This is a genomic window from Arboricoccus pini, from assembly GCF_900187945.1.
Taxonomy (GTDB): Bacteria; Pseudomonadota; Alphaproteobacteria; order Geminicoccales; family Geminicoccaceae; genus Arboricoccus; species Arboricoccus pini.
The window spans coordinates 168112-223951 of the sequence record NZ_FYEH01000003.1 but is presented as its reverse complement, the minus strand read 5'-3'; the positions used below and the strand labels follow the sequence as shown (position 1 = coordinate 223951).

Here is a 55840-nt window from a genome sequence, read left to right as displayed (position 1 = left end):
AGCTTAGAGGACCAGCGATTGCATCCAGGCGATCACAGATGGCGCTTACCAGTGCGATATTGGTGCATTCGTCTTTGGCGCTGATATTATAGCTGGCGCCAGGTTCACCTTGTCGCATTATGGCGAGGAGGGCCGCCACATGGTCGTCTACATGGATCCAGTCCCTGACTTGGAGTCCATCGCCAAAGATCGGAAGTTCTTGGCCTTTCAATGCCTTGATAATCATCAAGGGCATGAGCTTTTCGGGAAATTGCCACGGGCCGTAATTGTTGCTGCAGTTGCAGACGATCGTCGGTAGGCCGTACGTGCGTGACCATGCGCGGACGAGATGATCGGCAGCGGCCTTTGTCGCCGCATAGGGCGAACTCGGATCGTACCGCCTTGTCTCTTCGGCATACTCACCTTCAGGTATTGAGCCGAAGACCTCATCCGTGGAGATATGAATTAATCGGAATTTTGGCTGCTGTAACTCATTCAGCGTGGAGAGATGCGTCCGGACCGTCTCCAGAAGAGTATACGTGCCCAGAACATTTGTTTCCACAAACGGCCTGGGTCCCTCGATCGAGCGGTCCACGTGGCTCTCAGCTGCGAGATGGAAGATTGCCTCGGGGCGCAACTCTTCAAGAATCCTGCCGAGGGCATGGCGATCGCTGATATCAGTTTGCCAGAATCGATACCGGGGATGATCGTCAAGATCGAGGAGCGCTGCAGGACTGGCGGCGTAGGTCAGCTTGTCGACATTGCCGACCAAGTGTCCGTCGGCAACGAGAAGGCGGACGAGTGCATTGCCGATAAAACCGCATCCGCCCGTCACCAGTATGTTCATTGCCGAATCTGCTCTGCCAAGCTGGGCCGCAGGTCGAAGACGCTTTAGGCGTTCGCAAAGCCGTTCGTACCGTAGATGAACAGCACGATCAGCATGACGATGCCCACTGCGATTCGATACCAGCCAAATATGGAGAAGGTGTGGTTCTGCAAGTAACGAACAAAGGCCCGCACAACGATCAAGGCGACAATGAAGGCGACGATAAAACCGATGCCGATTATCATGAGATCGTCGGCTTGGAAGAGTGCTCTATTCTTGTACATCTCGAGTACAGTAGCGCCCAGCATCGTTGGGATAGCCAGGAAGAATGAGAATTCCGCCGCTGCCCGCCGTTCCACGCCGAGCAGCACGGATCCGAGGATGGTCGCACCTGATCTCGACACACCAGGAATCATTGCGATCGTTTGGCAAAAGCCGATCGCCAGCGCCGTCCCCAGAGGGATGTGATCGACGGAAGGATAGCGATGCGGCGAGGTCCGGCGCTCAATGAGCAGGATCAGGATGCCGCCGACGATGAGAGCCACGGCGACCACCCAAGGCGAGAACAGCACCGAAGTGATGAAATGCTCGAGCGCGAAGCCGAGCACGGCTGCTGGAATGAAAGCCACGATGATCGAGAGCACGAACATCTGAGCCTCCCGCCGGGTCGGCAGGTCAATCAGCATTCGCCATAGTTTACCGAAATAGAGGACGCATATCGCGAGAATGGAGCCCAATTGGATGACGATCTTAAAGACGGTTGCAACCTGCCCCTGAAAATCGAGAAAGTATGATGCAAGGATTAAATGGCCCGTAGAAGACACGGGAAGGAATTCAGTCGCACCTTCAATGATGCCCAAGACGACTGCCTTGAGTACGAGAGTAACATCCATGAGCTTAATTTTCCGTAATGTGGCAGAGGATCGCAAACAATAAGAAGCGGGCTAACATCAAAGTCCGTCCAAGCCAAGCTGTGACTTTAGAAGGTCTAAACCTCGTCATCGCGAGGCGAGCCTGGAATGATCCCGGGATCGGTCTACTCGGGGCTTTGAAAGCCCGGCGATATCGAGCCACTTAGGGGTGCGTTGTTCGCGCGGTAGCGAGCGTGGCCATAGGACAGACGATGAAGCGACAGGACCAGCTAGCGTCTGGGGCGACTTGCTTCCGTGCGCTCAACGGAACGCTTGGAGGGTGAGGCTTTCTCAAAGCGATGATGTATCGATTGATGCAAGGGAAGCGTCGTTCGGCATGCCAACGGCACCGCTGATGCGCTGACCGAGAATGACCGCGGCACTTCAAATGGCGTGGCGGGATGTCGACAATCTATCGAGCAAGCACTCTTACCGAAGCCATCTTCGCCCACCGCTTATTATCACGGTCAACGTCCGGCCAAAGCTAGGCTTGCGCACATAATGAACGGGTCTATCGCGGAGATCAGGCGGAAAGGGCCTGCATCGGTCCCTGAAGACCGATCATGCGCCAGATGTCATCCGGTGTGCGATGGCTGTCGCGGAGATGCCTGAGTGTCACCGCCCGGTTGCGCTTGGCCAAGCGTTGGCCGGTGCTATCTGCCACTAGATTGTGATGGTAGTAAGCGGGTGGCGTAAGGCCGAGCAGTGCTTGCAGCAGTCGGTGGACGTGGGTCGCGTGGAAGAGGTCCTCGCCTCGTGTCACCAGGTTGACGCCCTGCATAGCGTCGTCAACGACGACCGCGAGATGGTAGCTGGTCGGGATGTCCTTGCGGCTGAGCACTACGTCTCCCAGAAGTTCCGGTGTCGCTTCGATCCACTGAGCCCGCATATCGAGCCAGTGCAAGGGCCCGGTTCTTCGTACCGCCTTGGCGACATCTAGTCGCCAACAATAGGGCTCTCCACGGGCGATCCGGTAGAGCGCCTCCTCGCGATCAAGATTGCGACATGTACCAGGGTAGACGGGCTCCCCGCTGGGACCGTGCGGTGCGCGAGCTGCGTCTTCGATCTCGACACGAATCTGCCGCCTTGAGCAAAAACATGGGTAGAGAACGTCCTCCTGCTTGAGTGCCTCCAGAGCGGCGCAGTAAACGTTCAGACGCTTCGACTGCCTAACGACTTCGCCATCCCACTTCAGACCTAGCCAGAGGATATCTTCCAGCGTTGCTCGATCGAACTCCTCGCGGCAACGCTGCTGATCGATATCTTCGATACGAACGTGAAAGCGGCCATGCGACAGCCGCGCCGTCTCGAAGGCGAAGAGAGCGGCGTAGGCATGGCCGATATGCAAGAGCCCTGTCGGGCTCGGCGCAAAGCGGGTTACAAAGGGCTGCTGGCCGCCTTCGATCAGCGGGATGAAGTCCTGGCCTTTGAGCACGCTTTCCTCGAGAACCATTCGGAGGCCGTGCGACGCAGTCGAGTGGGTGATCGCACAAGCAGGATCATGATCGCTGCCCTTCATAGGTGCAAGTCCGTTGCAGGCACACAGAGCTGAGATTCTTCAACCGCAGCAGGAGGCCAAGCCTTGTTGACGAGCGAAAGACTTCCGCCCCTCAGCGGCTGCCCCCCGCGACAACTCGTCATTCTGCTCCACGGGCTGGGAGCCGATGGCCGCGATATGATCGAATTAGGCTATAAGTGGCGACAAGGGCTGCCTCACTCGATGTTTCTGGCGCCCGATGCGCCGGATCCCTGCGATATGTCTCCGTTTGGCCGGCAATGGTTCAGCCTGATGGATCGTCGCACGGCAGTCATGGCGGCCGCTGCAGATGTGGCGGCGGTGCAACTCGCCGAATTCATCCGGGCGGGGATGGATGGCGCGGGGCTGACATCCGACGATGTTGCGATCGTCGGGTTCTCGCAAGGCATGATGATGGCGATGCAGGTCGGCCTTGCATGGGACCGACCACTCGCTGCTATCGTCGGCTATTCCGGGGCGTTGCTGGCCGGTCCCGTGCGGCGACCCATGCCGAACACACCTATTTTACTCGTCCAAGGAGAGGACGATGAAATCATTCCGTTTTCGGCGCACGAGCATGCCATAGAAAGCCTGCGCATGCTGGGCGTAGAACCGAAGACCCTTTCCCTTCCAGGACTGGGGCACATGATCAATGACCCGGCGAGCGAGGCTGGCCTTTCCTTCTTGAAAGAGGCATTCGCCCGCTAACCGACATTCCCATGCCGGGCTTGTCCTGGTCTGAATTACTTCGTCTCGGTATGCCGAAGCATCGAGATAATCCCGGCACCCAGAGCGAGGAGAAATGCGGAGGCGATGCCGGTTGTCAGGGCCGAGAAGAATTTGCCTTTTGCAGCTTCCCATGCCCGGGCGAAACGGATTGCCAAGCGAAGTCCCTCGGCGTCTTCAACGCCCAGGCGCGTCACAAGTTGTTCTATACCCCGCGTAACGGCCGCGTCCGCCGCCCTCGCGGCGGCGCGCTCGATTTCCGCCCCAAGGTGCATCCGCTGGTTCGAAATCGACTGGGCCAACGCCTGCTGTTCTTCGAAGATTGTCTCCAGTGAGATGCGCGGCGAACCTGTTGAGTTCCGTTTCGCATGCACCCCATTGCCGGACCAAAGGCGGGCTTCAACCAATGGCAGCGAACCGTTCACGCCGATAATGAGCGGCGTGGCGTCCAAGAGTTGGCGAAATCGCACCACAAGGAGGGAATCGCCCAGATCCCGGACGGCAGTGTCCGCGACCACGAGATCGGGATGCCAATGTTCGTTCTCGATAAGTGACAACGCAGCCTGGATCGTCGCAGCGGTGCGAATATCAGCTCGATATGAAAACGCCTGTTCGAGAGCCAGAGCTTCGCCCGCACCCTCGTGAATGAGAAGAAGATTCACAATCGACCTCGAGGCGAACCCAGAGCCTCCCACGAAGCTCATCGCCCCTTATAGGCCTATAATTCTGCCATTTCAAGGAATAAATACCTTGATCATTGGTCCCGTCAATTTAGCGAACGTAACTCGAATCCGGTTAGGGCGAGGCTTGGATAACTTCTTCTGCGTGCCGCGCATTGCGGTTCTCGACGGTCTCATCTCGACTTCCGCCACCTTGGAGCTGCGCTGCACGAAAGCGCGTTGATGGCACATCTCGACGATGTTAGCGCGAGTTCGGGGACGGCGTCACAGATCCGCGCCACGGTGCCGGGCGCGACGATGCGCAGCCGCGTCAGCCTTTTGCTGCGTCCCACGCCTCGCAGAATCAAGATGGAGAGAAGTCTGCTGTCGATATTGCCGCCGGACACGACGAGTCCAGGCCGGCGACCTTTAAAACATCCCGGGTCGGCGGTGACCGCCGTGAGGCCAGCTGCGCTTCGACGACTGTCTTCTCGATCTCGAGAATTGCAGGACCGCCGCCTCGATGTCCGCCTCCAGCACCGTGATGATGTCATTGACCAGATCGCGAATGATCTTTTCATTGTCAACGTGCCCAGGGTTTTGACCGCGGTCCCCTTGGCGATCGTAGGGCGCGCCGGCGCAAGGAGGGGTGGCGTCAAGCAGGTGCCGGACCGAGGGATAAAGATCAGCCTCGATTCCAATGTTTGAATATCAGGTCGGCGGGCCTTGAGAGCCACGGGCATGCCGGCCAACAAGCCGCCGCCTACTGGAACGAGAATGGCGTCGAGGGCATCGTTGTCCGCATTTCGAGCGCGCCCGCACCTAGGCCCGCGACGATATCGGCGTCGGCGCTGAACCAGGAGAACTGTCGTACCGAGGCGATTGGTATTCCCGATTTTCGTTAATGGCGTTGGCCTTGGCATGATGACGGTCGCCGACACCTGTAGCGGTCGGCAATGGCGCCCTACTCTTTGCGCACGATTGGCGGTCGATATCGCCACGACGCCGCTTGCCCGCATCGAGCAATGCCAGCCGATTTTGGAGTACGCCGTTCCTTAAAGGAGGCGGTGTATTGCAGGTTTTACGGTCTGCGCCGAGTCTGGTCCCCTGTACTGGTGGAGAGAGGGTGACCGAGCGATTGACGGGTAGTCTGGACGATGTGACCCTTAAGCCTTGCCCTTGCCGCCTCTATGGCGGCTGCCCGTTTGATCGGCGCAAGGGCTCACGGGAATAGCGGCTGCTGCGTCAGGCCCAGATGTTCCGCAAAACCGTTTTGGATATTCATGTTTTGAATGGCCTGGCCCGCCGCACCCTTCACCAGATTGTCAATCGCCGAGACGATGATCGTCTGGCCCGCCACCCGGCTCGGGTGAACGCCGATGAGGCAAAGATTGCTGCCTCGGACATGACGGGTCGCCGGCAGCGACTTGAATGGCATGACGTTGACGAAAGCTTCGTCGGCATACGCCTCGGCCAGACGAGCATGTATGGCTTCCGCATCAAAATTCGGCGCGTTGCGGACATAGATCGTTGCGAGAATACCACGGCTCATCGGCACAAGGTGCGGTGTGAAAATGACCTCGATCGATCGTCCAGCAAAATCGGTTAGGCACTGCTCGATCTCGGGACCGTGCCTGTGGGTTGCAACGCCATAGGGATGGATGCCTTCGCTGACTTCTGTGAAGAGACTTCCAACCTTTGCATCGCGACCGGCGCCGCTGACCCCGGATTTCGCATCGATGATGATCGCATCGGGGTTGATTGCGTTGGATTTGAGCAGGGGGATCAACGGCAGTTCGGATGCCGTCGTGTAGCAGCCTGGATTGGCCACCAGCCAAGTCTGCTCGATCGCTTGACGATAATGTTCGCTTAGGCCGTAGACTGCGTCTGCCTGGGCTTCGAGCGCATGATGCGCATGGCCATAATAGCGCTCGTATAGTGCCGGATCACGCAATCTAAAGTCGGCGGAAAGATCGACGACTTTCGGACCTCTCGGCAGGTCCTTGATGATCTCCTGAGTCGTCGCGTGGGGCAGGCAGCAAAAGACGACATCAATAGCGGATAGATCAACGTCCGCGATCTTGACCAGATCCGGCAAGGCATAGGTTGCCAAGTGTGGAAAGACCTCGCCGATCGACTTGCCCGCTTGGCGCTCCGCTGTGAGGGCTCGGATCTCGGCACGTGGGTGATCGGCCAGCAGACGGAGTAGTTCCGCGCCGGTGTAGCCGCTGGCTCCGAAAATCGCGATGCGCGCCCTCTCAAGCAACATATGGCAGAATCTTTCGCAAAGCTTTGCCCTCGGTCTTCTAAATGACGAGGTTAGGGGGTTGCCGCAAGCGGTGGACTTGCGCGGCAGACATCGATCGGTGCATTGCCGCCTTCTGAAGAAGACCTAGACGTGATCGATTGGCGTCGATCGAGGAGATTGTCATGAAGATTTTGGTGGTTGGTTCGGGCGGGCGCGAACATGCACTTTGCGCGTGCTTGGCCCAGTCGCCCCTGGTTTCCGAGGTTATCTGCGCCCCGGGCAATGCCGGCATCGCCAAGATCGCCCGGCGAGCCCGCGTATCAGCCGATGATATTAGTGGCCAAGTGGCTCTGGCCGAGGCTGAGAATGTCGATTTCGTGGTGGTTGGACCAGAGGCGCCTCTCGTGGCGGGCCTTGTCGACGCCCTCGAGCTTGTCGGGATCAGGGCGTTCGGCCCAACCGCAGCGGCGGCACGCCTCGAGGGTTCCAAAGCTTTCACCAAGGCCTTTTGCATCCGCCACGCTATCCCTACAGCCGCGTTCCGCACTTTCAGTTTCGGAGAGGCTGATGAAGCCCGTGCCTATCTGGCTGACCATGCATTGCCCGTGGTGATCAAGGCCGACGGCTTGGCGGCTGGAAAAGGTGTCGTGATCGCGGCTACTCGAGACGAGGCGCTGGCGGCGGTGGATAGCGCCTTTGCGGGCGCCTTTGGCGCGGCAGGAAAGGAAATCGTCATCGAAGCTTTCATGCATGGCGAGGAAGCCAGCCTCTTTGCCCTTTGTGATGGCGGTACCGCGTTGCTTTTTGGCACCGCCCAGGATCATAAGAGGGCCTTCGATCGCGACGAGGGACCGAATACAGGCGGCATGGGCGCTTTTTCGCCGGCTGCCAACATGGACGATGCGCTGAGCGAGCAAGTGATGCGCAAGATCGTGGAGCCGACCTTGAAAGGGATGGCGGCTGAAGGAGCTCCATTTCGTGGCTTCCTCTACGCCGGCCTTATGCTCACAAGCGATGGTCCCCAATTGATCGAGTACAATGTGCGCTTTGGCGATCCTGAATGCCAGGTCGTATTGCCGCGCTTGGAGAGCGATTTGGCCGCCATACTCCTTGCGGCATGTGATGGTCGCCTGCACGAGGTGACTCCACGATGGAGCGACGATCACGCAATGACGGTCGTGCTTGCAGCACGAGGCTATCCCGGAAGCTTCAGCCGCGGGACAGTCATTGACGGCCTCGATATGGCTTCCTCCGCCGAAGGTGTGTTCATCTACCACGCGGCGACCGAAATACAGGATGGTATGTGGCGCGCGAATGGTGGTCGCGTTCTCGATGTTACGGCTCGTGGGCGAGATCTTCAGGAGGCGCATGATCGCGCCTATCGAGCCGTGGCGCTTGTCGATTGGCCGGACGGGTTTTACCGTCGTGATATTGGCGCCAAGGCGCTTCGTCAGCGCAGGTAATCCATGCCATGCCGGAGCTTGAGCGACCGACCTTGCGTGCTCGCACGATGCCGCACCCCTGAGCTAGCCAAGGCCCGTTGCCCGTGACCATCATTCAACTCCCCTCGGCAACCGCGATTGACGAGGCGGCCGGCATTTTGCAGGAGGGCGGTTTAGTCGCCTTTCCGACCGAGACTGTCTACGGACTGGGGTGTCTTGCGACGAGCGACAGAGCCGTAGCCGCCGCCTATGCCGCCAAGGGACGGCCCGCCCATAATCCTCTCATCATTCATCTGGCAAAAGTCGAGGACGCAGAGCAATGGGCCGTCTTCGATGGTCGCGCTAGGCGGTTGGCATCCGCTTTTTGGCCCGGACCGCTCACCCTCGTGTTGTCGCTACGGGCAGGCAGTCGACTGTCTCCTCTGGCAACCGCAGGACTGGAAACTGTGGCAATCAGGGTGCCCGCTCACCCCGTTGCTCGAGATCTTCTTGCGGCCGTCGGAGGGCCGATCGCCGGGCCGAGCGCTAATCCGTCGGGGCGGGTCAGTCCGACCATAGCCGCCCATGTCGCGGCGGATCTAGCGGGAAAGGTGGATCTCGTTCTTGATGGCGGACCATGTCCGGTCGGCATTGAGAGTACAGTACTCGACCTTACCCAGAGCAACGTAATTAGGGTGCTGCGCGAGGGCGGTTTGGCGCGCGAAAGGATTGTGACAGTCGCGGGCGAGCTTGCGATGGGTTCAGACGACCCGAGGCCACGCTCGCCCGGGCAACTGGCCAGTCATTATGCCCCGAGAGCTGCCTTGCGCCTGAATGCCACGTCGGTAGAGCCGGAAGAGGCTCTGCTTGCGTTCGGTCCTATGGTGCCCGTCGGCGGCCAGGTCACGCTCAATCTCAGCCCGAGCGGTGACACGGTAGAAGCGGCTAGCAACCTTTATGCGATGCTCAGGCGTTTGGACGAAAGCGGCGTGCGCCGCATCGCGGTCATGCCGCTCCCATCCGAAGGCCTAGGCGCGGCGCTCAAGGATCGTCTTGCGAGAGCGGCCGCGCCGCGGGCATGAACTTTACGACTGCCAGGGATATTTGAGGGCCTCGCGATAAGCGGCACTCGGACTAAGGCCGATGTCGCGCAGCTCATGCTCGGTCATGCGACGGAGTGCGCGACGTCCGCGACGTCTTTCGAGCATTTCCTCAACTGCGCAAAGCATCCGGCCCAGCCGATTTTGCGCAGGCCTCGGCGGCAACCTGCATCGAACGTTGAAGTCATATGCTGGCGGATCGGTGATAGCCAATTGGCGCTCCCTTCTTCGGGATCCCAAATTCAGGCCAAGCAGGTCTAGCTAACAAGCGAGAAGTTCTTGCCCGCTGGCTCAGTTTTGCTTAGCCTGCCACTGTGACGCTGAACAGACTGCCCCCGCTAAACAGTTTGCGCGCCTTTCTCGCGGCGGCGCGATACACGAGCTTTGTCAAGGCGGGCGACGAACTTGGCGTAACGCCAGCGGCGATCAGTCAGCAGGTCAAGCAACTGGAGGCGGCTCTTAGCGTCGAGCTTTTCGAACGAATGCCGCGTGGACTTGTTCTGACCGAGAGCGCGCGCGCTGCGATGCCAGAGCTTGAGAAGGCGTTTGCACATCTGGCGAGAGCAGTGACGGATCTGCAGGGGGCGAGCATAGCCGGCCCATTGATCGTGTCGGTCATCCCATCGTTTGCGGCACGGTGGCTTGTTCCGCGAATCGCACACTTCATCGCGGGCTATCCGGATATTGAGCTCACGCTCAAGGCGGAGATCCGCAACGTCGAGTTCAGTCGCGAGGACGTCGATATCGGGATTCGATATGGGCGCGGCATCTACCCAGGCCTTGAAACGCGCCTTCTTCTTACCGAGGAGGTGTTTCCTGTCTGCGCGCCGGCGCTCATGAATGCGCAAAAGCCACTAAGGCGTCTCGATGACCTTCGACATCATGTCCTGCTACATGATCGGACACTTAGTGGAGATGAGCCCAGCCTCACGTGGCGAGCATGGCTGCAGGGCAACGATATTCAGGACTTCGACGCAACACGTGGACCTGGCTTCACGGACGCCACGATGATGATCGATGCCGCTGCGCGAGGCGCCGGCATTGCCTTGGGGCGAAGCGCACTCGTGGCCGACGATCTGGCCTCGGGTCGCCTGGTGCGGCCATTTCCAATCCAGCGGCCCGCGGAATACGCCTATTATGCTGTGACACCCGAAGGCGCTTCCAGGCAGCCACGGGTCCGTCTCTTCATTTCCTGGCTCGAGGAGCAGGCGACAATATCCAGGAACATCACGGCGATCTGAGCAGGCAGTTGCATTTCTCGGCTCTGTCTCTAGCGTCGACCGACAGTGCCCCAGCCACTCAGGGAAATGCCTATGCTCAAGTCGATTGGCGCTGCCATCGTCGCGATGACTTTGCTCAGCACCGCAACCGTGGTTCGCGCGGCCGATTTTCAGCCGGCGCTGATCTTTGACATGGGCGGCAAGTTCGACGCGAGCTTCAACGAGGCGGCCTACCATGGTGCTGAGAAGTTCAAGCAGGATACAGGTATTAGCTATCTCGAGTTCGAGATCACCAATGAGAGCCAACGCGAGCAGGCCTTGTCGAGAATGGCTAGGCGCGGCGCGAATATCGTGGTCATGGCCGGGTTTTCCTTCGCGACCCCACTTGAGACGCTGGCAGACCAGTATCCAGACACCAAGTTCGTGATCATTGATGCCGTCGTCGACAAGCCGAACGTCGAATCGATTGTCTTTAAGGAGCAGGAGGGCTCATTCCTGGTCGGCATGGCTGCCGCGTTAGCCAGCAAGACGGGGACCACCGGCTTCGTCGGTGGTATGGACATCCCACTGATTCGCAACTTTCAGGTGGGCTATGAAGAAGGCGTTCACTATGTGAAGCCGGATGACAAGGTTCTGGTGAATTATGCCGGGGATACGGCAGCCGCCTGGAGTGATCCCGCCAAAGGCAACGAGCTTGCTATCAGCCAGTTCGATCGCGGCGCCGATGTCGTTTATCATGCGGCGGGTGCTACGGGCAGAGGTGTCCTGCAAGCCGCCGCCGATCGTGGCAAACTTGGCATCGGCGTCGACAGCAATCAGAATGGCCTCTATCCGGGGCATGTCCTGACCTCGATGGTCAAGCGTGTCGACGTCGCCGTTTATGAAGCGTTCAAGGAAGCCCAAGGCGATGGTTGGAAGCCGGGAACCCGTGTGCTCGGCCTCAGAGAGGATGGGGTAGGTTATGCGGTCGACGATCATAATGCCTCCATCCTGACGACGGACATGCGACAGAAGCTCGAAGCCGCGAAGGCGGAAATCATTGCCGGAAAAATCGTCGTAAAGGGATATCAGCCGAATTAGGCGCAGGCTGATGCAAGCCGCCGCCATTGAACTACGCGCGATCTCGAAACGCTTTGGCGGCAATGTCGCCAATGACCGCGTCGACATTCGCATCGAGTCCGGCACGATTCACGGCATTGTCGGCGAAAATGGCGCCGGCAAGTCGACGCTGATGAACATTCTCTATGGCTACCTGAAGGCTGATTCCGGCGCTATGCTGGTGGACGGCAGCGAGGTTGAGATCAGCCAGCCGCGTCATGCGATCGCGGCCGGCATAGGTATGGTCCATCAGCATTTCATGTTGGTCGAACCGTTGACGGTTCTTGAGAACATGCTGCTGGGTTCAGAAGGTGGCGTCACCCTCAAGAGGGGGATGACTGCGGCTCGCCGTGAGATTGCCAGGATTGAGCGTGACTACGGCCTTGAGGTGGATCTCGATGCTGTCGTCGGCGAACTGGCTGTAGGTCTGCAGCAACGTGTCGAGATCCTAAAGGCCCTTTATAGGGGGGCGCGCACCCTCATCCTCGATGAGCCGACGGGTGTCCTAACGCCACAAGAGGCAGATCACCTCTTCAGCATTCTGCGAAACTTGAAAATGCAAGGTCGAAGCGTGATTCTGATCACGCACAAGTTGGGCGAGATCATGCGGGTTACAGACCGTGTCAGCGTCATGCGGCGCGGCCAAATGGTGGCTCACCTGGAGACCAGGGCAACCTCGCGGGAGCAACTGGCTGAGCTCATGGTCGGTCGCGCCGTTCTGTTCCAAGTGGCGAAAGGACCTGCGCGCCCGGGCCCTGAGGTCCTTCGGGTGGAGGCCTTAGATCTAAAGGACGAGCGCGGTGTGGCGCGGCTCAAGGATTTGTCATTTTCCGTCCATGCCGGTGAGATCGTTGGCGTAGCTGGCGTGTCGGGCAACGGCCAGAGTGAACTCCTTGAGGTCTTGGGAGGCATGCGATCACCAACCAGAGGATCGATCGCCATACGCGGTAAAATGACCTGTTGGCGTTCTATCCGCGAGCAGGGTGTGGCCCACGTTCCCGAGGATAGGCTTCGCAACGGTCTCGTGCGCGGCATGAAGGCCTACGAGAATGCTATTTTGGGTTATCACCGGCGACGAGATTATGGCGGTTTCTTTCTGTCCATCCGGACCATTTTGTCGCGGACGAGGGACTGGTTCAGTCGCTATGACATCCGTCCACACGACGTCTTTCTCAACGCCACCTCATTTTCAGGCGGCAATCAGCAAAAACTAGTCATGGCACGCGAGATCGAGCACGGCCCGGTGCTTCTCCTCATCGGCCAGCCGACGCGTGGCGTTGATGTCGGAGCGATTGAACTCATTCATCGACGTATTGTTGAACTGCGCGATCAGGGAATGGCTGTCCTGATCGTCTCGGTCGAGCTCGAGGAGATCATGTCGCTTGCCGACCGTATCCTCGTCATGGCCGATGGAAGGATCAGCGGCCGCATGCCGACTGCAATGGCTGACGAGCGCGCGATCGGCATGATGATGGCGGATGGCGACGCTGTAGCGGCGGACTGAAGAGGAGTGTCGAGGATGGCTGCCGCTCGGCGTGGCCTGTCGTTTTGGATCGATATCGGGCTCATCCCGCTCATTAATCTCGCGGCCGCTTTTCTTGTCTCTGGCCTGATCGTGCTGCTGATCGGTGAAAATCCGCTGCGGGCAGCTTGGCTTATGATCTATGGGGCCTTCGGCTACGGCGAAGCCTGGGGATATACCCTGTTTTATGCCACGAACTTCATCTTTGTCGGGTTAGCCGTCGCCCTGGCCTTTCACGCCGGACTTTTCAATATCGGGGGGGAGGGGCAGGCCTACTTGGGCGGCCTGGGCATAGCGATCGTCGGCACGTTTGCTGGTTTCCTTCCGCGTTTCCTTGCCATTCCGGCCGCGATTTTCTCAGCTGCCTTGGTTGGCGGGATCTGGGGCCTCGTTCCTGGCTGGCTGCAGGCTCGGCGCGGTAGTCACGTCGTCGTTACGACGATCCTTTTGAACTTCGTCGCTGCCTCGCTCATGGCATATCTCTTGGTCAATGTTCTTATCCGTCCGGGGCAGCAAAGTCCGGAGACGATCGTTTTTCCCCATGCGTTCTGGCTGCCGCAGTTATGGACATGGCTCGGGCCGTTCGGCGTAGATCTCGGCAGGTCGCCGCTCAACGCGTCGATCCTGTTAGCCCTTTTGTGCTGCATTCTTTTCTGGTTGCTGATCTGGAAGACCAAGCTCGGCTATGAGATCCGGGTCGTGGGTCATAATCGCGACGCCGCCGTCTATGCCGGCATCAATGTTGGCCGGATCGTTATCATCGCGATGATCCTCTCAGGTGCTTTGGCCGGTCTTATGGCAGTTAACGAGGTGTTGGGTGCCCAGCATCGCGTCATTCTGGGTTTCGTCGCTGGTTACGGCTATGTGGGCATCGCCGTCGCACTGATGGGGCGAAATCATCCGATCGGCATCATCCTTGCAGCTATTCTCTTCGGCGCGCTCTATCAGGGCGGATCCGAGCTCGCTTTCGACATGCCCAGGGTTAGTCGCGACATCGTCGTCGTTGTACAGGGGCTTGTCATTCTCTTCGCTGGCGGTCTCGAGCACCTGTTTGGACCGTTGCTCCAGGCACGCCTGATGCGTCCACAGCGATCTCAGCCCTGAGCATGGACTATTTCGACCAGAGCGTCTTTCTCGCCGCCAGCACGATCCGGCTGGCAACGCCCTTGGTGTTGGCGGCTCTGGCCGGACTTTTCGCCGAGCGCAGCGGGGTCGTGGATATAGGCCTCGAAGGCAAAATGTTGGCGGCCGCATTTGCCGCAGCCGCGTTGACGGCGATATCCGGGTCCCATTTGCTGGGTCTTGCCGGCGCTATTGTCACTTCCATGATGCTTGCGCTGGTGCACGGCTACGCAACGATTACTCATCGTGGCGATCAGGTCGTCTCGGGCATGGCTATCAACATCACCGTGGCAGGCCTAGGCCCCACCTTGGCTGAGGCCTGGTTCGGACAGGCAGGGCGTATTTCTCTGCCTCCGGGGCGGGGACGGTTTATGCCGATCGAACTCCCTTTCGCCGCGGGGGTGCGGGATATTCCGATCGTTGGCCTTGTCTATACCGACATCATTAGCGGCCAAAATCTGCTGACCTACATAGCTGTCCTGACGATCCCGCTGGCTGTATGGGTTCTATATTGTACCCGATTTGGGCTGAGGCTGCGTGCTGTCGGCGAAAACCCGGCCGCCGTCGATACCGCTGGGATCTCGGTAGCCTCCCTGCGCTATCGGGCCCTCCTGATGACAGGCCTTCTTTGCGGCATTGCCGGCGCCTATCTATCCATCGCGCAAAGTGAGGGCTTCACGCGCGACATGACGGCGGGGAAGGGATATCTAGCCCTCGCTGCCCTCATCTTTGGCAAATGGCGTCCTGTTCCGGCTGTCCTGGCCTGCCTACTCTTCGCCTTTACGGATGCCCTCCAGGCGAGGCTGCAGGGTGTTAGCTTGCCGGGCATAGGCAGCGTCCCCACTCAATTGGTCCAGGCTTTGCCTTATGTTCTCACCATCATCCTGCTTGCCGGGTTCGTCGGCCGAGCCGTGGCGCCCAGAGCCGTGGGAAAGCCCTATGTGAAGGAGCGCTAAGCGATGAACGACCTTTTGGAGGCCGCCTGCGCCGCCAGGCGTCAAGCCTACGCGCCTTATTCGGGCTTCCACGTCGGGGCGGCTCTGCGGGGCGAGAGTGGACGGATCTATGTGGCCGCCAATACGGAAAACGCTGCCTACCCGCTCGGCACCTGTGCCGAAGCTGGTGCCATCGCCGCCATGATTGCGGCGGGGGAGCGACGAATTCGCGAGGTCGCCGTCGCCGGCAGTGGTCAAGAACCTTGTGTACCGTGCGGCGGCTGTCGACAGCGTCTTGCAGAATTCGCCGACGCCGGCGTCCTTGTCCACATGACCGGCGCCGACGCCGCAATCCTGAGGATGACGTTAGGCGAACTTCTGCCCCGAGCCTTCGCCCTGCGCCCCGTCACAGCACCAGGCATATCGAACGCCGCGACGCTCATCCGCTCTCGGGCTGGATTTCAAGCTCCCGAAATTGCCCTTGTTCTCGGCTCCGGGATGGGCGAGGCAGTCGAGGCGTTGGAGGATGCTATCGTCTTTTCCTACGCCGAGCTTGACGGCTTCCCGGCGCCCAGTGTTGCGGGCCATGCCGGGCAACTCATGCTTGGCAGACTTTGCGACGTGCCTGTCGCCGTCATGCGTGGCCGCATGCATCTCTACGAGGGCCATTCGGCCAAGAGCTTCAACGATCCGCTAGATACGTTGGCGGCGATCGGCTGCAAGACGCTCATGCTGACCAATGCGGCGGGTTCGCTTAGGCCCGAAATCGGCCCCGGATCGCTCGTTCTCATCAGTGATCATATTAACATGATGGGCACTAATCCGATGATGGGGGTACGTGATGCAAATGGGAGTCCTTCGTTTCTCGATCTCACGGATCTTTACGACCCGGCCTGTCGACGCCGGCTTTTGACCTTGGCCAGAGATAGGGGCGTGCAACTCACCGAGGGTATTTACGCTTCAATGCTCGGGCCCGTCTTCGAGACCCCAGCCGAGATTCGTGCACTGCGCCTTATGGGAGCCGATCTGGTCGGCATGTCGACCGTACCGGAGGCGATCAGCGGTCGACATGCCGGCATGAAGGTCGTCGCCCTCTCTATCGTTACGAATTTCGCTGCCGGCCTTAGTGCATCGCCGTTGTCCCATGAGCAGACCTTGAGTCAGGCATCTCGTGCCAAGGCTGCACTTGCTTCCTTCCTGAAGATAGCTCTGCCGGAGATCGTTCGTGCCACCGCTTGATTTGCAAACTCTTGTCGGCACCGCGATGACCGCACCATTACCTGAAGCGTTGCGCGATCAATGTTCGTGCTTCGTTGAACTCGATGCGCGTGGCATGGCGCAAAACGAAGTCCTCTTGGCAGCGCGCGAGGTTCGTGCCGCCAATGGGCCCGGCGTTTGCGTTGACGCGAAGATGGTCGAGGTGGTTCGCCGCGCCATGCAGGATGCGACTCCAGTCATGATCGTCAGGCTGAACGAAGCGCAAGGTGACGATATCGCGGCGATTGCCGCAGAAGCAGGAGCTTGCGCTGGCGATGGTGCCGGGGCCGTCGAGTTCCTGGTTCCTCTCAGCGCAGTGGAAGATGGCGACGTCGGGCTGGTCGGCGATCTGATCGAAGCTTGCCGGACCACGGCAGGGCCAGGCGTCGCGCTGCGCATCCTTACGCCTGGAGGCTCCGTTGATCCGAGCATGGCGACGGCGATCGCCCGTACCGCCATCATGGCTGGGGTCGACTTTCTCGGCGTCACGATGCCATCGGCATCGGGTCCACTTGATCTAGACCTGTGCGCAGTCCTGCTGTCCGTAGCCATGGAGGCCGAGGGAAAGGTCGGCTTCAAATTATCGCAAGGAAAGTCGGCGCTGGCGCCGCTAGCGAGTCTCGCTCAAGCGATTCTTGGGCCGGAATGGCTCAGGCCCGCGAATATTCGAGTGGAGGAAAGGCACTTCGTGACGCGATTCCAGCAATGAAGCTATCGCCACAGGAACTTCTCGCCGCGAAGCGGGACGGCGAGCAACTTGATGACCTGGCGGTGAGAGCGCTCGTCAATGATATCGCTAATGGCAGCTTGGTCGACGCTCAGGTGGGGGCCCTTGCCATGGCCATTCGCATCCATGGCATGACGAAGCGTGAAACCATAGCCTTGACCCTTGCGATGCGAGATACCGGCATCGTTCTCCGCTGGGATGACATGCCAGGCCCTGTTCTTGATAAGCATTCCACGGGCGGTCTTGGCGACAAGGTGAGCTTGGCGCTTGCGCCCATCGTAGCGGCATGCGGCGGTTTCGTGCCGATGATTTCTGGGCGCGGTCTCGGGCATACCGGTGGCACACTTGATAAGCTCGAGAGCATACCAGGCTTCGATACGCGTCTGGATGCAGCAGATTTGCAGATGGTCGTCCGCGAGGTCGGTTGTGCGATCGTGGGCGCAAGCCAGGATCTAGCACCCGCCGACCGTCGGCTCTATGCAATCAGGGATGTTACCGCGACGGTCGACAGCTTGCCTTTGATCACCGCATCGATCCTGGCCAAAAAGCTGGCTGCCGGCGCAGACGCATTGCTGATGGACGTGAAGGTGGGCAATGGCGCGTTTCTGCCCTCTCTGGAGCAGGCGATCGATCTGGCCCACTCGATCGAATTCGTGGCCCAGGGTGCCGGACTTGCCTGCAAGTCGATCCTGACGGATATGAATCAGTGTCTGGGCCGCACCGCCGGCAACGCTCTGGAGATCATCGAGGTCATCCGGCTTCTGACAAACCAACCCGGCGAAGCTCGATTGCTGGCCGCTGTGCGCGGCCTGTCGGCAGAGCTTCTTGTTCTTGGGGGGCTGGCGGCGACTCTGAACGATGCGCTGGCGCTCGTGGATGAACGGCTCGCGGACGGACGGGCCCTTGAAGTTTTCGCGCGTATGACCGCAGCGCAAGGCGGCCCGTCTGACCTCGTCGAACGCTATCGCGATATCTTGCCGAAAGCACCCGTCGTCCTTCCTGTCATAGCGCAACGGCCGGGCTGGGTTGCCGAGATCGATGTGCGCCGGCTAGGCGAGATAATCGTCGCATTGGGCGGCGGTCGAAGCCGCCCTGAGGCCGGAATCGACCCTTGCGTAGGGTTAAGCGAGCTCGTGGGCGTCGGTGAACGAATTGAAGTCGGCCAGCCATTATGCCTCGTACATGCGAGGAGTCACGAACAAGCCGCTCATGTGCGCCTTCAGGTAGGGATGGCTATCGTAATCGGTGAACAGCCGCCTCATGGGTTGCCGCGTCTTTGGTGGGGATCGTCTCATGCGGCTCTAAGCGATTGACCGATGAAGCCAGGGCCGATAGAAGACGCTCCCAACGTGGCTCTAAGCAGGCTGCGAAGCTTGCTGTTGTCTCTTATTTCGGGAACGATCCAATGGCGCGCCGCTGTGCCCTCACTGGCAAAGGTGTTCTGACCGGCAACAATGTCAGTCACGCGAACAATAAGACGAGACGGCGTTTTCTGCCGAATATCCAAAGCCGTCGTCTGTTTAGCGAGGCCCTCAAGCAGAGCTTTCGTCTGAGGATCGCGACCAGCACGCTGCGGACGATCGAGAAGCAGGGCGGTATCGACGGGTTTCTGCTTGCCGCTCCCGAAGCAGACCTCTCGCCCGAGCTGGTCCGCGTGAAGCGTCGTATCGCTGAGGTTCACGCCAAGGCCTGATCGGTTTTTGACCGGTTAAAAGTGTAAAGAAGCGCGCCTCCGAGGCGCGCTTCTTTATTTCTGCCAAGAGCTTCTCTTGCAAGGCCATCGGCGGGACTCGCGCACGCAACGACATTGCGGATCAAGCCGAGGAATAGCTTGAACCGGTTTCAGGCTTTCGTCCCCTAAGCGGATCGTCCTTTCGATATCGTGTGGCGATCGCCTCATCCCGACGCAGTCAGCACCTAGCGCATCTACAAGTGGCAGATGGCGCGTAATATCTCATTCAGATGCATTGCAGTTAAGCCTAGGCACCAAGAGACCGCTCCAATCGTCTGCCGTGATGAAGTTTGTCCCCGGTCTGGATAGCCTAGAGGCGGTCTAGCTGGTGATCGTTATGGGGCTTAATTTGGAGCGCCGCTATTAGTTCCAAGCTTGGCGTGCACGCAATCAGGCGCTTCGAAGGAGGGGCTCGCTAGCGGAAATGCCGTGACGCCCGGTAGCCGGAGGAAGAACCCTGACATACCAGCGACACGAGCCAGAGACATAAGGGCGTATCGTCCCGCAGCTCTAAACAAAAGGGCCCGTCTTTCGACAGGCCCGATGCCGCCGGCAATAAGGTCGACTTAGTCTTGGCCGCGGGCAACACCTAGAAGTTGCAACATCATCATAAAGAGATTGATGAAGTTGAGGTAGAGGCTAAGAGCTCCCATGACCGCCATCTTTGCGGCAGCATCCCCAATAGCACCAACGCTCAGATACTCTTCCTTGAGGCGTTGCGTGTCCCAGGCGGTCAAGCCGGTGAAGACAATGACGCCGATGACGCTGACGGCGAACTGCAGCGCTGAGCTACCTACGAAAATGTTCACGATCGTGGCGATGACGATGCCGATCAGGCCCATCATCAAAAACGAACCCATCTTCGCGAGATCCGCCTTGGTCGTATAGCCATAGAGGCTGACCGCTCCAAAGGTGGCTGCAGTGATGAAGAAGACGCGAGCAATGCTTTCGCCGGTGAAGACGAGGAAGATGCTCGACAGCGACAGGCCCATAACGGCGCAGAACAGCCAGAACGTCATCTGCGTCGCGCTTTTGCTCATAGAGTTGACACGCGCACCTAGGAAAAAGACAAATCCCAGCGGCGCCAGCATGACGACCCATTTGAGGGGCGAGGTGAAGATTGGCACATAGATCGCAGGCGTCGACGCTACGATGAGCGCTACTATTCCTGTGATGGCCAACCCCAGGCCCATATAATTGTAAACGCCCAGCATGAAGCTGCGCAGGCCCTCGTCGATCCGATCGACGGCGACGTTGGCCGAAGCAAGCCGGGGATCGGTGCGATACGCCATCCGTTTCCATCCCTTGTTGAGGGCAGCGTATGTCCGCGGCCCTATACTCGAACCATAATATGGGCAGCGCTCCGCTCTCCGCAAGCGCGAGCATATCTCATGAGGGGTTAGAATATGGCGAGCTTTACGTTCGCATGATTTTCCACGTGGCCCAACGCCAATATGCTAATATTTATTCACCAATATTAGTGAAGTCTCTATTTTATTTCAGAGTGTTCTCAATGCATCGGCGGCGCTTTGCTGCAGCAAGCGGGCGGTCGACGCGAGCCCGACGGCCATTACGAGGATGAGGGCCAGAGCGCAGACGGTCGCGATGGCGCCGACGTCGAAGCTCCAGGTCACGCGCAGCACAATGGTAACGAGGATGAGCGAACCCATCGTACCCAAGAGAACACCGGAAATCATTGTTACCACGCCCAAAACAAAATATTCGAATGCCATGACGCTGATGATCTCTATGCGGCGTGCACCCAATATCTTTAGGAGGACTGCCTGATAGCGCTGCCTTCGATGAGTGGAGCCTATGGCTGCTGCCAGGACGACGAGGCTCGAGGCAATTGTCACGCCAGCGATGACGATCACGCCGGCGGCGAGCTTGTCGAGAACGTCCTTGGCCTGTCGAACCATCGCAGCGACCGAGATGGGTGTGACGTTCGGCAAGGCCTCGGCCACCGCTGCCATCAGCTTCGGTTCGGTATCCTTTGGTGCGTCCACCGTGGCGACGATCGTATGGGGTGCGGCCGAAATGAACCCAGGGCTCATGATAAAGAGGAACTCGAGCCGTCCGCTGGTAAAGTCGATATCCTTGCGGAGATTGACGATCTTTGCTTCGACGACCCGTCCCAGAATGTTGAGGCCGATTGTGTCGCCAAGCTTGAGCCCAAAGCCCCGCGCGTACTCAACACCCATCGAAACGAGAGGCGGTCCGTCATAGTCAGGAGGCCACCACGTCCCCTCAACGAGATCGGCATCCGGCGGCTGGGTCGAACTGTAGGTAACGCCTCGGTCGCGCTGCAATGTCCAACGGACGTTTTCGGCAATGCCGGCTTCCTCGGCGGTCCTGCCATTAAACCGGACAATTCGGGCGCGGAGTTGCGGCGCTGCCTGTATGATCGACGCGCCGGGAGTTGCCTCGATGATCGCGGTAAATCTAGCAAGTTGATCCGGCTGGATATCTATGTAGACGCTGCTGGGTGCGCGCTTTGGAACGGCATTGTCAATCGCAGCCTCGAGCGCTCGTTCCGTCAAGAGGATGGCTGTTAGAACGGCGAGCCCGGCTCCTAGAGCGATGGTTATGCCAACGGTGTGGCTGCCTTTGCGCGTAAGTGTCCGAACCGCAATCCTGAAGGAAATCGGGCCCCATCCACTCGCATTCGACAAGAGCGAAACGAGCAATCTGGCCAGGATCGTCAAAAGTAGGGTTGTGACGATGATAGCGACAATGAAAAGCGACGCCATAAGCGGGCGCGGCACGCTAAAGATAATCAAAAGCCCAAGCATCATTGCCGAGATGCAGATACCCGTTCTTGCTGCCACAGTCGGAGCCGATCCCGCCGCATCGGCGCCATCGCGAAAGAGCGAGGCTGGCGTAGCCTGCAACGCACCGGCCACAGGCGCGAATCCGAAGAGCGCCGTGGTCAACAGGCCGGCGGAGCCAGCGATCAGGAGAGGCGGAAGAGAGAGGCTATAGGAAAAGCCGATCGGCAGAGCATCTTGTAGCATGAATAAGAGCGCCGCCGGCACCACTAGCCCGACGAGCAGGCCGCCGAGCGTGCCGGCCGTTCCTAGAAAAAAGACCTGCATCGCATAAGCAAGGCCGATCTGAGCCGAACTGCCGCCGAGGCAGTGGAGGATCGCAATGTGTCTCATACGTAGGGCTAGATAGCTTTGCACCGTCAAGCCGATGCCGATGCCTCCGACCAGAAGAATGGTCAGGCCGGCCAGGGTCAGATAGGTGGCGAATTGATCGGTAAAGCGTGCCAGCCCAGGTTGCACATCGAGACTTGTCCTGAGCCGCCAAGACGCATCGGGATAGCGTTTTTTGAGGTCCGCGCTAATCTGAGTAATCGACTGACCGGGCGCTACCACCAGGCGATAATCATAGGAGATCATGGCGCCCGGCTGGACGATGCCGGTTTGCGTAAGGCCGATCGTGGTCAGAACAACCCGGGGGCCGATATTGATCAAGCCCCCGAGTCCATCCGGCTGGTGCTGAATGATAGCGCGCAGCGTGAAGGTCTTGGCTCCGATCGTGAAACGTTGGCCCGGTTCCAGTCCTAGTCGCGCTGCAAAAGCGGTCTCGGCCACCGCTCCATCGTCGGCGATCGCCTGTTGTAGAGGCATGTCGGGGGACAGGGCCACGCTGCCCAGGAGCGGGTAGGCGCCGTCCACTGCCTGGATAGCGACCGGCGCGCGACGACCCGCCGCTTCGGCAGTGGAACTCACCCGCACCACGAGGCTGACCTCGCTCGATTGCGGTCGGATCAAATTGAATGCCGACGGTTCTAAAGGCTGCGACGGGTTTTCAATCTCGATATCGCCGCCAAGGAGAACTCGAGCATCGCGGGCGATGGAACTGGTTACGGAACCATTCACGAGGCCGACGGCGGCTATGGCCGCCACGCCGAGCGTGAGGCTTGCCCAAAAGAAAAGGAGACTCGACCCGGCGCCACGCAATTCACGTCGTGCTAACGCTAGTGCCAGTCGCCAATCCGCGCTCGTCATCTATGCCTCGGTCACGGGATTGCGATCGCTTTCCGTCTGGATGTTATCCTCGTTAAGTATGCCATCCGCCATTCTCAGACGGCGATGACAATGCGCCGCAAGCCGCTCGTCGTGCGTGATCATGACCAATGTCATCCCAAGACGCGCTTGCGATGCGAACATCAGGTCGACGATCTCCCGACCGGTAGCGGCATCGAGATTGCCCGTGGGCTCGTCGGCCAGGATGAGGTCCGGTTCGTTGATCAATGCCCTGGCCAGCGCCACCCGCTGTTGCTCGCCACCGGAGAGCTGCGAGGGGTAGTGATGAAGCCGCTGTTCCAAGCCTATCTCTCCCAAAAGTCCTGCCGCGGCACGCGTCGCGTTGGCTCTACCCGCGAGTTCGCTTGGCAGGGCCACATTCTCCAGCGCCGTCATCGTTGGAATGAGATGGAAGGACTGGAAAAGAATACCCACGTGGCGACGACGGAAGAGCGCCAGTTCGTCTTCGCTCATCGTCCCCAGATCGTGGCCAGCCACCTGGACAGTGCCACTGGTCGGACGTTCGATGCCACCGATCAGGGCGAGGAGGCTGGACTTTCCCGAACCCGAAGGTCCAACAATGCTGAGCGACGTGGCGCGTCCCACATCGAGTTTGACGCCGTTGAGAATGGATACGGCGCCAGCAGTGCTGTTGAGGCTCAACCTCACATCGCGAAGGTGGATCATGCGAATCACGGCCAGCTTTGGGGACGGACACGGCTGGCGCTTGAGCTGGCGCCTACTGCTACTCGTGGGATTCTTATGGCTTACGCCCGACGGAACCAGGGGAAGCTTAAAAAAAGCCCTGGCGGGCCAGGAGTGCAAAATCGCTATTCTTGGCGATTCTCTGACCGCGGGTTATGGCGTGGCGGCCGCCGAGGCGTTGCCCTCGATGCTCGATCAGGCTTTGAAGAGGCGCGGCTTTGACTGCGCGATTGAGGACGCGGGTGTCTCGGGTGACACATCGGCAGGCGGGCTGGCGCGCGTGGATTGGGTGATGGCGGACAAGCCCAGTCACCTTATCGTGGAGTTGGGGGGTAATGACGGATTACGTGCGTTGCCCGTCGACCAGCTCGAGCGGAATCTGGCGGAGATCATCAAGCACGCCCAGTCGGTCGGCGCCAAAGTCGCGCTTCTCGGGATCGTCGCCCCGCCCAATCTCGGCATTTCTTACACCGAATCGTTCAGGGCCGTCTTCCGACGGCTAGCTGATCAATTCGAGATTCCTCTTTATCCATTTCTCCTCGATAGGGTCATCACCGATCCGGATTTGATGCAGGCGGACCGCATCCACCCCAATGCCAAAGGGGTGGCTCATATCACAGAAAATATCTTGCCGTTTATAACGTCATGGTTGAATGCAACAGGTGTTGCCGGCGAGAGTCATTGACGTCGGATTTGCCTTAATGCACCTTCGACCCCGGATCGCTTGGCCCTAGGGTCTCGGCGATGGCGGTCTTACCCCAGGCTTGGAATTCTATTCACAGCGTGTTGATCAACGCGTGGATAATTGTGTTTTTCCGCCATCAATGTGGATAAGCCTGTGTGTCAGTACGGGATCAGTGCTGGCTAGGCCCCTCTTTGCGCCGACGGTTTGAAGAAGTAGCTTGATGATAAGCAAAACGGCGGTCGAGCCGCCGACATGCAGGGCGCGCCGAAGGAGATGGTCATGGGGGAAGTCTACAAAGTGCCGACGGCCTGGAGCCGTGATAGCCTTTGTAATCTTGCCGACTATCAGCGGTTGTACAGGCAATCCCTTGAGGATTCAGACACGTTTTGGCGAGAGCAGGCCAAGACCCTGAAATGGGACAAGCTCCCAACCCGGATCAAGAATGTGTCCTTCGTCGATCCGGTCAGCATCAAGTGGTTCGAGGACGGTGAGCTTAACGTCTCCGTGAACTGCGTTGACAGGCACCTCAAGGATCGTGCCGACCAGGTTGCGATCATCTGGGAGAGTGATGATCCCGGCGTCGATCGCAAGATCACCTATCGCGAGCTTCACGAAAAGGTCTGCCGCCTTGCAAACGTCTTGAAGGACCAGGGCATCAAGGCCGGCGATTGCGTTACGATCTATCTGCCGATGATCCCAGAGGCGGCCTATGCGATGCTCGCATGCGCCCGCATCGGGGCGATGCATTCGGTTGTCTTTGGAGGCTTCTCGCCTGACAGCTTGGCTGACCGAATCGATGATTCCGGTGCCAAGCTGGTCATCACGGCAGACGCCGGGGTGCGGGGCGGCAAACATGTGCCCCTGAAGGCCAATGCCGATGCCGCGCTGAAACGTACGACCCAGCAGCCCCGCCTTCTCGTCTTCAATCACGCGGGAACGGCCGTGGAGATGGTCTCAGGCCGCGATTTCGACGCTACCGATCTGATGGCGGAGGCTTCGCCTTTCTGCGAGCCGGTGGCTTTCAACGCTGAGCAGCCACTTTTCATCCTCTACACCTCGGGGTCGACCGGTAAGCCGAAAGGCGTTCTCCACACGTCGGGAGGTTATCTCCTTTATGCGTCCATGACACATCGCTATGTCTTCGACTATCAGGACGGGGATATCTACTGGTGTACGGCGGATGTGGGGTGGGTGACCGGCCACAGCTACATCGTCTACGGGCCACTGGCGAACGGGGCGACGACCCTTATGTTCGAGGGCATCCCGAGCTACCCGACGATATCGCGCTTCTGGGAAGTGATCGACAAGCACAAAGTATCGATCTTCTACACGGCCCCGACAGCAATTCGCGCCCTAATGCAGCAGGGTGACGATCCTGTAAGGCGAACGAGCCGTCAATCCTTGCGCCTTCTTGGCAGCGTGGGCGAGCCTATCAATCCGGAGGCATGGCGTTGGTATTACCGCGTAGTCGGTGACGAGCGGTGTCCCATCGTTGACACGTGGTGGCAAACGGAGACGGGCGGGATCTTGATCACACCGTTGCCGGGAGCGACCGATCTTAAACCGGGATCCGCGACATTGCCGTTTTTTGGTGTCGATCCGGCGATCGTAGACGGAGAAGGGCGCGAGCTTGCGGGTGTGACCGAAGGCAATTTGATCATTCGCGACAGCTGGCCCGGACAGATGCGTACCGTGTTCGGTGACCATGAGAGGTTTGTCCAGACTTATTTCTCGACGTTCAAAGGCGCTTATTTCACGGGCGATGGCGCCCGACGTGACGAGGATGGCTATTACTGGATCACTGGTCGTGTCGACGACGTGATCAATGTCTCCGGTCATCGATTGGGTACCGCTGAGATCGAAAGTGCCCTCGTGGCGCATGAGGCGGTATCAGAGGCAGCGGTTGTAGGTTTTCCGCACGACCTCAAAGGGCAGGGCATCTTCTGCTACGTGACCTTGCAGAAGGGTATTGAGCCCGCCGAGGCTTTGCGCAAAGAGCTTGTCGCCTGGGTCCGCAGAGAGATCGGCCCAATCGCGACGCCTGATATCATCCAATGGGCACCGAGCCTCCCGAAAACTCGGTCAGGCAAGATCATGAGGCGTATCCTCCGCAAGATCGCCGCCAACGAGTTCGACAATCTTGGCGACGTGACCACGCTGGCCGAACCGGCCGTCGTGGAGGAGCTCATCACTGAGCGTCGAACGTTCTGAGATAAGTACGGGCTAGCCCAATGAACCTTATTGGGGCAGCCCGTCGAGTTCAGCAGCGATAATGGCCCCACGTGCAGCCATGAAGTAGAGCGCCATGTGATGGGTTGGCTCACGTGGATGGGCCGACGTGGGCGGAAGTCCCAGAAATTTTGCCGTTTCCGACGAGAGATCGTAGGTCGCACAGGCCGGCTCGAATGCAACGACATCAGTGAGAGTCGGGAAACAGTTGTGATTTCGTGCCGACAGCATCGTGAGAACGAAATCCATAACGCAGATATCTGTGCAGATCCCGACGACGATGACCGACTTCAATCGATGGACGTTCACCCAGTCGACGACCTTGTTGTGTGTCGCGCCGTGCAGCCCCTTGCCGCAAGCCATCTCCATCGCCCCCACAAACCCGTTGATGCAATCTTTGCGGATCAACGTGACGTCAGGGTCCTCTTCCAGCCAGGCGAGTTCGTCCACAAGCAATTCCTCGCCGGTCCCTCGTTCGCAATGAGGCGGGTAAGGGGGCTCTGGCTTTCCGGCCTCATGAGTGTCGAGGAAGGCTAGGACAGGTTTATCGTCCCCGCGAAATTGACGTGCTAACCGGCTGGTTCGCTCGATCATTGCAGCGATGCGTTCGTCTGCGACGCGAGGGGCCAGATTGCCGGCGCCGACGGTGCAAAATCCGTTTACCTCATCCACGATGACAAGGCCGACGTCGTTGCTGTCGATCTTGTAGGTGACCGCCTGAACCGGCAGCGCGGCTTGCATCTGATGCGTGATTTCGCTGTTCGCCATCATGTCACCTCTAGGGCGGCCCTTTGCCTTCGCCCGCCCCGCTGTTAGGGAGCGACAAGGTAAGACCTATTACATACTCCTGGTAGGGACGATTGCTATGCGGGTTGGCATCATCGGGTGCGGTGGTCGGATGGGCCGTCTGCTACTGGCCGAAGTGCTCGATGATGAGCGCCTTCAGCTCGGTGGCGGTCTGGTGCGAAAGGGAAGCAATCTTGCCGGCCAGGATGCTGGCGTGGCTATAGGCCGTGCTCCCGTTGGAGTGACGTTAAGCGTCGATCCTGAGATCATCTTTGCTCAGAACGATGTCGTCGTCGATTTCTCGACGCCAGGAGCTTCGCTGGAGCATGCGACGATCGCAGCGGCCCGAGGCAAGCCGCTTGTCATCGGGACGACAGGTATTCCGGCCCACGAGGAAGTTGCTATCCGCCAGGAAGCCGAGAGAACGGCGATCGTGCTGGCGGCAAATACAAGCGTCGGCGTGATATTGCTGGCTGAACTAGTTCAGCGCGTGGCGGCGGTGCTCGATGACGATTTCGACATCGAGATCGTCGAAATGCATCATCGCCGTAAAGTCGACGCTCCCTCGGGCACGGCGCTCTTGTTAGGTGATGCCGCAGCTAAAGGAAGAGGCGTCGATCTTCAGACATCAAGCGTGCGCGCGCGCGACGGTCATACGGGTGCCCGCATCGCTGGTGCGATCGGCTTCGCGGCATTGCGCGGTGGTGATGTCGTGGGAGATCACAGCGTCTATTTTGCCGGCGATGGCGAGCGGCTGGTTCTCAGTCATCTGGCGAGTGATCGGAGAATTTACGCCAAGGGTGCCATTCGAGCCGCGCGTTGGCTCATCGATCGCTCAGCTGGCTTCTACACGATGCGTGACGTGCTGGGATTCAGCGACGACTGACCGGTGTCGGAAGCGCGGATCGAAGTGCCGTAGCCAGCCCCTGCTTTTCGTCTGCTGTCAGGAAGCTGCCGATTTCGATCGAGCTGCCCTGAGCGAGGAGCACGAGTTTCCTGATCATCCCGTCCTGGCCCATGTCGAGGGCAACCTGAAGGTTCCTAGCGTCGGCGGTCCATGGCGGCGTGTTGGAGCCTGCCCGACTGACGGAAATCGTTGATCCCTGAATGGAGATCGTTTCTTGTCGTTTTGCCCTTCGCCGAATGATTATAAAGGCTATGCAGAGCCCCAGCGTGTCGATCCCGAAGAAAGGCGAAACTGGCCACGCACCCGCCGCGGCCATGAGGACACCGCCAACGATACCGATTGCACATGCGCAAGCCATGACGACAAGGCTTGCTTGGCGCGGCAATGGCGGGTTGGGATAAGCGCTGAAACTGACGGTGGGGCGGTGGAGATCCTGAGCCTTCATGTCCAATCCCAATCGTCCATCGCTTGAGAACGCCGAGGTGCTGGTGAACGCTCCACATTTGCGACAATCACCTTCCCGCAGGAAGGCTGGACGAAAACCACTTCGACGCGATCCTGAGAGAATCAACCTCATATTTTCGCGGTTCCAGGGCGCTTGCGCCGAGCCCAAATCGGAACTTGTTTATACCGACCCGTTCACCTTGTTGGTAGCTGTCGTTCTTTCGGCGCAAGCGACGGATGCCAGCGTCAACAAGGCAACTCCGGCTCTGTTCCAGGCCGCGCCATCGCCAGCGGCGATGGCTTCGCTCGGCGAGGAAGGCATCCGCGAACATATCAAGTCGATCGGTCTATACCGCACTAAAGCCAAGGCATTGGCGGAGCTCTCACGCCTGCTCGTTAGAGAGCATAATGGAATTGTTCCGCAAAGCCGAGAGGCGCTCGAGGCCCTGCCAGGCGTAGGCCGCAAAACGGCTAACGTTGTCCTCAATATTGCCTTCGGTCATCCTACACTTGCTGTCGATACGCATATTTTCCGGGTGAGCAATCGTACGGGCCTCTCACCGGGACGAACGGTGCGCGAGGTTGAAGAGGGTTTGCTCCGCGTGATCCCCGAGCGTTATCTTCAGCACGCCCATCATTGGCTCATCCTGCACGGTCGTTACGTCTGCAAGGCCCGACGGCCGGAATGCGGGCGTTGCCTCATTCAAGATCTTTGCGACTATGATCCAGCTATAGATTCTCCGGCGGTCGTAATGGACGCACGATAATTCCACGTGGCCAACGATTGCTCGTATTGTTAATTTATATGTAAGGGGAAGCGTTGATGAAAGAGTCCCTTGAGCCGGTGCTGGAGCGCATCGGCCAGGATTTTGATGCCAGCACTCAGCGTCTCCTCGAATTGCTGGCCATTCCAAGTGTGGGCACGGATCCCGCTCACCATGCCGATACGCGGCGCGCCGCTAGTTGGCTGAAAGATTATCTCGGTACATTGGGATTTGAAGCCGGTCTGCGCGAGACGCCCGGGCATCCTATCGTGGTTGCACATGCCGGTAGCAAGCGAGCGGACGTGCCGCATCTGCTCTATTATGGCCACTACGACGTCCAGCCGGCCGATCCGCTGGAGCTTTGGCAAACCCCACCATTCGAGCCGACCCTCGTCGAAGGGACTCACGGTCCGCGTGTAGTTGCCCGCGGTGCTGTCGACGATAAGGGGCAGGTCATGACCTTCATCCAGGCGATGGCAGCATGGCGTGCGGTCCATGGGGATTATCCGGCGCGAATCACCATTCTTCTCGAGGGCGAGGAGGAAAGCGGCAGTTCCAATCTTAGTGCTTTTTTGGCCGAACATGCTGATGAGTTGCGCGCTGATGTCTGCGTCATATCCGATACCGGCATGCTTGCCGTCGATAAGCCAGCCATCACTTATATGCTGCGTGGGCTAGCCTATTTCGAAGTGACGATCTGGGGCCCACGTCAAGATCTTCATTCGGGAATCTATGGCGGCGCTGTCCCCAACCCAATCAACGTTTTGGCCCGGCTCCTGGCCGGCCTCCACGACGCCAACGGGCGCGTTGCTATTCCGGGATTCTACGACGACGTCGTCGAGCCATCGGCCGAAGAGTTGGCGGGCTGGGCCGGCATCGCGGTCGATGAGCAAGGATTTCTGGCAGAGGCCGGTTTGACAGAGTCCAGCGGCGAAGCAGGGCGAACCCTTCTCGAGCGGGTATGGTCGAGGCCGACCTGTGACGTTAACGGAATATGGGGTGGTTATACCGCCGAAGGCGCCAAAACGGTCATTCCGTCGCATGCATCGGCAAAAATGTCATTCAGGCTCGTCCCGGGGCAAGAGCCAGAGAAGATAGTCTCGGCTGTGCGGGCGTATTTTACTGAGAAGCTGCCATCAGGCTGCCGGCTGGATCTGAAGGAAATGGGAGCTTCTCCCGCCATTCGCGTCGCCACCGAATCAGCTTTCCTTCAACTCGCACGGCAAGCCCTGAGCCGGGTGTTCGACCAGAAGCCGGTGCTGATAGGTTGTGGCGGATCGATCCCCGTGGTCGGCGCGATGAAGTCGCTGCTAGGTCTCGAAAGCCTGTTGCTCGGATTCGGGCTCGACGATGACAAGGTGCACGGGCCAAACGAGAAATTCGAATTGGTCTGCTATCGTCGTGGCATCGAGGCACACGCTGCATTCCTGGCCGCGCTAGCAGCAACAAGCGTCGATGCTATTAAACGTTAAAGCGAAAATGGCAGATGTCGCCGTCTTTCATGACGTAATCACGACCTTCAAGCCGCATCCTGCCGGCTTCCTTGGCGCCCTGTTCGCCACCCAGCCTGACGAAATCGTCATAGGCGACAATCTCGGCAGCAATGAAGCCCTTTTGAAAGTCCGTGTGGATGACGCCGGCAGCCTCTGGAGCTGTAGCGCCTTGTTCGACCGTCCAAGCTCGCGCTTCCTTCGGTCCGACCGTGATAAAGGTCAGCAGTCCCAACAGCGAGTAGCCTTCGCGAATGACACGGTTCAGTCCCGGCTCATCAAGGTCCAGCGTCTGCAGAAATTCATCACGCTCGCCCTTGCCCAATTGCGCCAACTGGGCCTCGATTTCGGCTGAGATAACGACGTGCCTTGATCCCTCGTTGGCCGCCATCGCCGCCACGCGTTCGGTCCAGATGTTGCCGGACGCTGCGGCGTCTTCATCTACATTGCAGACATAAAGGACCGGCTTGGCGGTCAAAAGATGCAGGCCCGATAGGAGTGCACACTCGTCCGACGACAGAGCGAGACGGCGCGCCGAGGTGCCATCTTCCATCTGCGGAAGAACACGGTCGAGCAGGTCAAGCCTCGCTTTCGCCTCTTTGTCCTGTGCCTTCGCCCGCTTCGCCAAGCCATCGCGTTGCCGCGCCAAGCTCTCGATGTCCGCCAGTAGCAGCTCGGTTTCGATCAACTCGGCATCGCGTAAGGGATCGACGTTTCCCTCGACGTGAGTGATATCGTCATTCTCAAAGCATCGGAGCACATGGAGAATGGCGTCCGTCTCGCGAATGGCAGCCAGAAACTGATTGCCAAGACCTTCGCCTTTCGAAGCACCGCGGACCAACCCGGCAATGTCTCGGATTTCGATCTGAGTCGGAATGGTCTTTGCGGACTTCGCCAGGCCGGCGACGATATCCAGGCGCTTATCCGGGACGGGGACACGACCCGTGTTAGGTTCGATCGTGCAAAACGGATAATTCGCGGCCGCTGCGGCCACCGTTTCCGTCAAGGCATTGAAAAGCGTCGACTTGCCAACATTGGGCAGGCCAACGATACCGCAGGTAAATCCCATTTTAGCTGCCCGAGTCTGCTGGCTTATCTGTTATAATCTTCTTTGGCGGCTGGGTCGCAAGCGCCACCTTGCTCATGAAGGCTGCGTCTTGTCCTTGTGCAAGCAAAGGGGAGGCGTTGACCAAGGCATCAAGAAATGGATCTAGCCAAGTGCGTTCGACCTTACTGAAGTCTCCGAGAACATGGCCAAGCACGCGATCTTTGTGGCCGGGATGGCCTATTCCCAGGCGTACCCGTTTGAAGGCTCGTGTGCCGATGCAGGCTTCGATGCTGCGAAGGCCATTATGGCCCGCGGTCCCGCCACCCTCCTTCACGCGCAACTTGCCCGGTGCCAGATCCAGCTCGTCGTGAAACACGATGACGTCGGCAGCATGGAGTTTGTGGAAATGATAGGCGGCGGCGACAGAACGACCAGACTCATTCATGAACGTAAGCGGCTCGAGAAGCAGCACGCGCTCGCCGCCGATGGCGATGTCCGCATACCGGCCCTGGTATTTGCTGCGCCATCTCCCGCCCAGCTTTTCGGCCAGTCTATCGAGCGCCATGAAACCGATGTTATGGCGATTCCCGGCATATTGCGCGCCGGGATTGCCAAGGCCGACAAACAGTCTCATCGCGCCTGATCAGCGAAGTCAGCCGTTGTCGTCTGACGTCTCGGAAGCGGCTTCGCTCGACTGTGCCTCGGCAACGGCGGCGACTTCTTCTTCGTCCTGTGCCGTAGGCACAGTTGGCGGTACGACCGAGGCAACGGTGAAATCGAGGTCGTGGATCGCGAGTTCTACCCCTGCCGGGAGAGCCACGGCGCTGATATGAATCGAGTCGCCGATGTCGTAGCCTTCAAGGTCAACCACCAAGTGTTCCGGGATTGCATCAGCCGGGCAGGTGAGCTGCACCTCGTGGCGCACGATATTCAGAACGCCACCGTTCCTTAGACCCTTCGACTTATCTTCGTTGACAAAGTGGACAGCGACCGGAACGTCCACCTTTGCCCCTTTTTCCGCGCGGATGAAATCGACGTGCAAGGGTACATCGGTTACCGGATGAAGCTGCGCTTCGCGAGCAAGCACACTCGCCTTTGAACCGTTGACGTCGAGCTCGAATATTGTGCTGAAGAAGCGGGCGTTGATATCAAGCTGGTGCTTAATTTCCTTGAAATCGATCGCAATCATTTCAGGGGCTGCGCCACCGCCATAGATGATGGCGGGCACCTTGCCGGCTCGGCGAAGCTGGCGAGCTGGCCCTTTGCCTGTGGCAGTGCGAGACTGGGCGTTGAGCGTAACGGATGCGGACATTCAAGCAACTCCTTGCCCCTCCGGTTTGCGGTCCGCCAGCTCACTGGCACCCTCCCGGACAGACGGTTTCACTAATTAAACTACTTCAGTCGAACAAACTGGAGACCGAACTCTCGCTGCTTATTCTGCTGATGGCCTCACCCATGAGACGAGCCATCGAAAGCACGCGAATTTTTTCCGTAACCCGGACCGCCTCTGTCGGTCGAATTGAGTCGGTGATCACCAGCCGATCCAACGCGCTGGAAGCAACTTTAGCCACGGCACCCCCTGAGAGGACACCGTGGGTCACATAGGCTTCCACAGAGATCGCGCCATTATCGAGCAGGGCACGTGCCGCGTTGCAGAGCGTACCGCCGCTATCGATGATGTCGTCGATCAAGACGCATCGTTGGCCTTTGACGTCACCGATGACGTGCATCACCTCTGATACGCCAGCGCGCTCGCGGCGCTTGTCTATGATCGCAAGGCCCACGTCAAGTTTCTTTGCAAAGCCGCGCGCCCGCGTGACGCCACCTACATCTGGTGAGACGACCGTGAGATTCTCGGTTCCCGTCTTCTCGAGAATGTCCGGAACCATCAGTGGCGTCGAGAACAGATTGTCGAGTGGGATATCGAAAAACCCCTGGATCTGGCCGGCATGCAACTCCATCGTCAAGACGCGATGGGCGCCCGCCTCCGTCAGCAGGTTCGCAACGAGCTTGGCCGATATCGGTGTGCGCGCCGCCGATTTCCGATCCTGCCGCGCATATCCAAAATAGGGCATGACGGCGGTGATCCTGCGCGCCGACGCGCGCTTCAGCGCGTCGATCATCACCAGCAATTCCATGAGATTGTCGTTAGCGGGATAGGATGTCGACTGGATGATGAAGACGTCCTCGCCGCGGACGTTTTCATGGATCTCGACAAAGACTTCCATATCCGCGAATCGGTGGACGGTGGCTTTGGTCAGCTCGCACCGCAACGACGCGGCGATAGCCTCGGCTAAGGGCCGGTTGCTGTTGCCGGCAAGCAATTTCATCGACTGACGTCCAAGCGAAAGGCACTGCAGGAAGCGACGCGCTCTTAGCAAACGCCAAGTCCCCCGTAAATGCCGCGGTGAACCTGCTACTCCGCCACGCGTGCTTTGCTCTCGCTGGTTGGCGGGGAAAGTAGAAAGGGCGCCCCATCAAGGCGCCCTTTCGATCTTTTAGGTTCCCGGTTGAGGCGTCGGCTCGACTCCACCAGGATCGCCGCCTTCGACAGGCCTGGTCGTCGGCACCGAGCCTCGCTTTCCGCTTGAGCCCGAGCCTGGCCGAGCGACATCGAAATGCTGCTTCTTTATTTCGGGCAAGGGCTCGCCGCGCATAAGTGCGCCGATATCGTCACCTGAAAGCGTCTCATGCTCAAGAAGCGCTGACGCCATTGTATGCAGAGTATCAAGACGTTCGGTCAGAACCTGTCTTGCCTTCTCCAGCCCCTCGCTGATGAGACGGCGGATTTCCATATCAATCTGCTGCGCCGTCGATTCTGAGACATTTTTCGACTGGGTCACGGAATGGCCGAGAAACACTTCCTGGGTGTTTTCGTCATAGCCAACGGGTCCGAGCGAGTCGCTCATCCCCCATTGTGTGACCATGTGACGCGCAATCTTCGTCGCCTGCTGAATGTCCGAGGCTGCACCATTGGTCACGCGTTCGCGACCGAAAATCAGCTCCTCGGCCATACGTCCAGCCATCGCCACGGCGATGCGGCTGGTTAGCCACTCTCGCGTCAGGGACAGTCGATCGCGCTCAGGTAATTGCTGCACCAGCCCCAGGGCCCGGCCACGCGGGATGATGGTGGCCTTATGGATCGGATCGGATGATGGCATGACCCAGGCAAGAATAGCGTGGCCCGACTCATGGTAGGCGGTCAGGCGCTTCTCTTCCTCGGTCATGACCATCGACCGTCGTTCCGCTCCCATCATCACCTTATCCTTGGCCGACTCGAAATCGACCATGGTGACGACACGCTTGCCTGCACGAGCCGCCATCAACGCGGCCTCGTTGACAATGTTAGCGAGATCCGCCCCCGAGAACCCCGGTGTGCCGCGGGCTATGATCTTGGTATCCACATCGGGACCGACCCGAATCTTCTTGACGTGGACGTTCAAAATCTTTTCGCGTCCGAGGACGTCGGGATTGGGCACCACAACCTGACGATCGAAACGACCCGGTCGAAGTAGTGCGGGATCAAGGACGTCCGGACGGTTAGTGGCTGCGATCAGGATGACGCCTTCGTTGGCCTCAAAGCCATCCATCTCAACCAGCAGCTGGTTGAGTGTCTGCTCGCGTTCATCATTACCGCCGCCAAGGCCTGCGCCGCGATGACGACCGACAGCATCAATCTCGTCGATGAAGACGATGCAGGGGGCGTGCTTCTTGGCCTGCTCGAACATGTCGCGGACGCGCGACGCGCCGACGCCGACGAACATTTCGACGAAATCGGAACCTGAGATCGTGAAGAACGGTACGTTGGCCTCGCCGGCGATGGCACGCGCCAGCAGGGTTTTACCGGTACCCGGAGGTCCAACCAACAGACAGCCCTTCGGGATACGACCGCCCACCTGCTGGAATTTCTGAGGGTTCTTCAAGAATTCGACGATTTCCTGAAGCTCTTCCTTTGCCTCGTCGATGCCGGCGACATCGGAGAAGGTCACGCGACCATGCTTCTCGGTCAGCAGTCTGGCGCGGGATTTGCCAAATCCCATGGCTTTCCCGCCGCCCGACTGCATCTGGCGCATGAAGAAGATCCAGACACCGATCAGAAGCAGCATCGGGAACCAGGAGACCAGCACACCTAACAACGAGGGCATGTTGTCATCTACAGGCACCGCCGTAATACGGGCGCCGCTCGCCGTCAGGCGATCCACCAAGCCGGGATCGTCCGGCGCATAGGTCGAGAACGTCCTGCCGTCCTGGAGCTTCCCGGTAATCGAGTTGCCTTGGATCTGGACATCGCTTACTCGATTGGCCTCGATGTGCGCGAGGAAATCGGAGAATGGGATATTGCTCTGCGGCCCGCGCGAGGATGGGCTTTGGAACAGATTGAACAGAGCGATCAGCAGCAGGCCGATGATCACCCATAGGGCCAAATTCTTACTAAAGTTATTCACCGTCCTGCCCGCCGTGATCGCTTCTCACCAGAGATGGCCCCACGAAACTGTCCAACCATTCGTCACATGTCAGCTTAAATAAGAACTGATCGCCGATCCTACAACAAGGGCGAGTGATGTGGCCCGCTAGTTAGCGGCACACGAGGACGCCATAAACAGGCTAGCCCGCCCATGGGACGGCCGTCTACAGCACACGCAAGAGTTGGCGTACCCCATAGACCATTCTCTCGCATCACGACCGGTAGGCTGTTGGCGATGGATGCGGCGATACCACGGCGACGCATGGCAGCTCGCAGGGCTTCCGCTCCTTTGGTTGCGAGCATAGCTCCCAGAGGCAGAATGGAGCAGGGGAGGTGACCGTCATCAAGACAGAGGAGAAAACGGCCGTCCCAGAGTTGCTGCGACGCCGGCTCTAGCCGCAGCGGAGACGTCGGTATGCGAGACCATTCACGCCAGATTATGATCTTGTCGCCCCGTACTCGGGCCAAGGTGCCGTGCAGCGAGGCACTGCCCCTTTGCGATATCGAGCTCATGAACCGGTCCAAGGCGGCATGGGGCGGAAGATAGATCTTACCGCCAATCGCGCGCAGCACCGTGCCGACGGCGTAGCGGCCGATGATCGTTTCCGCTGCCTCAAAGGCTGGCCAGTCGAGGATGGCCCAGCCTTCCGGGCGGAACTGCGTATGATGCGCCAAAAGATATGCCGAATCGGATTCCAGCCTTCGACGTTGCTGGGCGGCCTGGGAGTCCGCAGGCCATTCGCCTGTGAAAGCCTGATCGCTTAGATTCCGCAGGCGATTACGCTCGAAGCGAGGGGATCGATTACTCGGATCTTCAAGCCAACCCAAATCGCGTCGTCGAAGTGTCGCTTCGATTCGTGCTCTCGGCAATGACAACAGCGGGCGAATAACTCGAATCTCCCGAGTTTCGCGAAGATCGGCCATGCCGCTAAGGCCGACGAAATACCTGCCGCGAGCGGCGCGCATCCGTACCGTCTCGCACTGATCGTTCGCCTGATGGCCCAGGGCCAAATGCATGAAGCCATGCTGCAGGCAAGCAGCTTCGAGGAGTCGGTAGCGTGCTTCGCGAGCCCGCTCCTGCAGATTGCCACCTAGGCGCGCTTCATCCCAAGTGAGGATTTCGCAATCTATCTCAAGTCGCTTTAGCGTATCCGCTACCTGGGCGGCTTCCCCGGTCGATTCAGGCCTTAGGCGGTGATCGACGTGGAAGGCCATCAAGGAGCCGTCTTGAGATTTGACCCATTCGGCGAGGAGGACAGCAAGGCAAAGACTGTCGGCTCCCCCAGATACCGCAGCGGCGACACGCGGAGACTTCTCGAAAGGCTCAAGGCCGCCGATAAGTCGCGCGAAGGTGTCGGCGTCTATGGGCGCGGCGTCAGCTGCATTTCGCCGTGACGCGCTCACGAGCTGCTGTCTGCTTGATAGCTGCGGCTGCATTAGGGTAGCGCTTGTCGAGTTCGCCATAGATCTGGCAGGCCTTGTCCTTGTCGCCGTTAGCGGCAAGAGACATTCCCAACTTTAAAAGCGTATCCGGCGCCTTGGGGGCTTCGGGGCCATAAGCGCGATAGTTCTTGGCGAACGTCGCCGCGGCATTTTGATAGTCCTTGGACACATAGTAGGTCTCGCCGAGCCAATAGGCGGCATTCGGCGCCAGCGGATCGTTCGGGTAGCGTGTCGTTATATTTTCGAAAACGGATCTGGCCGAATCCCATTGTCCCTGCTGCATAAGCTGGAGTGCGGCATCATATTGCTGCTTGGCCGGTGCGGTCGGATTGATCGAAGCAGCGCGGGCCGCCGTCCGCTGCTGCTCATCAGAAGACGGCTCGTTGAAGCTGGATTTCGGCAGTGTTCCCAGGCTCTGCTGCCCGCGATTGCTCTCTTGCATGTCTGTTTTGCCGGTGGAAGTACCTTCCTCACCAGCGCTATTCGCCGTGCTGGCTGTGGCTGACTGATCTCCTTGCGACGTCGCCTTAGCCTCGGGTGATGACTCTTTGCCGAGCTTATCAAGCTGCTGTTGCAACTGCCGATTTTGATACTGTAGTCGCTCGATTTCACCCTGCATCTGACGCATCTGCTCTTCCACCTGGCCAAGCCGCACGACCGCGTCTTGTTGCACGGCCTGCGCCACCACCAGAGGAGGGGGCTCTCCGAAGGATTGCCCCGACATTCCGAGAATGAAGCAACCCGAAAGCATCACGCTGCCGAAGATGAGGCGGCAGCCCCTCGCAGGTCGTTGGCTGGCCAAAGAGCGGGTCTCTTTAATAGCCGGTGTTGACTACTGTCACGGCGCGACGGTTCAGGGCATAGGCGTTTTCGTCTTTGCCTGCATCAGCGGGCCGTTCTTCACCGTATGAGACGGTGTTGATACGGGAGGCAGGGACGCCTGAGGCAACGAGATAGGCTTTAGCGGCTGCAGCACGGCGTTCGCCAAGGGCCAAATTGTACTCCCGCGTGCCGCGCTCGTCAGTATGGCCTTCGACGGTAACCGCGACGTTGCCGAACTGCTTGAGCCAAGCGCTCTGGCGATCGAGTGTCTGTTGGCCAGCTTGATCGACCGACGAGCTATCGTAGCCAAAATAGACTCTGTCGCCGACATTCACCTCCAGGTCCTGCTGACTGCCGGGAACCGATGAACCGTTTGTGGCTCCTAGATTACTGCCGCCAATCCCGCCATTGCCGTAGCCGGCATTGGCGCCGAGATTGCCGGTGGCACCGCCGGTTCCACCCGCGGTCGTATCGTCGTTGCCGGTGCACGCTGCAAGCATTGCACTGGCCGCCAGCAGCGTGATGAGCTTCACTCTCATACTTGAGTACCCCGTTCTCTTTATTCAATCATTAGATCAAACCGCCGAACGAGCGATGCTCTTCGGGCAGGCGCTGGTGAGCTCCACTCACGCCTGGGTTTATGGCAAGACCGCCGACCAATCGGGATCGGAAGCATCAAGCGGCGTGGGCAGCTGGCGCTCGTTGTATCCGTTCGAGTCAATGCTGAACAGACGTGAGCGATCACCACTCTGGCGAGAAAATACGATTACCCTGCCGTTGGGGGCCCAGTTCGGACTTTGATCTCGATAGCTGCGGGTTATCAACCTCTCGTCACTTCCGTCGGGCCGCATCAAACCGACATGGAACATGCCTCCCTGGATGTTTGTGAAGGCGATGAAATCACCTCTTGGCGACCAGGCCGGATCGCCGTAACGACCGTTTCCGAAGCTGATGCGCTGCGCGCCGCCTCCGCTGGAACCCATAACGTAGAGTTGGGGGATGCCACCACGGTCCGAAACGAATACTATACGGCTGCCGTCCGGCGAATAGCTGGGAGAGGTATCGATGGCGCTGCCGCTCGTGATGGGGCGAAGCGAGCGGGATCCTATGTCCACCCGGTAGATATCGGAATTGCCCTCTCGGGCGACCGTGACCAGAAGGCTGTCGCTACTTGGTGCAAATCTGGGCGCGAACGCCGTACCGCCGAAATCTCCAAGGGAGATTTCCTGACCAGTTGCAATCGTTCGTACATAGATGGTCGGACGGCCACCTCTATAGGCCATGTAGGCAATCTGACGGGTATCCGGTGAGAACCGAGGTGTCAGGACCAGAGAGTTCCCGTCCGTGAGGAAGGCGTGGTTGGCCCCATCTTGATCCATGATGGCCAGCCGCTTGACCTTCTGCTTGGCCGGTCCCGTCTCGCTGATATAGCAAATGCGCGTGTCGAAATATCCCGCATCGCCGGTGAGCCGACGATAGATCTCGTCGGCGATTTTGTGCGCCAAACGTCGCCACTGCGCCGAGGTGGCATCATATCTCATGCCCGTAAGCTGCGTACCGGCATAGACATCCCAAAGTCGAAACTCGACCCCTATCGTGCCGCCATTATCCTGCACACGACCTGTGACGAGCGCCTGCGCATTAATCTGCCGCCAATCGGGAAAACGCGGTGCCGCATCGGCGAGTTCTTGAGGTGACTGGATGAATGCAGCTTGGTCGATAGGGCGAAAGAGTCCGGACCCAGCGAGATCGGTTGTGATCACCCCGGCGATCTGGGTCCCCATCGGGCTGCCGGCCATTGGGCTGATCGCAATCGGCATCGGCTCGACCTTGCCGCGATTGACCTCGACTTGGAGTTGCGCGTGGGCGCTGCCGAAGGGAAGTGCCGAACCGGCGGCCATTGCCGCCGCACCTCTTAAAAGTCCACGTCTCAACATCGAGGGGCTCATCCCGAGAGGGCCTGCTTCGGGTCGAAGGTCACGATCATTTGGCGCCATTGATTATAGAGCTCCGCGGGCAAATTCAGCTTGCAGCTTCTGGCAGCGCGTATGGCACTCTCGGCCACGGCACGCGACGCCGGATTGCTCATCAAGCTATTGTCGACAAGGGCGGCCGCCGTTGCCGTGCCGTCCTTGTTCAAGACGACGTTGACCTTGAAGGGATTGACTTCATTAGCACCGGGCGTCCCAGGACTAATGCTCCAGCAATCGTTCAGCTGTCGCTGTGCCGACGCCGCCAATCCCGCGATTTGATCTGCACTCGCGGTCGCCGGCGCATCGCCCGCCTTGTTCGTGGCGATCTCTTTGCTGGTCCCGGTGGCTTTGCGTTGATTTGGGTCCTGGGAGCGCTTCGGTGTCTCGGAGACGCTCTTTAAAAGTGCATCAAATGTGTCGTCTTTTGCGTTCGATTTGGCCGATGCGCTGGGCTTGGCGTCGGGTTTCTTGGCCGGATCGACCTGCTTGGCGTCCGATTTCGTGTCGCCTTTCTTGGCGGGCGTCGGCTTATCGGGAGGGGGCTCCTCGGCACTTGCCGCCTGTTTGTCTGGCGTTGGTTTGCGAGGAGCGGGCTTAACATCCGGCGCTGCCGCCTTCGTTGGCTCGGAGGGCTTGGGAACCGGCGTCTCTTTGGCGACCTCGACAGGCTTTTCCGCCGGCCGAGGCGCTGGCGTGGGCGCCGCAACTTGTGGCTCGGCCTTGGGGGGCACTGCCTTGGCCGGCGGTGTTTGCGGCTGAGGCTCGGGCTTATCTTCCGTTACGACAGGGCGTTGCGCGGGCGCGGGAACGTCCGCGGGCTTGGGCGGGGCCACACGCTCGGCACTTTCCGTGCGTGTCGAAGGGTTGGGTGCTGATGCCTCACGCTTGGGAACAGGTGCGGCTTCTGAGGGTGGCGGAGCCGCCTTGACGGGCGCTCTCGATGGCGGACCAGTTACAATTTCGACGGCAATGGGCTGATCCTCCGGCAGACGGTTCGGTCGCCAATAAAGACCGAGGCCGACTACCAGGAGCACCGCGAGGTGAAACATGAGGGAGTAGAGCAGGGGGCGGCGCATCGGATTCAACCGCTCCATCGAGTAGCCCGGCCGCAATTCACCGTTGTGATCCTGGCGCTTGCGTGGCCGCATGCCTCGCACCCGGCTCGGTTAGGAGCGCGATGTTTGAGAAACCCGACTGGCTCACGCTGCCGAAGATCTGCATCATCCTACCGTAGTCGAGCGTTCGATCTCCCCGAAGAAAGATACGAGTATCCTTCTTTTCCTTCGTGATCGCCAGGAGCTTTGAGGCAAGGTCGTCGAAACCGGTCTCGCTATCTTGGATATAGATCTTGCCGTCGGCAGCCACGGTAATGGTCAAAGGCTCGTCTTGCCCTGATAAAGGCGAACTCGTGGCGTCCGGCAGATTGACCTGTACGCCGGAGGTCAGCATCGGTGCAGCCACCATGAAGACGATCAGAAGGACGAGCATGACGTCGACGAATGGCGTCACGTTGATGTCCGACATCTGCCGTCGGCCGCGCTTGCCGCGCCTGCTGCCTGTAACTCGCTTTTGAATGCCGCCGGCCATCGCTCTTAGCCGAACCGCTTAGCGTCGAGCTCTCGGCTGACGACGACTGAAAACTCGTCCGTGAAGCTCGACAGTCGTTCCGCATAGCGATCGAGTGCGTAGGAGAGTTTGTTATAGGCGACGACAGCGGGAATCGCTGCCACCAACCCCATCGCTGTGGCGAAGAGGGCTTCGGCAATGCCTGGGGCCACGACGGCCAGAGTCGTGTTCTTGGTTGCCGCTATAGACTGGAAGCTATTCATGATGCCCCAGACCGTGCCGAAAAGGCCCACGAACGGGGCGACGGCACCGATGGTCGCTAGCGAAGGCAGATGCTTTTCCAGCGATTGCACTTCCCGATCCATGGTAAGCGACATGACGCGCCCCACGCGCTCAAGGAGGCTAGCCTGCGCCGCGGTCTCGGAGCTTGAAGGCGACTCGCGCCATTCATCCATGGCCGTAGCGAACATCAAGGCCATCGGATGGTCAGGACGCTTGCCGAGCCGGCGATACAGATCGTCGAGTGGTGCGCCCGACCAAAAATTGCGCTCGAAGGCCGTGGCCAAGCGCTGCAGGCGGGCAAATCTGAAGCCCTTTTCAAACACCACAGCCCAGCACCACAAGGACGCACAAAGAAGCAGTATCATGACCGCCTTGACGATCAGATCTGCCTCCAGGATCAGATGAAGTATGCTGGGCGTGGCAACGCTCGCCAAGCCAGCCGTGGTGACTGCGCTCTGTTCCATCGTTTTTCGGCTTTCTCGCCCAACGTGACGTCACCGGGACAAGCGGCGACGCGATCGTTATTCTTGCTGCCTTGTCATCAATAGCCCAAATCGCGAGCCAGAGCTGCGTTCTCCAGACTCCTCGACGCATCCTCTTATCGAAAAATGCCCTCCGTCTACAAGCGCATCCTTTAAAAGGGGCGCTTCTCTGGCCGCAATTTATTGTGGCGCTGTCGGCGCCTCCAGGTTGGGTAGACGGAGTGGCCGATGTTTTCGGGAAAGGAAGGCTAGCGTGACCTGCATCTCGGCTAGCACGTCGTGATCACGCCTTATGGTCTGTAGCATCGACAGGCGGGCCTTTGTCGTCGACGCGATTCCCGTCTCAACCTCAAGAATGTCGTCGAGCAGGCCCGGTCGGCGGAAATCGATCTCGATTCGCGTCACCACGAAGAAGCCGCCATAGTCGGCAAGGAGCTTGGCGTGATCCATGCCGAGCGATCGGAGGAATTCGGTTCGCGCACGCTCGGCAAAGCGCAGATAGCTTGCATGATAGACGATGCCGCCTGCATCGGTGTCTTCGTAATAGACCCTGACTTCCAGGCGATGGATCACGCGGTCAGGCATCGTCGTCGAGCTGCGATGGCAGGTCAAACAGATCGGGCGGAATTTCGGCGGCGGCCGGTGGGCTGAGATCAAGGTGACGCCAGGCTGCGGCCGTCAGCATCCGACCTCGAGGTGAGCGATTGAGCAAACCTTGTTGGAGGAGGAATGGTTCGATCGTTTCCTCCAGGGTATCGCGTTGTTCGGCAAGCGCGGCCGCTATGGTCTCGATCCCGACCGGTCCGCCACCGTAATTGACGGCGATCGCGCGAAGATAACGCCGATCGAGCTGGTCGAGACCCAGCCTGTCGACATCGAGCTTGCCCAACGCCATGTCAGCGACGTCGTTGTCGACCGGTAGGCGATCAAGCACAGTCGCGAAGTCCCTTACTCGACGTAGGAGCCTGGTTGCAACTCGCGGTGTTCCTCGTGATCGACGAGCGATCTCCGAGGCGCCGCTGCGGTCCAGCGGAAAATCGAGAAGTCTGGCGCCACGCTCAAGGATCGCTTCGAGCTCTCCATGCTCATAGAAATTCAGGCGAGCGTGAATGCCGAAGCGATCGCGCAGCGGCTGCGTGAGCAGGCCCGTTCGAGTGGTGGCGCCGATCAGAGTGAAGGGTGCGAGGTCGATGCGGACCGATCGGGCGGCAGGCCCTTCTCCAATCATGAGATCGAGTTGGAAATCCTCCATTGCCGGATAGAGGATCTCTTCGACCGCCGGCGAAAGGCGATGTATCTCGTCGATGAAGAGCACGTCGCGAGGCTGCAAATTCGTCAAAAGCGCCGCGAGGTCGCCGGCCCGGGCGACGATAGGACCGCTCGTCATGCGAAAGCCGACGCCGAGTTCGGCCGCGACAATTTGGGCTAAAGTCGTCTTGCCCAGCCCTGGAGGGCCTGCGAGGAGAAGATGATCCAGAGCTTCGCCACGTTGGGTGGCGGCACCGATGAAGACCTCGAGATTCGAGCGCAGCGACGCTTGGCCGATGAAGTCCGCTAGGCGTCGCGGCCGCAGCCCAACATCCTGGTCGTCCTGAGAAGCCGTGCCGGCGATTAGTCGCTCGCCCATGCGATCGCCTTCCTCAATGCGTCAATTCCTTAAGGCTCTCGCGGATCAAAAGGTCGATGGCGGCATCGCCACCGACTTTCGATCGTACCCGGCCAAGCGCCAGGAATGCCTCCGAGCGTCCGAAGCCTAGATTGACAAGAGCGGCTAGGGCATCGTCGCCGCTTTCACCGCCGGGTGGTGCGGCCACCGTGCCCGTCGGAGCTGAAATGGATGCGACATCGACCAGCCGCTCCTTCAACTCTGCGAGGATGCGGGCAGCGAGCCTGGCACCCACGCCAGGGGCCCTGGTTAGTGCGGCCTTGTCCCCTGCCATGACCGCGGCCGCCAAGCCATCGGGTCCGATCACGCCCAAGACGCCCAACGCTACGCGCGTTCCGACGCCCTGGACTGTTTGCAGCAATGCGAATGTGCGCTGTTCCGCTTCGTCGATGAACCCATAGAGGCGGATCTGCTCCTCGCTCACCTGCATGGTGGTGAGAATTTCGACGGCTTCTCCGTGGCTGGGTAACTGGCGGAGAGTCCGGGCCGAAGCATGGATGAGATAACCGACGCCTGCCACATCGATCACTGCCCAAGTCTCTCCCTGCCTCGCAACATACCCTCTAAGGTGTGCGATCATGGTCGGCCGCCCGCCATTATCCGTCCATCGCGCAGCATATGGACTGTCGATCGCTCATGGGCATGGCAGATGGCGATGGCCAAGGCGTCCATGGCGTCGTGTGTAACGGCGCGTGCCCCAGGCAGCAGCCGGGTGACCATCATCGCTACCTGTTCCTTCGTAGCGGCGCCCGTGCCGACAAGTGCTCGCTTGACGCGCTTGGAGGCATACTCGCTCACCGGCAGGCCAGCAGTCGCCGCAGTTAGCACGATCACACCGCGTGCATGGCCCAGTTTGAGTGAGGAAAGCGCGTTGACGTTGACCACGGTCTCTTCGACCGCAGCTTCGTCGGGCGACCAGTCCTCGATAATCTTCGCAAGCTGCGTATGAATCGAGAGCAGTCTGCTTGCTAGATCGCCCTTGTCGTCGCTGTCGACGGAGCCGCAGGCTAGAAATCGCAGATGATTGGCGTTGCTTTCGATCATGCCCCAGCCTGTGTGCCTGAGACCGGGGTCCAGCCCGAGGAGGCGAGTTGCCCGCATCAGGTAGTTAACCGGGCGAGTGCCGTCTCCGATACTTCGAAATTGCCGATCACGCGTTGAACGTCATCGTTGTCGTCGAGGACATCGAGCAACTTGAAGAGTGATTCGGCTTTCTCATCGTCGATCATCACGGGTACCTGGGCGCGCCACCCCAAGAAGGCCTGTTCGGGTGGGCCAAACCGGGCTTCGAGGCTATCGCGGACGGTTGCGAGATCGTCTGGCGAGCAGGTGATCTCATGGCTTTCTTCATCCGAGACACAGTCGTCCGCCCCGGCTTCAATAGCTGCCTCCAACATTTCGTCCATCGAGGCGGCGGCGGCCGGAAAGCGTACCTGACCAACGCGGTCGAACTGGAAGCTGACGCTGTTCGTTTCGCCGAGCGAGCCGCCAAAGCGATTGAATGCCGCGCGGATATCGCTGGCAGTTCGATTGCGATTGTCAGTCAGCGCCTCGACGATAAGCGCAACGCCGCCGGGGCCATAACCCTCATAGCGCACTTCTTCATAGTCCTCGCCATCCGCACCCTGGCCCTTCTTGATGGCCCTCTCGATATTATCTTTGGGAACATTTTCTGCGCGCGCCGCCTGAACAGCAGTGCGGAGCCGCGGATTATGCGTAACATCGGGGAGACCGCTTTTAGAAGCTACCTGGATCTCACGCAAAAGACGGGTGAACTTCGCCGCCTTCATCTTATCCTGGCGGCCCTTGCGGTGCATGATGTTCTTGAATTGGGAATGGCCAGCCATGGTTCGTCGCCGGTATGTGTCCTGAAGGGCATGCACGTCTGTGTGCGGGGGCACCTATAGCAGAGCGGGCCGGGGACGTGCCACCCCGCCCGGTTTTGGCTGACTCTTTGGGCAAAAGCCGCCGGAATTTTCAAAACTTATATCTCTATGCTCCAGCAATAATCCCCGCCGGGGATGTATATTTCGTTGCTTAAAATTAACCTTGGGTTTATTCATTTTGATGTTGGTCATTAAGTAACTCTTTTTGCCGACATCTCTATAAAGCGCGCATCGTCTCGCCAGTCGAAATCGAGTGCACGATAAATCCAGATCAAAGTTTTATCGCGGAAGACCTCAATGATTACGAAGAAGTTGAGCTCGAACGATATCTTAAATGAATTCGATGCAGCCAACGATGATGGGCGTCGGCCCGGGGAGATCGCGACGTGGCTGCGCGAAGAAATCAGTGAACTTCAGCCTGTCGTTACCGCGGCCGTACTCGTGACTGCTGCCTTCAGACTCAAGGACGAGCGCGGCCTTGTCGTGGCGCTGCGTCGATTGGCAACCGCCGTTGACGTTCTCGAGACGCAACGCGAGTGCGATTGAAGTGCCTTGCTTGAACCGCTGCCTCATTGCGACCACATCCGCCGCTGGAGCGAGAACCTCCTAGAGCGGGTTCTCCCTGGGCAGCGTACGAGGTCTTAATGGAAGCGCCGGAAGGCGGGCCGTGGCACGGCACGACAATATTATCCGTCAGAAAAGGCAATCAGGTTGTCATGGCCGGAGACGGCCAGGTAAGTTTCAACCAGACGGTCATGAAATCGAACGCCCGCAAGGTGAGGCGCGTCGGTGGCGGCTCGATCATCGCCGGTTTCGCCGGCAGCACTGCTGACGCCTTCACGCTGCTTGAGCGGTTGGAGTCGAAGCTTGAGCGTCACCAAGGGCAGTTGATGCGTGCTTGCGTCGAACTCGCCAAGGATTGGCGTACCGATCGCTATCTGCGCCGCTTGGAGGCAATGATGGCGGTGGCCGACGCCAACATATCGCTCGTGTTAACCGGTGTTGGCGATGTCCTCGAGCCCGAGCGGGGGCTGATAGGTATTGGTTCTGGCGGCACTTATGCGTTGTCCGCGGCAAGAGCCCTTCTTGATATCGACGGCTTGAGCGCTGAAGATGTTGCACGGCGCTCCATGGCCATAGCGGCAGAGATCTGCGTCTATACGAATGCGCAGGTGACCGTCGAGACGATCGAGCTTTGAAAGCCCCAGTAGAGATGAACCTGTCGAATAGCGCGGTAGAGACCGCCCGTGCCTCCCTGCAGACAACGTCACTAACGCCGCGTGAGATCGTATCCGAGCTTGATCGCTTCATCGTCGGTCAAAAGGCCGCAAAGAAGGCCGTCGCGATTGCGTTGCGTAACAGGTGGCGACGTCAACAGCTCGGCGAGCAACTTCGTGAAGAGGTGTTGCCCAAGAACATCCTCATGATCGGGCCGACAGGCTGCGGTAAAACAGAGATCGCTCGTCGGCTGGCAAGGCTGGCGATGGCCCCGTTCCTGAAGGTTGAAGCCACCAAGTTCACGGAGGTGGGCTATGTGGGCCGCGATGTCGAGAGCATCATTCGTGATCTCGTGGAGGTGTCGCTTAAACTGACGCGCGAACGGTTGCGTCGCGAAGTGGAGGCGAAGGCGGAAAGGAACGCGGAGGAGCGGGTCCTGGATGCGCTTGTCGGCAGCTCTGCCACCGCGGAAACGCGGGAGAAATTTCGGCGCATGCTGCGCGACGGACAACTCTCGGAGCGAGAGATTGAAATCGAGGTGCAGGAGACGAGCAATGCCTCCATGCCGACCATCGACATTCCGGGCATGCCGGGCGCCCAAATGGGAATGCTCAATCTGGGGGACATTTTCGGCAAGGCGATGGGCGGACGAACAAAGAAGCGGAAGCTTCGAATCGCCGACTCCTATCCGATCTTGATGGCCGAAGAGAGCGATAAGTTGCTGGACCCTGACCAGGTCACGCGAGAGGGCATCCAGGCGGCTGAGCAAAACGGTATCGTTTTCATCGACGAGATCGACAAGATCAGTAGCCGCGAGGGCCGCGGCGCTGACGTCAGCCGCGAAGGTGTTCAGCGTGACCTTCTTCCGTTGGTCGAAGGCACCAGCGTGAACACCAAATACGGCATGGTCAGGACCGAGCATATCCTGTTCATCGCATCGGGGGCGTTTCACGTCGCCAAGCCTTCCGACCTGTTGCCGGAACTGCAGGGCCGATTGCCCATCCGCGTGGAACTCGATCCGCTCCGCCGAGATGATTTGCGGCGGATCCTGGTCGAGCCGGAGGCCAGCCTGATCAAGCAGTATATTGCCCTTCTTGGTACGGAAGGGGTTACGCTCGACATTCTAGAGACAGCTATCGACGAGGTCGCCACACTGGCTGCCGATATCAACGAGAAAGTCGAGAATATCGGTGCCCGGCGCCTCCAGACTGTCATGGAAAAACTGGTCGAAGACATCAGTTTCTCCGCTTCGGATCGAGGCGGTGAGACCATCACGATCGATAGTGACTATGTCCGACGTCAGGTGGGTGAACTCATCGCCAATAGCGATCTGTCCAAGTTCATCCTCTAACTGCAGTTGGGTAACGTAAGCAGGCAGGGGTCCACAAAGGGCTTGTAGGCCCCTGTCGCCGACAGGGCCTACTGCCGAGTCAACTCTCGTTTGCGTGGGTGCCGGGAATAGCAGCAACCCGCCTCTTCTACCGAGCAGAACCCCTGAATCGTCCGGGAAGTAAACGAGAGTAAGGACCCGATGGTCTCCGAGTACTTATAGCTCGGGCCGACGGACGTTGATGTTAGGGCTCGTGCTCGGGCAAAATCGTGAGATCTGTTTGGGTGAGACCGCCATGGTCAGTCGACACCGTTACGATATAGACGCCCGGACGTTCGAAAGCGCGCGACGGTATGGTTGTTGAGCGATAGAACGGGAGATGGGGAGAAAAGTCGTCCGGGGTCCGAGCAGGCAGGTCCACCGACCACGTGACTTCATGGTTCGGGGCAGTCACTGCGCAAGTCACGTGCAGATTTAGACCGCCGCTAAGTCCGTGCAGCGTAATAAATGCAATGACAGGCCCAGGGGAGTCTAGCGCCGAGAGGGTGTCAATTGGCATCCTTAGTGTGCGGCAATGGCTGCCACCTGTGGCCTCGCATAATTGAACCCGCATCGACACAAAGGGGTCGCGGAGGAGTTCTTCGTCGATCGCGCGATATTCGAGGGCAGATGTCAGTTGTACCTGTGCTGCCGGGCCTGCCGAATTACCAATATTGGCGCAGGCGGTCAGCAACAATATTGCCAGCAGGCCCGACACTTGTGCCGGGCCATGCAAACAGTAGCCGTACCTCAAGCGCTATAGCGAGCCTTGAGGCCCTGCTCCAGCTTGTCGAGGAACTGGGTGGTCGTCAGCCATGGCTGGTCCGGACCGATGAGAATGGCAAGATCCTTGGTCATGTATCCTGCTTCGACAGTCGCGACACACACCTCCTCAAGCGTCTGGGCAAATTTCTCCACCTCTGGTGTGCCGTCGATCTTGCCCCTGTACGTCAGGCCGCGGGTCCATGCATAGATGGAGGCGATCGGGTTGGTCGATGTCTCCTTGCCCTTTTGATGTTCGCGATAATGCCTGGTCACGGTGCCATGGGCCGCTTCGGCCTCGATGGTCTTTCCATCGGGTGTCATCAGGACTGATGTCATCAAACCGAGCGAGCCGAAGCCCTGGGCGACCGTGTCCGATTGAACGTCGCCGTCATAGTTCTTGCAGGCCCACACAAATTCGCCTGACCATTTAAGCGCCGAGGCCACCATGTCATCGATCAGACGGTGTTCGTAAGTCAGCTTATGCTTTGCATACTCGGTCTTGAACTCGCTCTCGAAGACCTCCTGGAACAGGTCCTTGAATCGACCGTCATAAGCCTTGAGAATAGTGTTCTTGGTCGAGAGGTAGACCGGCCACCTCCGAAGAAGGCCGTAGTTGAATGATGCGCGGGCAAACTCACGGATGCTATCGTCCAGGTTGTACATGCCCATGGCGATGCCGGCGCTGGGGAATTTGAAGATTTCATATTCTTTGGCCGGTCCGCCGTCTTCCGGCTCGAAGCGCATCGTTAATTTGCCTTTTCCCGGCACGACGAAATCCGTGGCCCGGTATTGATCGCCGAAGGCATGGCGCCCGATGACTATGGGCTTTGTCCAACCTGGCACCAAGCGTGGCACATTCTTACAGATGATCGGCTCGCGAAATACGGTGCCGCCCAGGATGTTGCGGATCGTCCCGTTGGGGGATCTCCACATCTTTTTCAGCCCGAATTCCTTCACCCGGGCTTCATCCGGCGTGATCGTCGCGCATTTCACGCCGACATTATGGAGCTTGATGGCCTCGGCCGCCTCGATCGTTACCTTGTCGTCGGTGGCATCGCGATGCTCAATGCTGAGGTCGAAATAAAGAAGATCAACATCGAGGAAGGGGAGGATGAGCTTGTCCTTGATCATCTGCCAGATGATCCGGGTCATCTCGTCGCCGTCGATCTCGACAATCGGCTTCGCGACCGTGATCTTCTCCATGGGATGCTCCTGCGGGCAAAGAGAGAGCTGCGACAAAGCAGCGCTGATGGCCGGGTTTTAGCCGCGCGCATGCGACGTTGTGAAGCCACAAGCGCTCGACGCGCCTGTGCTACTGTAGCCAGATCGCGTGTTTGAGCTTGCCGATGAAGGCTTCGTGGGCCTCTAGCTCGGCGACTGAAGGCGTGAAGATTCTGGGCTCGTGCCTGTTGCGGACAACGGTTCGTCCCCCGTTTGCCCGCACGTCGGGCGTCATGAGGCCGAGGGTCACCTGGCGGCCGCCGAGCAGGTGCAGATAAACCTCGGCCAGGATCTCGCTGTCGAGCAGGGCGCCATGCTTGGTGCGTGCGCTATTGTCGACGCCAAAGCGTCGACATAGCGCATCAAGGCTATTGGGTGCACCGGGGAAACGCCTTTGGGCGATCGTCAGCGTATCGATGGCGCGGCTTTGGTGAAGTAGCGGACGTCCGCAGCGAGCGAATTCGGCGTTTATGAAGCGCATATCGAAGGCGGCATTGTGAATCACCAGCGCGCTGTCAGCGATGAAGGCGATGAATTCGTCGACTACTTCGCTGGCCGCGAAGACCGGATGGGCTGATAGGAACTCCGCGGAGAGGCCGTGAATGCGCTGAGCCTCTTCGGGCATGTCTCGCTCGGGATTGATGTAGCGATGGAATGTCCGGCCAGTCGGTACGTGATTGATCAGTTCGACAGCCCCCAATTCGACCAGACGATGCCCTTGGTTGGGATCGAGACCCGTGGTCTCGGTATCCATGACGATCTCGCGGATCATTCTGCGCCTTTCGACCTCAAGAACACGCCGTTTTCATATAGTCCGGCCTGGCGTTTCACCAGCGTTTGGGCCACGCATGTGGCTGGACCTGGCGCATCTTCCTTAAGATCTCCGCGACGTTCCTGGAGAGTCGCCCGCGATCGCCGCCAGTGTGGATCACGAAGTCGGCCAGACATTGCTTGCGCAGATCGGGCGTCTGCCGCTCGAGCAACGACTTAAGCCTGAGAGCGGTCATGCCGGTCCTCGCGAGCGCGCGCTGGCTCTGAATGAACGGAGAGGCGCTGACCACCACGATTCGATCGCATCGTCGATCGCCCCCGCTTTCATAGAGAAGCGGGATATCCAAGACAGTCAGCCAGTGTCCCAACCTGGCCTGCGTTTCAAGAAATGCGCGCTGGCTGGAACGAACAAGAGCATGGACGACGCGTTCGAGCGCCCTCATTGCCGTATCATCGCTCAGGATCCGTCGGCCGAGTGCTGCGCGGTCGATCCCATCGCTGACCGAGCCGCAATCCTCGAACAAACGGAGGATCGGAAGGACGGCGGCACCCCCCGGTGCGTAAAGGCCATGCACGGTTGCATCGCTATCGAAGACCGGGATGCCGTGGGCCATGAACATGGCAGCTGTGCGACTTTTTCCCATCGCCAGAGAGCCGGTTAGCCCGAGGACGAGCATCACCTAGCGGCCAAGGATATCATGGTCACGCAGAGCCTGGAGGAGTGGCAGGAGTGGTAGTCCAAGGATGGCGAAGTAGGAGCCCTCCATGCGAGTCATCATCTGGCTTCCCAGCCCTTCGATCTGATAACAGCCCACACTTTGCAAAATGGCATCGCCCGCCGCCTCAAGATAGGTTTCCAGCCATTCGTTGCTGAATGCCCGCATGTGCAGGGTCGCGACCTCGGCCGCGTGCCATATGCGGGTGCCATCGCGATAGAGCACCGCGGCCGACCAAAGTTGATGCGCACGTCCTCGAAGCAATTGAAGATGCTGGCGCGCCTCAAAACGATCACTAGCCTTGCCTATCCAAGAGCCGCCGACATCCAGGATCTGATCTGCGGCCAGGACCAACGATCCGCCGAGAGCTGTCCGACTGACCTGGGCTGCCTTCAGTTCGGCTAGCGCCGTCGCGGCATCGCGGGCATTGGCGCCTTCCTCTGCCAGGGCCTCACGCGCTGCCACCTCGTCGACCAGTGGCGGCTGAACGGCGAGTTCGATCCCAGCGGCGCGCAAAAGCGCTGCCCGCGTGATGCTGCCCGAGGCGAGGATGACAGGGGGTGAATTGGCGGCTGACATTGAATCTATCGGAGGATCTATCGGAATCAGACGGGCACGCGCACGAGGGCGCGGAGCCCTCCGCGTGCGGAGTCTCCAAGGAGAATTTCGCCACCATGGCTGAGAATGACGTCGCGCGCTATCGCCAGTCCCAATCCAACGCCGCCCGTAAAGCGAGAGCGTGAAGCTTCGACGCGAACAAAGGGCTGGAAGACGGCTTCCCTCTGACTTGGCGGGATGCCTGGGCCATCATCCTCGATCTGAATTTCGACATAATTGCCGACGCGCGCTGCGCTTATGCCAATGTGCCGCCCATGACGGCAGGCATTATCGACCAGATTGGCCAGGCATCGCCGAAAAGCAATGGGCCTGAGAGGCACTGTCATAGGCGGTGAGGGCGACAGCTCGACGGCAACGCCGGCTCGTTCTGCTCGCTCGCGCATGCCTTCGAGGATCGGTCCTATGGGCGTGGGTTCCATGGCCTCACGTCCCTCGCCGCGAGCAAAGGAGAGATAGGTCTCAACAAGCGTGCTCATCTCGTCGACGTCGGCGCGAAGCCCGGCCAAAATAGGCTCGTCGTCCTTACCCATCATCTCAAGTTCAAGACGCATCCGGGTTAAGGGAGTTCGTAGATCGTGACTGACAGCCGCCAGCATGTCCATGCGCTGGGTGATGTGACGAAGGATGCGAAAACGCATGAGGTTGAAGGCGCGCGCCGCTTGGCGGATCTCCACGGCTCCCCGTGGCTTGAACTCGCCAATATCGCGACCTTTGCCAAGGCTTTCCATGGCCTTGGCTAAAAGTCGTATCGGGCGGATCTGCAAACGCATGAAGTAGATGGCGACGACCATGAGCACTACTGAAGCGCCGGTCATCCAGGTGAGAAATATCCCTGTCGTCGTGCTCGTCAGGCGTTTTCGCGGCGCTATGACCCTAAGTACGCCGTCGTCGATTTGCACGTAGACCGCAACCGAACTTGGTTGATCGAATCGCAGGTCGAGTAGGAATGGCTTTTTGAGGGTCTCGTCGAATGCCTCAAGAATTTTATTATCGATATGCGTGAAGAAGGAGCGATCCATGCCAGCTGCGGCGCCGGCTTCGTCGAGTTTGGCGCCGAGTTCGAAGGACATCCTCAAATCCGCATGCTCTCGGACCAGGTCGAGAATGTGTGCGCGAGCGTTTGGATCGTGAGTCTCTTCCAGGAGGTCGACGACCATCGCCACTTCGCCGGCCACACCTGAGGCAAGCCAGAAGGTCACGGTGTCCCAAACCCGATTGTAGAATATGTAGGTCAGAACTACCTGCAGGATGAGGAGCGGTAGAACGACGATCAGAAAAGTCCGCCAGAACAGCGAGCGCGGCACGACGGTGCGGTTGATAAAGTGACGAACGGGGTCCATGCGGCGTTCCCGGAGTGAGCGAGCGTTGCGCGCCCGTAGCGGAATTAGAGGCGCGGCCGGGTATGTCGTCCATCGTGGACGCGTCGTTCAGGGCGCATTGGCTGCACGCAACACATAACCTTCACCTCGCATTGTCAGAAGGTAGCGCGGTTGACGCGGATCTTCCTCAAGTTTGCGGCGCAGTCTAACGATCTGAACATCGATGGCACGGTCGGAGCCAGCGAAATTGCTCCGGGCACTGAGTTCAGCGCGGCTGATCGACTTGCCGGGTTCGGTTGCCAGCAGTTTGAGCAGCGACGCCTCGCCGCTGGTAAGATAGATGGCCTCGCCATTGCTCGTGAGTTCCTGCGTCGCGAGGTTAAAAGAAAATGGACCGAACGTGACGTAACTCGTCTCGGGGGTCGGTTGGCGCCGCCGCAAGATCATGGCAATGCGCAAAAGAAGCTCGCGCGGCTCGAAGGGTTTGACCAGATAGTCGTCGGCGCCCACTTCGAGGCCGGCAATCCGGTCCTCGGCCTCGCCGCGGGCCGTGAGCAGCAATATGGGGATGTCGTCTGTTCGGCGTAGCTCCTTCGTCAGCTGCATGCCGTTCTGGTCGGGTAACATGACATCCAGCACCATAAGGTCGAAGGCCATGTGCTGCATGTGAAGCCGGGCCTGACGTGCGTCTATCGCGGTCGTCACCAGATAATTGTTCTGGCGCAGATAACGGTGGAGCAGATCAAGTAGACGAGGATCGTCGTCGACGACGAGAATATGCGGCGTCGCAACCATGATCGATGTTTCCTCAGGCGGCCCTGTTGCCGACGAAACGTCGGGTCTGCTGGCTAATCAAGGCGTTCAATACGCGATCGAAGCCGGCCACGGCATCGGGGCCTGCTGCCATGAACGCCCGCTTTAAGGCTCGCTTATGAATATCGGCCACCTGCGACAGCGCGTCGGCTCCCTCTTTTGTTACCTGAAGATAGCGTTTTCGACGATCGACACTGCCTGCTTCCTGCACGAGATAACCCGCTTCGCACAATTCTTGGAGATGTCGAGAGAGCGATTGCTTCTTGATGCAGAGCACGGTCCCGAGTTCGGCCATCGTCGTCTGGGGATGGCGCTGGATCAAATAAAGGGCACGAAAACTGGACTCAGAGAGTC

57 protein-coding genes (2 of these 57 running past the window's edge) are annotated in these 55840 nt (G+C 59.2%); 21 read left to right on the top strand and 36 right to left on the bottom strand.

All coding sequences use genetic code 11. The annotated features are described in order from the left end of the window. From rfbB to gluQRS, 3 genes are all read right to left on the bottom strand, one after another. Positions 1–826, bottom strand: partial view of a dTDP-glucose 4,6-dehydratase gene (gene rfbB, locus CFB17_RS05780; RefSeq protein WP_088560451.1) — the 5' portion only. Its footprint begins 227 nt before the window's first position; only the first 826 of its 1053 coding nucleotides appear in the window; its start codon is at positions 824–826; its stop codon lies beyond the left edge, outside the window. Between the two features lie 44 nt (positions 827–870). Continuing rightward, positions 871–1698 (bottom strand): undecaprenyl-diphosphate phosphatase, encoded by an 828-nt coding sequence (locus tag CFB17_RS05775; RefSeq protein ID WP_088560450.1) that lies wholly within the window; start codon positions 1696–1698, stop codon positions 871–873. 541 nt (positions 1699–2239) lie between these two features. Next, complete coding sequence (gene gluQRS, locus CFB17_RS05770; RefSeq protein WP_243389753.1) at positions 2240–3235, bottom strand: tRNA glutamyl-Q(34) synthetase GluQRS; 996 nt, start codon at positions 3233–3235, stop codon at positions 2240–2242. 63 nt (positions 3236–3298) lie between these two features. Here gluQRS and CFB17_RS05765 point away from each other — a divergent pair, with 63 nt between their 5' ends. After that, positions 3299–3940, top strand: coding sequence for an alpha/beta hydrolase (locus tag CFB17_RS05765; protein WP_088560448.1), 642 nt, complete (start codon positions 3299–3301; stop codon positions 3938–3940). 35 nt (positions 3941–3975) lie between these two features. On the opposite strand, the gene CFB17_RS05760 is transcribed toward CFB17_RS05765, so the two are convergent. After that, the gene (locus tag CFB17_RS05760; RefSeq protein WP_133063851.1) at positions 3976–4620 is read right to left on the bottom strand and encodes a hypothetical protein; all 645 of its coding nucleotides are present in this window, start codon (positions 4618–4620) and stop codon (positions 3976–3978) included. 240 nt (positions 4621–4860) lie between these two features. On the opposite strand from CFB17_RS05760, the gene CFB17_RS18980 reads away from it, so the two are divergent. Both CFB17_RS18980 and CFB17_RS05750 read left to right on the top strand, forming a co-directional pair. Then, positions 4861–5325, top strand: coding sequence for a hypothetical protein (locus CFB17_RS18980; protein ID WP_133063850.1), 465 nt, complete (start codon positions 4861–4863; stop codon positions 5323–5325). Beyond that, positions 5322–5522: a hypothetical protein gene (locus tag CFB17_RS05750; protein ID WP_088560445.1), complete on the top strand. Its 201-nt coding sequence runs from the start codon at positions 5322–5324 to the stop codon at positions 5520–5522. The genes CFB17_RS18980 and CFB17_RS05750 overlap by 4 nt, the downstream gene beginning before the upstream one ends. A gap of 317 nt (positions 5523–5839) precedes the next feature. On the opposite strand, the gene argC is transcribed toward CFB17_RS05750, so the two are convergent. Next, entirely contained in the window at positions 5840–6883 is a 1044-nt protein-coding gene (gene argC / locus CFB17_RS05745) for an N-acetyl-gamma-glutamyl-phosphate reductase (RefSeq protein WP_165769461.1), read from the bottom strand. A 164-nt stretch (positions 6884–7047) separates the two neighbouring features. On the opposite strand from argC, the gene purD reads away from it, so the two are divergent. Both purD and CFB17_RS05735 read left to right on the top strand, forming a co-directional pair. Continuing rightward, complete coding sequence (gene purD / locus CFB17_RS05740; protein WP_088560594.1) at positions 7048–8328, top strand: phosphoribosylamine--glycine ligase; 1281 nt, start codon at positions 7048–7050, stop codon at positions 8326–8328. Positions 8329–8411: 83 nt separating this feature from the next. Beyond that, a complete protein-coding gene (locus CFB17_RS05735; protein ID WP_088560593.1) occupies positions 8412–9368 on the top strand; it encodes an L-threonylcarbamoyladenylate synthase in 957 nt (318 codons plus the stop codon). A 3-nt stretch (positions 9369–9371) separates the two neighbouring features. Here CFB17_RS05735 and CFB17_RS19920 read toward each other — a convergent pair whose 3' ends face one another. After that, positions 9372–9494, bottom strand: coding sequence for a DUF1127 domain-containing protein (locus CFB17_RS19920; RefSeq protein WP_207761948.1), 123 nt, complete (start codon positions 9492–9494; stop codon positions 9372–9374). Positions 9495–9700: 206 nt separating this feature from the next. Here CFB17_RS19920 and gcvA point away from each other — a divergent pair, with 206 nt between their 5' ends. The 9 genes from gcvA to rpmB all read left to right on the top strand — a co-directional run bounded on the left by gcvA (position 9701) and on the right by rpmB (position 18960). Continuing rightward, a complete protein-coding gene (gene gcvA, locus CFB17_RS05725; protein ID WP_088560442.1) occupies positions 9701–10627 on the top strand; it encodes a transcriptional regulator GcvA in 927 nt (308 codons plus the stop codon). A 66-nt stretch (positions 10628–10693) separates the two neighbouring features. After that, complete coding sequence (locus CFB17_RS05720) at positions 10694–11686, top strand: BMP family lipoprotein (RefSeq protein WP_456061938.1); 993 nt, start codon at positions 10694–10696, stop codon at positions 11684–11686. Positions 11687–11696: 10 nt separating this feature from the next. Then, on the top strand, positions 11697–13208 hold the full coding sequence (locus tag CFB17_RS05715; protein ID WP_088560440.1) for an ABC transporter ATP-binding protein: 1512 nt from the start codon (positions 11697–11699) through the stop codon (positions 13206–13208). A 15-nt stretch (positions 13209–13223) separates the two neighbouring features. Further along, positions 13224–14330, top strand: a complete 1107-nt coding sequence (locus CFB17_RS05710; RefSeq protein ID WP_088560439.1) for an ABC transporter permease — start codon at positions 13224–13226, stop codon at positions 14328–14330. Positions 14331–14332: 2 nt separating this feature from the next. Continuing rightward, positions 14333–15304 carry an ABC transporter permease gene (locus CFB17_RS05705; protein ID WP_088560438.1) on the top strand — a complete coding sequence of 324 codons (972 nt, stop codon included), beginning with the start codon at positions 14333–14335 and terminating at the stop codon, positions 15302–15304. 3 nt (positions 15305–15307) lie between these two features. Beyond that, on the top strand, positions 15308–16522 hold the full coding sequence (locus CFB17_RS05700) for a purine-nucleoside phosphorylase (RefSeq protein ID WP_088560437.1): 1215 nt from the start codon (positions 15308–15310) through the stop codon (positions 16520–16522). A gap of 217 nt (positions 16523–16739) precedes the next feature. Continuing rightward, a complete protein-coding gene (locus CFB17_RS05695; RefSeq protein ID WP_133063849.1) occupies positions 16740–17249 on the top strand; it encodes a beta/alpha barrel domain-containing protein in 510 nt (169 codons plus the stop codon). Beyond that, a complete protein-coding gene (locus CFB17_RS05690) occupies positions 17246–18580 on the top strand; it encodes a thymidine phosphorylase (RefSeq protein WP_088560435.1) in 1335 nt (444 codons plus the stop codon). The genes CFB17_RS05695 and CFB17_RS05690 overlap by 4 nt, the downstream gene beginning before the upstream one ends. A gap of 92 nt (positions 18581–18672) precedes the next feature. Beyond that, complete coding sequence (gene rpmB, locus CFB17_RS05685) at positions 18673–18960, top strand: 50S ribosomal protein L28 (protein WP_088560434.1); 288 nt, start codon at positions 18673–18675, stop codon at positions 18958–18960. Between the two features lie 605 nt (positions 18961–19565). Here rpmB and CFB17_RS05680 read toward each other — a convergent pair. The 3 genes from CFB17_RS05680 to CFB17_RS05670 all read right to left on the bottom strand — a co-directional run bounded on the left by CFB17_RS05680 (position 19566) and on the right by CFB17_RS05670 (position 23720). Then, the gene (locus CFB17_RS05680) at positions 19566–20291 is read right to left on the bottom strand and encodes a Bax inhibitor-1/YccA family protein (protein WP_088560433.1); all 726 of its coding nucleotides are present in this window, start codon (positions 20289–20291) and stop codon (positions 19566–19568) included. A 207-nt stretch (positions 20292–20498) separates the two neighbouring features. Continuing rightward, the gene (locus CFB17_RS05675; RefSeq protein ID WP_088560432.1) at positions 20499–23015 is read right to left on the bottom strand and encodes an ABC transporter permease; all 2517 of its coding nucleotides are present in this window, start codon (positions 23013–23015) and stop codon (positions 20499–20501) included. Beyond that, positions 23016–23720 (bottom strand): ABC transporter ATP-binding protein, encoded by a 705-nt coding sequence (locus CFB17_RS05670; RefSeq protein ID WP_088560431.1) that lies wholly within the window; start codon positions 23718–23720, stop codon positions 23016–23018. A 40-nt stretch (positions 23721–23760) separates the two neighbouring features. Between CFB17_RS05670 and CFB17_RS05665 the strand changes: the two genes are divergently transcribed. Continuing rightward, positions 23761–24423 carry an arylesterase gene (locus CFB17_RS05665; protein ID WP_243389752.1) on the top strand — a complete coding sequence of 221 codons (663 nt, stop codon included), beginning with the start codon at positions 23761–23763 and terminating at the stop codon, positions 24421–24423. 273 nt (positions 24424–24696) lie between these two features. Next, a complete protein-coding gene (acs, locus tag CFB17_RS05660; RefSeq protein WP_407642386.1) occupies positions 24697–26634 on the top strand; it encodes an acetate--CoA ligase in 1938 nt (645 codons plus the stop codon). A 27-nt stretch (positions 26635–26661) separates the two neighbouring features. On the opposite strand, the gene CFB17_RS05655 is transcribed toward acs, so the two are convergent. Continuing rightward, a complete protein-coding gene (locus CFB17_RS05655) occupies positions 26662–27420 on the bottom strand; it encodes an isochorismatase family protein (protein ID WP_243389751.1) in 759 nt (252 codons plus the stop codon). Positions 27421–27517: 97 nt separating this feature from the next. On the opposite strand from CFB17_RS05655, the gene dapB reads away from it, so the two are divergent. Further along, positions 27518–28324 (top strand): 4-hydroxy-tetrahydrodipicolinate reductase, encoded by an 807-nt coding sequence (gene dapB, locus CFB17_RS05650; RefSeq protein WP_088560428.1) that lies wholly within the window; start codon positions 27518–27520, stop codon positions 28322–28324. Here dapB and CFB17_RS05645 read toward each other — a convergent pair. Beyond that, a complete protein-coding gene (locus CFB17_RS05645) occupies positions 28311–28790 on the bottom strand; it encodes a DUF2244 domain-containing protein (RefSeq protein WP_165769447.1) in 480 nt (159 codons plus the stop codon). The genes dapB and CFB17_RS05645 overlap by 14 nt on opposite strands. On the opposite strand from CFB17_RS05645, the gene nth reads away from it, so the two are divergent. Further along, the gene (nth, locus tag CFB17_RS05640) at positions 28789–29556 is read left to right on the top strand and encodes an endonuclease III (protein ID WP_088560591.1); all 768 of its coding nucleotides are present in this window, start codon (positions 28789–28791) and stop codon (positions 29554–29556) included. The genes CFB17_RS05645 and nth overlap by 2 nt on opposite strands. Before the next feature lie 56 nt (positions 29557–29612). Beyond that, positions 29613–31025: a dipeptidase gene (locus CFB17_RS05635; RefSeq protein ID WP_088560426.1), complete on the top strand. Its 1413-nt coding sequence runs from the start codon at positions 29613–29615 to the stop codon at positions 31023–31025. On the opposite strand, the gene ychF is transcribed toward CFB17_RS05635, so the two are convergent. The 18 genes from ychF to CFB17_RS18975 all read right to left on the bottom strand — a co-directional run bounded on the left by ychF (position 31015) and on the right by CFB17_RS18975 (position 47249). Further along, complete coding sequence (ychF, locus tag CFB17_RS05630) at positions 31015–32112, bottom strand: redox-regulated ATPase YchF (protein WP_088560425.1); 1098 nt, start codon at positions 32110–32112, stop codon at positions 31015–31017. The genes CFB17_RS05635 and ychF overlap by 11 nt on opposite strands. Position 32113: 1 nt before the next feature. Next, entirely contained in the window at positions 32114–32725 is a 612-nt protein-coding gene (pth, locus tag CFB17_RS05625; RefSeq protein ID WP_088560424.1) for an aminoacyl-tRNA hydrolase, read from the bottom strand. A gap of 18 nt (positions 32726–32743) precedes the next feature. Next, positions 32744–33403 carry a 50S ribosomal protein L25/general stress protein Ctc gene (locus CFB17_RS05620; RefSeq protein WP_088560423.1) on the bottom strand — a complete coding sequence of 220 codons (660 nt, stop codon included), beginning with the start codon at positions 33401–33403 and terminating at the stop codon, positions 32744–32746. An 85-nt stretch (positions 33404–33488) separates the two neighbouring features. After that, a complete protein-coding gene (locus CFB17_RS05615; RefSeq protein WP_088560422.1) occupies positions 33489–34421 on the bottom strand; it encodes a ribose-phosphate pyrophosphokinase in 933 nt (310 codons plus the stop codon). 168 nt (positions 34422–34589) lie between these two features. Continuing rightward, positions 34590–36536, bottom strand: coding sequence for an ATP-dependent zinc metalloprotease FtsH (gene ftsH, locus CFB17_RS05610; RefSeq protein WP_088560421.1), 1947 nt, complete (start codon positions 36534–36536; stop codon positions 34590–34592). 98 nt (positions 36537–36634) lie between these two features. After that, entirely contained in the window at positions 36635–37993 is a 1359-nt protein-coding gene (tilS, locus tag CFB17_RS20035) for a tRNA lysidine(34) synthetase TilS (RefSeq protein ID WP_407642381.1), read from the bottom strand. Continuing rightward, complete coding sequence (ybgF, locus tag CFB17_RS05600) at positions 37932–38801, bottom strand: tol-pal system protein YbgF (protein ID WP_088560419.1); 870 nt, start codon at positions 38799–38801, stop codon at positions 37932–37934. Before ybgF ends, tilS begins: the two co-directional genes overlap by 62 nt. 13 nt (positions 38802–38814) lie before the next feature. Next, positions 38815–39360 (bottom strand): peptidoglycan-associated lipoprotein Pal, encoded by a 546-nt coding sequence (gene pal / locus CFB17_RS05595; protein ID WP_088560418.1) that lies wholly within the window; start codon positions 39358–39360, stop codon positions 38815–38817. Positions 39361–39459: 99 nt separating this feature from the next. Then, positions 39460–40722, bottom strand: coding sequence for a Tol-Pal system beta propeller repeat protein TolB (gene tolB, locus CFB17_RS05590; protein ID WP_243389750.1), 1263 nt, complete (start codon positions 40720–40722; stop codon positions 39460–39462). 44 nt (positions 40723–40766) lie between these two features. Further along, on the bottom strand, positions 40767–41942 hold the full coding sequence (locus CFB17_RS05585; protein ID WP_133063847.1) for a cell envelope integrity protein TolA: 1176 nt from the start codon (positions 41940–41942) through the stop codon (positions 40767–40769). Next, positions 41908–42318, bottom strand: coding sequence for a protein TolR (tolR, locus tag CFB17_RS05580; protein WP_243389749.1), 411 nt, complete (start codon positions 42316–42318; stop codon positions 41908–41910). Before tolR ends, CFB17_RS05585 begins: the two co-directional genes overlap by 35 nt. A gap of 68 nt (positions 42319–42386) precedes the next feature. After that, positions 42387–43106, bottom strand: coding sequence for a protein TolQ (tolQ, locus tag CFB17_RS05575; RefSeq protein WP_088560414.1), 720 nt, complete (start codon positions 43104–43106; stop codon positions 42387–42389). A 198-nt stretch (positions 43107–43304) separates the two neighbouring features. Beyond that, positions 43305–43709: a tol-pal system-associated acyl-CoA thioesterase gene (gene ybgC / locus CFB17_RS05570; RefSeq protein WP_088560413.1), complete on the bottom strand. Its 405-nt coding sequence runs from the start codon at positions 43707–43709 to the stop codon at positions 43305–43307. Beyond that, a complete protein-coding gene (ruvB, locus tag CFB17_RS05565; protein WP_088560412.1) occupies positions 43702–44751 on the bottom strand; it encodes a Holliday junction branch migration DNA helicase RuvB in 1050 nt (349 codons plus the stop codon). Before ruvB ends, ybgC begins: the two co-directional genes overlap by 8 nt. Positions 44752–44764: 13 nt before the next feature. Next, positions 44765–45319 carry a Holliday junction branch migration protein RuvA gene (gene ruvA / locus CFB17_RS05560; RefSeq protein ID WP_322112126.1) on the bottom strand — a complete coding sequence of 185 codons (555 nt, stop codon included), beginning with the start codon at positions 45317–45319 and terminating at the stop codon, positions 44765–44767. A 47-nt stretch (positions 45320–45366) separates the two neighbouring features. Continuing rightward, positions 45367–45891: a crossover junction endodeoxyribonuclease RuvC gene (gene ruvC, locus CFB17_RS05555; RefSeq protein WP_088560410.1), complete on the bottom strand. Its 525-nt coding sequence runs from the start codon at positions 45889–45891 to the stop codon at positions 45367–45369. Further along, the gene (locus CFB17_RS05550; protein WP_088560409.1) at positions 45891–46637 is read right to left on the bottom strand and encodes a YebC/PmpR family DNA-binding transcriptional regulator; all 747 of its coding nucleotides are present in this window, start codon (positions 46635–46637) and stop codon (positions 45891–45893) included. The genes ruvC and CFB17_RS05550 overlap by 1 nt, the downstream gene beginning before the upstream one ends. 369 nt (positions 46638–47006) lie before the next feature. Next, positions 47007–47249 (bottom strand): hypothetical protein, encoded by a 243-nt coding sequence (locus CFB17_RS18975; RefSeq protein ID WP_133063846.1) that lies wholly within the window; start codon positions 47247–47249, stop codon positions 47007–47009. 71 nt (positions 47250–47320) lie between these two features. On the opposite strand from CFB17_RS18975, the gene hslV reads away from it, so the two are divergent. Both hslV and hslU read left to right on the top strand, forming a co-directional pair. Beyond that, positions 47321–47875, top strand: coding sequence for an ATP-dependent protease subunit HslV (hslV, locus tag CFB17_RS05540; protein ID WP_088560407.1), 555 nt, complete (start codon positions 47321–47323; stop codon positions 47873–47875). Between the two features lie 14 nt (positions 47876–47889). Further along, positions 47890–49245, top strand: a complete 1356-nt coding sequence (gene hslU, locus CFB17_RS05535; protein WP_088560406.1) for an ATP-dependent protease ATPase subunit HslU — start codon at positions 47890–47892, stop codon at positions 49243–49245. Between the two features lie 768 nt (positions 49246–50013). On the opposite strand, the gene CFB17_RS05530 is transcribed toward hslU, so the two are convergent. The 7 genes from CFB17_RS05530 to CFB17_RS05500 form a co-directional block, all read right to left on the bottom strand. Next, positions 50014–51231: an NADP-dependent isocitrate dehydrogenase gene (locus tag CFB17_RS05530; protein WP_088560405.1), complete on the bottom strand. Its 1218-nt coding sequence runs from the start codon at positions 51229–51231 to the stop codon at positions 50014–50016. A gap of 109 nt (positions 51232–51340) precedes the next feature. Then, positions 51341–52018, bottom strand: a complete 678-nt coding sequence (gene dnaQ, locus CFB17_RS05525; RefSeq protein ID WP_088560590.1) for a DNA polymerase III subunit epsilon — start codon at positions 52016–52018, stop codon at positions 51341–51343. Between the two features lie 58 nt (positions 52019–52076). Then, entirely contained in the window at positions 52077–52697 is a 621-nt protein-coding gene (coaE, locus tag CFB17_RS05520; protein ID WP_088560404.1) for a dephospho-CoA kinase, read from the bottom strand. 3 nt (positions 52698–52700) lie between these two features. Next, positions 52701–53315, bottom strand: coding sequence for a Maf family protein (locus CFB17_RS05515; RefSeq protein ID WP_088560403.1), 615 nt, complete (start codon positions 53313–53315; stop codon positions 52701–52703). Between the two features lie 26 nt (positions 53316–53341). Next, entirely contained in the window at positions 53342–54694 is a 1353-nt protein-coding gene (locus CFB17_RS05510) for an ATP-binding protein (protein WP_088560402.1), read from the bottom strand. An 87-nt stretch (positions 54695–54781) separates the two neighbouring features. After that, the gene (locus tag CFB17_RS05505; RefSeq protein WP_088560401.1) at positions 54782–55468 is read right to left on the bottom strand and encodes a response regulator; all 687 of its coding nucleotides are present in this window, start codon (positions 55466–55468) and stop codon (positions 54782–54784) included. Positions 55469–55481: 13 nt separating this feature from the next. After that, on the bottom strand, positions 55482–55840 hold the 3' portion of the coding sequence (locus tag CFB17_RS05500) for a MarR family winged helix-turn-helix transcriptional regulator (RefSeq protein ID WP_088560400.1). Its footprint extends 130 nt past the window's final position; only the last 359 of its 489 coding nucleotides appear in the window; its start codon lies beyond the right edge, outside the window; the stop codon is at positions 55482–55484.

What these genes read in the sequence shown, in the direction of transcription:
- pth (WP_088560424.1), bottom strand. Translation starts at nt 32,725, where the DNA reads ATGAGACTGTTTGTCGGCCTTGGCAATCCCGGCGCGCAATATGCCGGG.
- CFB17_RS05705 (WP_088560438.1), top strand. Translation starts at nt 14,333, where the DNA reads ATGGACTATTTCGACCAGAGCGTCTTTCTCGCCGCCAGCACGATCCGG.
- CFB17_RS05550 (WP_088560409.1), bottom strand. Translation starts at nt 46,637, where the DNA reads ATGGCTGGCCATTCCCAATTCAAGAACATCATGCACCGCAAGGGCCGC.
- CFB17_RS05635 (WP_088560426.1), top strand. Translation starts at nt 29,613, where the DNA reads ATGAAAGAGTCCCTTGAGCCGGTGCTGGAGCGCATCGGCCAGGATTTT.
- rpmB (WP_088560434.1), top strand. Translation starts at nt 18,673, where the DNA reads ATGGCGCGCCGCTGTGCCCTCACTGGCAAAGGTGTTCTGACCGGCAAC.
- CFB17_RS05775 (WP_088560450.1), bottom strand. Translation starts at nt 1,698, where the DNA reads ATGGATGTTACTCTCGTACTCAAGGCAGTCGTCTTGGGCATCATTGAA.
- CFB17_RS05645 (WP_165769447.1), bottom strand. Translation starts at nt 28,790, where the DNA reads ATGAAGGCTCAGGATCTCCACCGCCCCACCGTCAGTTTCAGCGCTTAT.
- CFB17_RS05690 (WP_088560435.1), top strand. Translation starts at nt 17,246, where the DNA reads ATGAAGCTATCGCCACAGGAACTTCTCGCCGCGAAGCGGGACGGCGAG.
- CFB17_RS05620 (WP_088560423.1), bottom strand. Translation starts at nt 33,403, where the DNA reads ATGTCCGCATCCGTTACGCTCAACGCCCAGTCTCGCACTGCCACAGGC.
- CFB17_RS05715 (WP_088560440.1), top strand. Translation starts at nt 11,697, where the DNA reads ATGCAAGCCGCCGCCATTGAACTACGCGCGATCTCGAAACGCTTTGGC.
- ychF (WP_088560425.1), bottom strand. Translation starts at nt 32,112, where the DNA reads ATGGGATTTACCTGCGGTATCGTTGGCCTGCCCAATGTTGGCAAGTCG.
- pal (WP_088560418.1), bottom strand. Translation starts at nt 39,360, where the DNA reads ATGAGAGTGAAGCTCATCACGCTGCTGGCGGCCAGTGCAATGCTTGCA.
- tolQ (WP_088560414.1), bottom strand. Translation starts at nt 43,106, where the DNA reads ATGGAACAGAGCGCAGTCACCACGGCTGGCTTGGCGAGCGTTGCCACG.
- CFB17_RS05615 (WP_088560422.1), bottom strand. Translation starts at nt 34,421, where the DNA reads ATGAAATTGCTTGCCGGCAACAGCAACCGGCCCTTAGCCGAGGCTATC.
- CFB17_RS05720 (WP_456061938.1), top strand. Translation starts at nt 10,694, where the DNA reads ATGCCTATGCTCAAGTCGATTGGCGCTGCCATCGTCGCGATGACTTTG.
- CFB17_RS18975 (WP_133063846.1), bottom strand. Translation starts at nt 47,249, where the DNA reads ATGAGGCAGCGGTTCAAGCAAGGCACTTCAATCGCACTCGCGTTGCGT.
- CFB17_RS05670 (WP_088560431.1), bottom strand. Translation starts at nt 23,720, where the DNA reads ATGATCCACCTTCGCGATGTGAGGTTGAGCCTCAACAGCACTGCTGGC.
- nth (WP_088560591.1), top strand. Translation starts at nt 28,789, where the DNA reads ATGTCCAATCCCAATCGTCCATCGCTTGAGAACGCCGAGGTGCTGGTG.
- CFB17_RS05655 (WP_243389751.1), bottom strand. Translation starts at nt 27,420, where the DNA reads ATGGCGAACAGCGAAATCACGCATCAGATGCAAGCCGCGCTGCCGGTT.
- CFB17_RS05515 (WP_088560403.1), bottom strand. Translation starts at nt 53,315, where the DNA reads ATGTCAGCCGCCAATTCACCCCCTGTCATCCTCGCCTCGGGCAGCATC.
- tolR (WP_243389749.1), bottom strand. Translation starts at nt 42,318, where the DNA reads ATGTCGGACATCAACGTGACGCCATTCGTCGACGTCATGCTCGTCCTT.
- CFB17_RS05700 (WP_088560437.1), top strand. Translation starts at nt 15,308, where the DNA reads ATGAACGACCTTTTGGAGGCCGCCTGCGCCGCCAGGCGTCAAGCCTAC.
- CFB17_RS05695 (WP_133063849.1), top strand. Translation starts at nt 16,740, where the DNA reads ATGATCGTCAGGCTGAACGAAGCGCAAGGTGACGATATCGCGGCGATT.
- coaE (WP_088560404.1), bottom strand. Translation starts at nt 52,697, where the DNA reads ATGCTCGTCCTCGGGCTAACCGGCTCTCTGGCGATGGGAAAAAGTCGC.
- CFB17_RS05585 (WP_133063847.1), bottom strand. Translation starts at nt 41,942, where the DNA reads ATGCGGCCACGCAAGCGCCAGGATCACAACGGTGAATTGCGGCCGGGC.
- CFB17_RS05505 (WP_088560401.1), bottom strand. Translation starts at nt 55,468, where the DNA reads ATGGTTGCGACGCCGCATATTCTCGTCGTCGACGACGATCCTCGTCTA.
- CFB17_RS05675 (WP_088560432.1), bottom strand. Translation starts at nt 23,015, where the DNA reads ATGACGAGCGCGGATTGGCGACTGGCACTAGCGTTAGCACGACGTGAA.
- hslU (WP_088560406.1), top strand. Translation starts at nt 47,890, where the DNA reads ATGAACCTGTCGAATAGCGCGGTAGAGACCGCCCGTGCCTCCCTGCAG.
- hslV (WP_088560407.1), top strand. Translation starts at nt 47,321, where the DNA reads ATGGAAGCGCCGGAAGGCGGGCCGTGGCACGGCACGACAATATTATCC.
- tolB (WP_243389750.1), bottom strand. Translation starts at nt 40,722, where the DNA reads ATGGCCGCCGGTTCGGCACTTCCCTTCGGCAGCGCCCACGCGCAACTC.
- ruvC (WP_088560410.1), bottom strand. Translation starts at nt 45,891, where the DNA reads ATGCGGGCAACTCGCCTCCTCGGGCTGGACCCCGGTCTCAGGCACACA.
- CFB17_RS05510 (WP_088560402.1), bottom strand. Translation starts at nt 54,694, where the DNA reads ATGGACCCCGTTCGTCACTTTATCAACCGCACCGTCGTGCCGCGCTCG.
- acs (WP_407642386.1), top strand. Translation starts at nt 24,697, where the DNA reads ATGGTCATGGGGGAAGTCTACAAAGTGCCGACGGCCTGGAGCCGTGAT.
- CFB17_RS18980 (WP_133063850.1), top strand. Translation starts at nt 4,861, where the DNA reads ATGGCACATCTCGACGATGTTAGCGCGAGTTCGGGGACGGCGTCACAG.
- ybgC (WP_088560413.1), bottom strand. Translation starts at nt 43,709, where the DNA reads ATGCCTGACCGCGTGATCCATCGCCTGGAAGTCAGGGTCTATTACGAA.
- dapB (WP_088560428.1), top strand. Translation starts at nt 27,518, where the DNA reads ATGCGGGTTGGCATCATCGGGTGCGGTGGTCGGATGGGCCGTCTGCTA.
- ruvB (WP_088560412.1), bottom strand. Translation starts at nt 44,751, where the DNA reads ATGGGCGAGCGACTAATCGCCGGCACGGCTTCTCAGGACGACCAGGAT.
- gluQRS (WP_243389753.1), bottom strand. Translation starts at nt 3,235, where the DNA reads ATGAAGGGCAGCGATCATGATCCTGCTTGTGCGATCACCCACTCGACT.
- purD (WP_088560594.1), top strand. Translation starts at nt 7,048, where the DNA reads ATGAAGATTTTGGTGGTTGGTTCGGGCGGGCGCGAACATGCACTTTGC.
- CFB17_RS05530 (WP_088560405.1), bottom strand. Translation starts at nt 51,231, where the DNA reads ATGGAGAAGATCACGGTCGCGAAGCCGATTGTCGAGATCGACGGCGAC.
- CFB17_RS19920 (WP_207761948.1), bottom strand. Translation starts at nt 9,494, where the DNA reads ATGCTCGAAAGACGTCGCGGACGTCGCGCACTCCGTCGCATGACCGAG.
- tilS (WP_407642381.1), bottom strand. Translation starts at nt 37,993, where the DNA reads ATGCAGCCGCAGCTATCAAGCAGACAGCAGCTCGTGAGCGCGTCACGG.
- CFB17_RS05680 (WP_088560433.1), bottom strand. Translation starts at nt 20,291, where the DNA reads ATGGCGTATCGCACCGATCCCCGGCTTGCTTCGGCCAACGTCGCCGTC.
- CFB17_RS05710 (WP_088560439.1), top strand. Translation starts at nt 13,224, where the DNA reads ATGGCTGCCGCTCGGCGTGGCCTGTCGTTTTGGATCGATATCGGGCTC.